50 protein-coding genes and 1 tRNA gene (1 of these 51 running past the window's edge) are annotated in these 55,895 nt (G+C 71.0%); 16 read left to right on the top strand and 35 right to left on the bottom strand.

Translation table 11 applies throughout. The annotated features are described in order from the left end of the window. The 7 genes from eccCa to JW613_RS03240 all read right to left on the bottom strand — a co-directional run. Window positions 1-535: the 5' end (the start) of a type VII secretion protein EccCa gene (gene eccCa, locus JW613_RS03210; protein WP_209209122.1), read on the bottom strand. It extends 3,518 nt beyond the left edge of the window; 535 of the gene's 4,053 nt are visible here — the first part of the coding sequence; its start codon is at window positions 533-535; its stop codon lies off the left edge, out of view. After that, window positions 532-3,039, bottom strand: coding sequence for a hypothetical protein (locus tag JW613_RS03215; RefSeq protein WP_209209123.1), 2,508 nt, complete (start codon window positions 3,037-3,039; stop codon window positions 532-534). Before JW613_RS03215 ends, eccCa begins: the two co-directional genes overlap by 4 nt. Window positions 3,040-3,098: 59 nt before the next feature. Continuing rightward, window positions 3,099-3,461, bottom strand: coding sequence for a hypothetical protein (locus tag JW613_RS03220; protein WP_209209124.1), 363 nt, complete (start codon window positions 3,459-3,461; stop codon window positions 3,099-3,101). Between the two features lie 64 nt (window positions 3,462-3,525). Further along, window positions 3,526-4,950, bottom strand: a complete 1,425-nt coding sequence (locus JW613_RS03225; RefSeq protein ID WP_209209125.1) for a hypothetical protein — start codon at window positions 4,948-4,950, stop codon at window positions 3,526-3,528. Window positions 4,951-4,956: 6 nt separating this feature from the next. Further along, complete coding sequence (locus JW613_RS03230) at window positions 4,957-5,316, bottom strand: hypothetical protein (protein WP_209209126.1); 360 nt, start codon at window positions 5,314-5,316, stop codon at window positions 4,957-4,959. Window positions 5,317-5,374: 58 nt separating this feature from the next. Further along, entirely contained in the window at window positions 5,375-5,680 is a 306-nt protein-coding gene (locus JW613_RS03235) for a hypothetical protein (protein WP_209209127.1), read from the bottom strand. An 81-nt stretch (window positions 5,681-5,761) separates the two neighbouring features. Continuing rightward, window positions 5,762-6,109 carry an aliphatic sulfonate ABC transporter substrate-binding protein gene (locus JW613_RS03240; protein WP_209209128.1) on the bottom strand — a complete coding sequence of 116 codons (348 nt, stop codon included), beginning with the start codon at window positions 6,107-6,109 and terminating at the stop codon, window positions 5,762-5,764. Between the two features lie 238 nt (window positions 6,110-6,347). On the opposite strand from JW613_RS03240, the gene JW613_RS03245 reads away from it, so the two are divergent. Together JW613_RS03245 and JW613_RS03250 are read left to right on the top strand one after the other, a co-directional pair. Further along, window positions 6,348-7,634, top strand: a complete 1,287-nt coding sequence (locus JW613_RS03245) for an ATP-grasp domain-containing protein (RefSeq protein ID WP_245224811.1) — start codon at window positions 6,348-6,350, stop codon at window positions 7,632-7,634. A gap of 24 nt (window positions 7,635-7,658) precedes the next feature. Further along, window positions 7,659-9,683, top strand: coding sequence for a CocE/NonD family hydrolase (locus tag JW613_RS03250; protein WP_209209239.1), 2,025 nt, complete (start codon window positions 7,659-7,661; stop codon window positions 9,681-9,683). A 90-nt stretch (window positions 9,684-9,773) separates the two neighbouring features. Here JW613_RS03250 and JW613_RS03255 read toward each other — a convergent pair whose 3' ends face one another. The 6 genes from JW613_RS03255 to JW613_RS03280 all read right to left on the bottom strand — a co-directional run bounded on the left by JW613_RS03255 (window position 9,774) and on the right by JW613_RS03280 (window position 16,454). Beyond that, a complete protein-coding gene (locus tag JW613_RS03255; protein ID WP_209209129.1) occupies window positions 9,774-12,521 on the bottom strand; it encodes a class III lanthionine synthetase LanKC N-terminal domain-containing protein in 2,748 nt (915 codons plus the stop codon). Between the two features lie 162 nt (window positions 12,522-12,683). Further along, window positions 12,684-12,842, bottom strand: coding sequence for a hypothetical protein (locus JW613_RS03260; protein ID WP_209209130.1), 159 nt, complete (start codon window positions 12,840-12,842; stop codon window positions 12,684-12,686). 177 nt (window positions 12,843-13,019) lie between these two features. Beyond that, on the bottom strand, window positions 13,020-14,039 hold the full coding sequence (locus tag JW613_RS03265) for an aldo/keto reductase (protein ID WP_209209131.1): 1,020 nt from the start codon (window positions 14,037-14,039) through the stop codon (window positions 13,020-13,022). A gap of 224 nt (window positions 14,040-14,263) precedes the next feature. Next, entirely contained in the window at window positions 14,264-14,725 is a 462-nt protein-coding gene (locus JW613_RS03270; protein WP_209209132.1) for a DUF6196 family protein, read from the bottom strand. Window positions 14,726-15,004: 279 nt separating this feature from the next. Beyond that, window positions 15,005-15,820, bottom strand: coding sequence for a hypothetical protein (locus JW613_RS03275; RefSeq protein ID WP_209209133.1), 816 nt, complete (start codon window positions 15,818-15,820; stop codon window positions 15,005-15,007). A gap of 10 nt (window positions 15,821-15,830) precedes the next feature. Next, a complete protein-coding gene (locus JW613_RS03280) occupies window positions 15,831-16,454 on the bottom strand; it encodes a helix-turn-helix domain-containing protein (protein WP_209209134.1) in 624 nt (207 codons plus the stop codon). Between the two features lie 92 nt (window positions 16,455-16,546). Between JW613_RS03280 and JW613_RS03285 the strand changes: the two genes are divergently transcribed. The 3 genes from JW613_RS03285 to JW613_RS03295 all read left to right on the top strand — a co-directional run bounded on the left by JW613_RS03285 (window position 16,547) and on the right by JW613_RS03295 (window position 20,183). Further along, window positions 16,547-17,170 carry an SAM-dependent methyltransferase gene (locus tag JW613_RS03285; protein WP_372447887.1) on the top strand — a complete coding sequence of 208 codons (624 nt, stop codon included), beginning with the start codon at window positions 16,547-16,549 and terminating at the stop codon, window positions 17,168-17,170. Window positions 17,171-17,198: 28 nt separating this feature from the next. Continuing rightward, entirely contained in the window at window positions 17,199-17,699 is a 501-nt protein-coding gene (locus JW613_RS03290) for a DinB family protein (protein ID WP_209209135.1), read from the top strand. Window positions 17,700-18,122: 423 nt separating this feature from the next. Then, window positions 18,123-20,183: an ABC transporter ATP-binding protein gene (locus JW613_RS03295; protein ID WP_443742838.1), complete on the top strand. Its 2,061-nt coding sequence runs from the start codon at window positions 18,123-18,125 to the stop codon at window positions 20,181-20,183. A 93-nt stretch (window positions 20,184-20,276) separates the two neighbouring features. Here JW613_RS03295 and JW613_RS03300 read toward each other — a convergent pair whose 3' ends face one another. The 4 genes from JW613_RS03300 to JW613_RS03315 all read right to left on the bottom strand — a co-directional run bounded on the left by JW613_RS03300 (window position 20,277) and on the right by JW613_RS03315 (window position 23,918). Continuing rightward, entirely contained in the window at window positions 20,277-20,747 is a 471-nt protein-coding gene (locus tag JW613_RS03300) for a hypothetical protein (RefSeq protein ID WP_209209136.1), read from the bottom strand. A 239-nt stretch (window positions 20,748-20,986) separates the two neighbouring features. After that, the gene (locus JW613_RS03305; RefSeq protein ID WP_209209137.1) at window positions 20,987-22,438 is read right to left on the bottom strand and encodes an L-lactate permease; all 1,452 of its coding nucleotides are present in this window, start codon (window positions 22,436-22,438) and stop codon (window positions 20,987-20,989) included. Window positions 22,439-22,544: 106 nt separating this feature from the next. After that, entirely contained in the window at window positions 22,545-23,372 is an 828-nt protein-coding gene (locus tag JW613_RS03310; protein WP_209209138.1) for an AraC family transcriptional regulator, read from the bottom strand. 18 nt (window positions 23,373-23,390) lie between these two features. Then, window positions 23,391-23,918 (bottom strand): MarR family winged helix-turn-helix transcriptional regulator, encoded by a 528-nt coding sequence (locus JW613_RS03315; protein WP_209209139.1) that lies wholly within the window; start codon window positions 23,916-23,918, stop codon window positions 23,391-23,393. Between the two features lie 269 nt (window positions 23,919-24,187). On the opposite strand from JW613_RS03315, the gene JW613_RS03320 reads away from it, so the two are divergent. The 5 genes from JW613_RS03320 (at window position 24,188) to JW613_RS03340 (ending at window position 31,289) form a co-directional block, all read left to right on the top strand. After that, window positions 24,188-25,792, top strand: a complete 1,605-nt coding sequence (locus JW613_RS03320; RefSeq protein ID WP_209209140.1) for an MFS transporter — start codon at window positions 24,188-24,190, stop codon at window positions 25,790-25,792. A 219-nt stretch (window positions 25,793-26,011) separates the two neighbouring features. Further along, window positions 26,012-26,254: a hypothetical protein gene (locus JW613_RS03325; RefSeq protein WP_209209141.1), complete on the top strand. Its 243-nt coding sequence runs from the start codon at window positions 26,012-26,014 to the stop codon at window positions 26,252-26,254. Further along, the gene (locus JW613_RS03330; RefSeq protein WP_209209142.1) at window positions 26,251-27,330 is read left to right on the top strand and encodes a hypothetical protein; all 1,080 of its coding nucleotides are present in this window, start codon (window positions 26,251-26,253) and stop codon (window positions 27,328-27,330) included. Before JW613_RS03325 ends, JW613_RS03330 begins: the two co-directional genes overlap by 4 nt. 698 nt (window positions 27,331-28,028) lie before the next feature. Continuing rightward, complete coding sequence (locus tag JW613_RS03335; protein WP_209209143.1) at window positions 28,029-28,967, top strand: esterase/lipase family protein; 939 nt, start codon at window positions 28,029-28,031, stop codon at window positions 28,965-28,967. A gap of 453 nt (window positions 28,968-29,420) precedes the next feature. After that, on the top strand, window positions 29,421-31,289 hold the full coding sequence (locus tag JW613_RS03340) for a polysaccharide lyase family 7 protein (protein ID WP_245224812.1): 1,869 nt from the start codon (window positions 29,421-29,423) through the stop codon (window positions 31,287-31,289). A 312-nt stretch (window positions 31,290-31,601) separates the two neighbouring features. Here the strand turns inward: JW613_RS03340 and JW613_RS03345 are convergent, their stop codons facing one another. From JW613_RS03345 to JW613_RS03355, 3 genes are all read right to left on the bottom strand, one after another. After that, complete coding sequence (locus JW613_RS03345) at window positions 31,602-32,297, bottom strand: transglycosylase SLT domain-containing protein (RefSeq protein ID WP_209209144.1); 696 nt, start codon at window positions 32,295-32,297, stop codon at window positions 31,602-31,604. A gap of 394 nt (window positions 32,298-32,691) precedes the next feature. Continuing rightward, window positions 32,692-33,576, bottom strand: a complete 885-nt coding sequence (locus JW613_RS03350; protein ID WP_209209145.1) for a restriction endonuclease — start codon at window positions 33,574-33,576, stop codon at window positions 32,692-32,694. A gap of 292 nt (window positions 33,577-33,868) precedes the next feature. Next, window positions 33,869-34,642 carry a class I SAM-dependent methyltransferase gene (locus JW613_RS03355; protein ID WP_209209146.1) on the bottom strand — a complete coding sequence of 258 codons (774 nt, stop codon included), beginning with the start codon at window positions 34,640-34,642 and terminating at the stop codon, window positions 33,869-33,871. Between the two features lie 398 nt (window positions 34,643-35,040). On the opposite strand from JW613_RS03355, the gene JW613_RS03360 reads away from it, so the two are divergent. Genes JW613_RS03360 through JW613_RS03375 form a run of 4 tightly spaced genes read left to right on the top strand, consistent with a single transcriptional unit; the run spans window position 35,041 to window position 38,469 of the window. Then, window positions 35,041-35,967: an ABC transporter ATP-binding protein gene (locus tag JW613_RS03360; protein WP_209209243.1), complete on the top strand. Its 927-nt coding sequence runs from the start codon at window positions 35,041-35,043 to the stop codon at window positions 35,965-35,967. Between the two features lie 20 nt (window positions 35,968-35,987). Continuing rightward, on the top strand, window positions 35,988-36,683 hold the full coding sequence (locus JW613_RS03365) for an ABC transporter permease (RefSeq protein ID WP_245224813.1): 696 nt from the start codon (window positions 35,988-35,990) through the stop codon (window positions 36,681-36,683). Continuing rightward, window positions 36,680-37,807 carry a sensor histidine kinase gene (locus JW613_RS03370; protein ID WP_307865769.1) on the top strand — a complete coding sequence of 376 codons (1,128 nt, stop codon included), beginning with the start codon at window positions 36,680-36,682 and terminating at the stop codon, window positions 37,805-37,807. The genes JW613_RS03365 and JW613_RS03370 overlap by 4 nt, the downstream gene beginning before the upstream one ends. Then, a complete protein-coding gene (locus JW613_RS03375) occupies window positions 37,804-38,469 on the top strand; it encodes a response regulator (protein WP_209209149.1) in 666 nt (221 codons plus the stop codon). Before JW613_RS03370 ends, JW613_RS03375 begins: the two co-directional genes overlap by 4 nt. A 32-nt stretch (window positions 38,470-38,501) precedes the next feature. Here the strand turns inward: JW613_RS03375 and JW613_RS03380 are convergent, their stop codons facing one another. After that, window positions 38,502-39,089, bottom strand: coding sequence for a TIGR03086 family metal-binding protein (locus JW613_RS03380; protein WP_209209150.1), 588 nt, complete (start codon window positions 39,087-39,089; stop codon window positions 38,502-38,504). Window positions 39,090-39,424: 335 nt separating this feature from the next. Continuing rightward, window positions 39,425-40,360, bottom strand: coding sequence for an alpha/beta fold hydrolase (locus tag JW613_RS03385; RefSeq protein WP_209209151.1), 936 nt, complete (start codon window positions 40,358-40,360; stop codon window positions 39,425-39,427). A 49-nt stretch (window positions 40,361-40,409) separates the two neighbouring features. On the opposite strand from JW613_RS03385, the gene JW613_RS03390 reads away from it, so the two are divergent. After that, complete coding sequence (locus tag JW613_RS03390; protein WP_209209152.1) at window positions 40,410-41,144, top strand: TetR/AcrR family transcriptional regulator; 735 nt, start codon at window positions 40,410-40,412, stop codon at window positions 41,142-41,144. A gap of 506 nt (window positions 41,145-41,650) precedes the next feature. Here JW613_RS03390 and JW613_RS03395 read toward each other — a convergent pair. The 4 genes from JW613_RS03395 to JW613_RS03410 form a co-directional block, all read right to left on the bottom strand. Next, the gene (locus JW613_RS03395; RefSeq protein ID WP_209209153.1) at window positions 41,651-42,034 is read right to left on the bottom strand and encodes a sensory rhodopsin transducer; all 384 of its coding nucleotides are present in this window, start codon (window positions 42,032-42,034) and stop codon (window positions 41,651-41,653) included. Window positions 42,035-42,093: 59 nt separating this feature from the next. Beyond that, the gene (locus tag JW613_RS03400) at window positions 42,094-42,867 is read right to left on the bottom strand and encodes an SDR family NAD(P)-dependent oxidoreductase (protein WP_209209154.1); all 774 of its coding nucleotides are present in this window, start codon (window positions 42,865-42,867) and stop codon (window positions 42,094-42,096) included. Between the two features lie 81 nt (window positions 42,868-42,948). Next, window positions 42,949-44,427, bottom strand: a complete 1,479-nt coding sequence (locus tag JW613_RS03405) for a sugar porter family MFS transporter (RefSeq protein ID WP_209209155.1) — start codon at window positions 44,425-44,427, stop codon at window positions 42,949-42,951. A 293-nt stretch (window positions 44,428-44,720) separates the two neighbouring features. Further along, window positions 44,721-45,857, bottom strand: coding sequence for a mandelate racemase/muconate lactonizing enzyme family protein (locus JW613_RS03410; RefSeq protein WP_209209156.1), 1,137 nt, complete (start codon window positions 45,855-45,857; stop codon window positions 44,721-44,723). 293 nt (window positions 45,858-46,150) lie between these two features. Between JW613_RS03410 and JW613_RS03415 the strand changes: the two genes are divergently transcribed. Further along, complete coding sequence (locus JW613_RS03415; protein ID WP_209209157.1) at window positions 46,151-46,813, top strand: GntR family transcriptional regulator; 663 nt, start codon at window positions 46,151-46,153, stop codon at window positions 46,811-46,813. A gap of 436 nt (window positions 46,814-47,249) precedes the next feature. Here the strand turns inward: JW613_RS03415 and JW613_RS03420 are convergent. The 9 genes from JW613_RS03420 to JW613_RS03460 form a co-directional block, all read right to left on the bottom strand. Continuing rightward, window positions 47,250-47,334: transfer RNA gene (locus JW613_RS03420), tRNA-Leu, on the bottom strand. Window positions 47,335-47,479: 145 nt separating this feature from the next. Then, entirely contained in the window at window positions 47,480-48,556 is a 1,077-nt protein-coding gene (locus tag JW613_RS03425; protein ID WP_209209158.1) for a sugar phosphate isomerase/epimerase family protein, read from the bottom strand. Then, window positions 48,553-49,968 carry an alkaline phosphatase family protein gene (locus JW613_RS03430; protein WP_209209159.1) on the bottom strand — a complete coding sequence of 472 codons (1,416 nt, stop codon included), beginning with the start codon at window positions 49,966-49,968 and terminating at the stop codon, window positions 48,553-48,555. Before JW613_RS03430 ends, JW613_RS03425 begins: the two co-directional genes overlap by 4 nt. Next, the gene (gene eboE, locus JW613_RS03435; protein ID WP_209209160.1) at window positions 49,965-51,146 is read right to left on the bottom strand and encodes a metabolite traffic protein EboE; all 1,182 of its coding nucleotides are present in this window, start codon (window positions 51,144-51,146) and stop codon (window positions 49,965-49,967) included. The genes JW613_RS03430 and eboE overlap by 4 nt, the downstream gene beginning before the upstream one ends. 13 nt (window positions 51,147-51,159) lie before the next feature. After that, window positions 51,160-52,047 carry a TatD family hydrolase gene (locus JW613_RS03440; RefSeq protein WP_209209161.1) on the bottom strand — a complete coding sequence of 296 codons (888 nt, stop codon included), beginning with the start codon at window positions 52,045-52,047 and terminating at the stop codon, window positions 51,160-51,162. Then, a complete protein-coding gene (locus JW613_RS03445) occupies window positions 52,044-52,772 on the bottom strand; it encodes an EboA domain-containing protein (protein ID WP_209209162.1) in 729 nt (242 codons plus the stop codon). Before JW613_RS03445 ends, JW613_RS03440 begins: the two co-directional genes overlap by 4 nt. Then, a complete protein-coding gene (locus tag JW613_RS03450; protein WP_209209163.1) occupies window positions 52,766-53,671 on the bottom strand; it encodes a sugar phosphate isomerase/epimerase family protein in 906 nt (301 codons plus the stop codon). The genes JW613_RS03445 and JW613_RS03450 overlap by 7 nt, the downstream gene beginning before the upstream one ends. Further along, window positions 53,668-54,588: an SCO3242 family prenyltransferase gene (locus tag JW613_RS03455; RefSeq protein ID WP_209209164.1), complete on the bottom strand. Its 921-nt coding sequence runs from the start codon at window positions 54,586-54,588 to the stop codon at window positions 53,668-53,670. The genes JW613_RS03450 and JW613_RS03455 overlap by 4 nt, the downstream gene beginning before the upstream one ends. Further along, window positions 54,585-55,721, bottom strand: a complete 1,137-nt coding sequence (locus JW613_RS03460; protein ID WP_209209165.1) for an inositol-3-phosphate synthase — start codon at window positions 55,719-55,721, stop codon at window positions 54,585-54,587. Before JW613_RS03460 ends, JW613_RS03455 begins: the two co-directional genes overlap by 4 nt. Window positions 55,722-55,895 lie beyond the last annotated feature (174 nt).

Genomic DNA, 55,895 nt, shown 5'->3' on the forward strand with positions numbered 1-55,895 from the left:
CCTCGACCGGCGCGGACTCCCCCGGCACCAGTGGGGTCGCCAGATATCTGGGGCCCACCCCGACGCGTGCCACCGCGAAGTCGTCGTCGCCGGCGCGCCGCTCCCACAGGCGCCGGCCGTCGGCCACGGCCCACAGCGCGTGCGGCACGGGAGCGGCCCAGACCAGCGCGTCCCGCTGCGCCTGCGCCGTCCGGCGCACCTCGGCGCGGGTGCGCTCCAGATAGCGCAGATATTCGCGGCGCTCGCTCTGCGCCTGTCCCTTGGTACTGCCGCGCTGCCGCAGGAGGGAACCGACGACCATGGCCAGGGACGAGACCAGGAACATGGTGCCGACGACATACCCGATGGGTCCGCGCCCCATCGTCAGCATGTACATCACCGAGCCGAGCCCGCTGAGCGCCGGCAGCGCGGTGAGCCACACATTGCTGTTCGGGTCGGGTTGCGGCAGCCCCGGCGGCGCCTTCAGCACGACCTCGCCCTCGGGGACGGGGGGCTGGGGCGCGCGTGGCGGGCGGCGGAAGGTGACGGTGGTCATTCGCCGACCCCCCGCCTGCCCTCCTGGTAGGCGTCGTGATCCGCGAGGTAGCCGTGCTCCTCCTCCAGGTCGGTGAGTTCGCCTTCGGCGGCGTCGGTGACGGCGTCCCGCTCGCGGGCCCGGTCCCCGTCGGTCGCCTCGTCGTCGGTCCTGGCGCGGTCGTCCTCTTCGAGGGTGGGGACATCGGCGTCGCCCATCCCGTCGTAGCCGGCGTCCCTGGCGGCGCGGGCGATGATCTGCCGCGGGTAGATGTCTCCTCGCAGGTCGTTGTGGTACGTGAGTTCGTCGGCGGGCTCCTGCGGTACCTCGGTCACGTTGCGTACGGCCTCCACACCGACGGCCACCCCGAAGCCGATCGGCTGGGGAGCGAAACCCGCGACGGTGTTCACCCCGACGAGCATCGAGGTTCTCAGATCCGACCTGCGCAGCCCCTCGCCTTCAGCGGCCTCGTAAGCCCTGTCCACGTAGCCGCTGACACGCATGACGGCGTTGTTCACGTCGTGGACGTGGCCCTCGCCCTCTCCGGCGTCGGCGAACGCCCGGTGAGCGGTGTTGTACTGCCACTCCCCGAGGTCTCTGCCGAACTGCGCGGAGACGTTCTCGTCGGTCGTCACCATCAGCTCGAAGATGCCGTCGTGATGCGGCTTGGACAGTTTGAAGCCGTGGTCGTACGTCTCACCGAACACTTCAACGCCCGGAACGGGCCCGGAGGATCCGGACGTGGGGTTGTAGGCGAGCAGATCCATGTATTTGACGGCGGTCTCCCCGATCGCGCCATGCATGGCGCTGGTGTCCGCCGGTCCGTCATTCACCGACCTCAGATGCTCGTGATTGGCGCCCGCGCTCTCCAGTACGTTCCCCGCGGCGGCGAAATAGGGCTCGGCGGCCTCGCTGTTGTGGTCCATGCCCTCGGGCAGTGTGGTGCCCGCCCGGATCAGGTCGGCGACCCCGTCGGATCCCCGCCATTCGCGCACCAGGACGTCATGCGCGAGATCCATGTCCGAGAGCATGTCCGCCGACGCCTCCTCGTTGCGTGAGGCAGCTGTCAGCAGACCGTCCACACCGTCGACCTCCAGCCGCGGATACGGATCGCTGCGCATCTCGGCCACACTGTTCGATCCGTTGTGCTGTGTGATGTCCGCGTTCTTTTCCTCGATCACCCGTTGCACGTCGAGGGCCGAGTTCACCATGTCCCGGCTGAAGGCGTCTCCGGACGCGACCGTCGCATGCGACATGAGGTGCCCGAAATTCCCGTGGTCCTGAGCAGCGTCGCGCAGCCCGCTGTCCGGCCGTGTCCCCATTTCGTCGAGCTTCTGGTCGTAGCCGTAGACGAATTCCTTCACGCCGGGCGGCATGGGGGCTCCGGTGCCCGGATCGCTGCCGCCGACGGCTTCGTTCATGGAGGCGTTGATGCCGTTCGCCACGGCCGCCTGGACGCCGAGCAGCGGGTGCTCGAAGGTGTATTCCTCGCCGACCGGCGGACGCGGGGGGTTCATGGCCCCCAGCGTGGCGAGGGAATCTGCCGTGAGGTGCTGGAGGAATTCCTGGGTGTACTCGTCGAGCTGCGAGGCGTTCGCGTCGAAATCCTCGCGGACGTTCCCGTCCGCGTCGAACATGTCGTCCACGGAAGAACCGAGCCCGCTGCTGTACCTCTCCAGCGCGGTGAAGCTGGGGTTCTCCTTCTGCAGCTCCTCATTCAGCTTGACGCCGTTGTACGTCGCCATTTCCTCGGTGTGCCAAAGCTGCAGCGGCCCCTCGGACGTGTCGTAGCCCGCGTCTTCGAGTTCGTGGGCCAACTCGCCCATGTCCCGGCGGTACTTCTCGATGACGTCCTTGATGTCGCCGTCCGCCTCTTCGGCGGCCTCCACCGCCTGGTCCAGGTAGATCTTGCGGATCGCCGCGACCAGTTCGTACGGCGGGACCCAGCCGCCTTGGCCGCGGGCAGCCTCGTACTCGACGTTGTCGTAGACCACTTTCGGCGCGATGGACGGGTCGGGGCCGAGCGGGTGCCCGGCGGGGAGCGTGCCGCCCGACGCGGTGTTCTGCAGCGCCCTCGCGCAGTTGTCGTAGTCGTTCTTCGCGTCGTCGCTCAGGTCCTCGATGCGCTGGTCGAGGCCCTTGCCGTAGTCACCGCCGCCGTCGATGACCTGCTCGTTCTCGTCCTCGGCGGCCAGCGCGAAGCCCATCCCCTTGAGGATGTTGCCGACCACCGCGTCCATCTGCGCGCCGTTGTTCCCGAGGTCGTTCGCGGTGAGGGTGTCACGCTGCTCCTTCTCCAGCAGCTCCGCACCGTTCAGCGAACCCGAATCGGCGCTCTGCTCGGACGCCAGTCGCGCCAGCTCACCGGCCGATCCGGCCTCGCCCGCCGCGACGGCGTACTGCACCGCGGTCTCCGCCATGTCCTCGGTGCTGACCTCGTCCGAGAAGTCCTGCCGGCGCTGCCACGGGTCCTTGTCGGTCATCTCCTTGACGTCCGACTTGCCGAACTCGACGCCTGCCCCCACCGCGTGGCCCCTTTTCTCCTCGCCGGCCTTCCTCCTCGCCGGCTTGTGTCCTCATCGGCTCACATGCCTTCGGCGACACCGCGTGAGACGGCGCTCTGCCCGGCGGCGCCGGTCGTGTCGGCGGCCCGTATCGCACTGTCGGCCGCGGTGTCGGTCGCCTCCCCCAGGTCGGCGACCTGGTGGTCGGCGGCGCTCATCGTGTCTCTGTCCTCGGCGGCCCGCCCCGCGCTGCCCGCCTGCCGGTCGCTGTTTGCGTTCAGCGCGTTCACGTACGCGTCGGCGCCGCCGAAGCGGGCCGGTGACGCCTCCACACCCCGGAGGTACCGGCGGGCCTCCTCGGCCGCGTCGGCGGATCTGTTGCTGATCCTGCCGCCCTCGCGCCATCCGTCGGGCGTGTACTCAAGTCCCTCGTCCGCTGCCATACCGTGCTACTCCGATGTCGTCGGTACTGCGGGATGCCGGTGGTGCCGGGCGCTCAGCGCCCCCTTACTCACCCAGCACGCCCCGGCCGGCCCTACGCGTGCTGCGCCAGGTCCGGTCCGCCTCCTTGCCGGAGCTGTCGGCGGCGGAGCGCGACCCGGTTCCGGAATCGCGCCGCTCGCGCCGGTCCCCGCCCTTGCCTGTACGCGCCGCCCCCTGGGCGCCGCCCGCGGCAGGGGCGGGACCGGCGAGGCGGTGGCGGGCCGAGGCGTCGGCCGCGCGGGCGCGCCAGGTGTCGGGAGGCTCCCCGAACAGCCGGGGCCGGGTCCTGGACGCGGCGGCCGCCCCCCGCGCGGTCGCCGCTGCCTGGGACCCCGCTCCGGGCGGGGGCAGATACGGCCGTCCGCCCTGGGCCGCCTCCCGGGCGGCGAAGCGGTTGGCGACCTCCGCCTTGTGGGCGAGGTTGCCCGCCGCCTGCCGGGCCAGTTGGGGCTGCGCCGGTCCGGTATGGGCGAGGCTGGGCGGCAGGACGCCGCCGTACAGCCCCGCGAAGCCGCTGCCCGCCGGGGCCGGGCCTCCCCCGACCGCCACCAGACCGACCCCGCCGGCTCCCACCAGACCGCCGGGTCCGCCGCCGAGCCCCGCCAGCCGGGTGGCGTAGTCGGTGACCTCTCCGAACGGCCGCCCCGTCAGCGGGTCGATCCAGCGCCCGGAGACGGGGTCGAACTCCCGCCCGGTCGCCGGGTCGACCAGGAAGCCGGTGTTGGGGCTGCGGACCCAGCCCGCGAAGTCACCGCCGTCGACGCCGACGACCGAGGAGTAGGGGTAGGCGTCGGTACCGATGGCCGCCCCGTTGGCGGCGAGGTGGGTGGGAGCGTCGGTGCCGCCGCCCGCGGTGGCTGCGGAACCGCCACCCGCGCCCACCGGGCCCGCACCGCCCCCCGGCACCCCGCCACCCGCCGCGGCGCCCACCTCCGGCGCCGGGGGCGCGTTGCCGCCGATGACCTCGCCGAAGACGGCGACGAGCGTGTCCCGTTCGCTCTCGGCTTCCCTGCGCAGTTCCTCGATCCGGGAGCCGTGCATGGCCAGGGCCTTGTCGGCCTGGAGCGTGACCGCCCCGTTCCCTCCCGAAGTGGCGTCCTGTTCCTTGCCCGCACGGGCCTCCACTTCGTTCTGGTACTCCAGCAGGAGGCTCTGGGCCCGTTCGGCGGCCATGGACGACGCCTCTCCCGCGTTCTGGAGCTGGCGGCTCACGGACATGGCCAGTGCGGCCGCGCCGTCTCCCCAGCCGCCGACGCGGCCCAGCCGGTCGGCCAGCTCGACCAGTCCGATACCGGGCTCGGCGGCGGTCTCGGCGGCGATGCCGTTGAGGCTGTCGCTGCTCCCGGTCGCGGCACCGGCCAGCGCCATCCACGCACCCGCCGCGGCCTTCATGGCGTAGTCGTTGGCACTGAGGATCACATCGATCGTCTTGTGGAAGTCGTCGGCCACGGCGGCTCACTCCAGCTCGTACTGATTACCGCCGTGCGCACGCGCGGCGGCAGCGGCCATGCTGTTCTGCAGGGCGGCCTCTTCGTCGGTCATGTCCGCGATATCCGCCACCGTGCCCGCGTTGCCGACGATGTTCTCCACCGAGATCCCGGCCCGCTCCAGCTCGTCGAGCAGGCCGCGGGCCGCGCCGCGCAGCGCTTCCTCGGCTTCCGCACCGTTCGGTACCTTGCCGAAGATCCCGGCGGGCGAGGCGATACCGACAAAGGTCGCCTTCAGCAATCCGAGCCCTTCCAGCTCCGAGAGGCGAGCCTGCGTGTTGCGCGAGGCGTCGGCGTTGTAGTCCTCGGTGTCACCCGTCCCCTCCATGGTCTTGATCCCCCTCCCCCGTCTTCCTTTCCGTGCTCGCCGCCGGCGGCGAGCACGGTCACATGCTGGCGGCCCGGCGCATCGCTGCCCCGCCCTCGGCGGCGATGTCGCGGGTGTTGCCCACCGCCACGTTCTGCAGGCCCAGGTCCTCGACGTAACGCTCGACGTTCTGCTTGTACTGCTCGTTGCGGTCGCTCAGGACCATCGCGAGCCCCTGGTCGATCTGGCCCTCCGGGAAGAGCGCCGCGATCCTGGTCATCACATCGCCCCAGATGGCGTTGCACTCCTCGACCTGCTGCCGGCCGATGCTCTGCACGTCGCCGAGCCCCAGGTCGCTGAACTGGTAGTGGCCGTCCGTCCCCATGTGCCCTCTCTCCCCTCTCGTCGTCGTGCCGCCCGAGCCCTGGTCGCCGTCGGCTTCCCGCCGGGTCGGCCGCTTGGCCCGTCAGGCCCGCATACCGCTCTGCACGCCCGAGGCCACACCGCCGCCCGCCGCCTGCTGCATCGCCTGATTGGCCCGGTCGTCCGTCTCGTGCCCGTGCTCGCCGGTCAGGTTGAGGTCGCTCTTGAGCCCCTCCAGCGCGTCGCTCAACGCCGTGCCGGCGCCGGCGAGGTTGCTGTAGCTGTCCATCGCGGTGGCGGTTCCGCTGCCCTTGTACGCCATGGCGATCTGCTCCCCCTGGCTGCCGACCGTCTTGGCCGACGTACTCATCCGCTCGAAGGCGTCGTCGACGATGCCCTCGATCCCCTTGACCGCCTCTGTGCTGATGTTGACGTCGTAGTCACCGGACATGCCGCTCCCCGTGCTCACCGGAACCCGTCTGCAAGGACGTTCCCGACGCTATGGGCCGGCGGTAGCAGCTGCGTAGCACTCGCGTAGCGCCGCCGCGCCTCGCCGGGCGCTCCGGTGCCCTGGTCGACATGGCGCGGCAGGAGCCGGACTGTTCGCCGCTCTCGTCCCCGTCGTCGCCCGGGCGCCCTGGTCCTGCGACGACGGGCAGCGCGGACCGGGTGGGAGTAGAATGCCGCATATGTCCGCTATGACCGGTCGGACGAAAAACGTCTTCGTGCTGGGCCTCGACGAGCGCAACCGCGCGCTGCTGCACGACGTCGCGCTCCGGGACGGGTGTCGTTTCCACGCGCTGCTCGGCCGGGAGGAGCTGATGCACGGCGCGCCGGTGCCGCTGCGCGGCCTGCTGGAGAAGGCGGAGAGCAGGCTGGACGCCTTCGACGGGCCCATCGACGCGATCGTGGGCTACTGGGACTTCCCGGTGAGCTCGATGGTGCCGATCCTGTGCCGGCGCCACGGCCTGCCGTCCGCCCCGCTGGAGGCGGTCGTCAAGTGCGAGGACAAGTTCTGGAGCCGGCTGGAGCAGCAGAAGGTCTGCAACGCGCACCCGCCCTTCGCCCTGGTGGACCTCGACAACCCGGAGCCGCCGCCGGGGGTGGGCTTCCCGATGTGGCTCAAGCCGGTGAAGTCCTACTCCTCCGAGCTGGCGTTCAAGGCGGAGAACGTTCAGCAGTTCACCGAAGCGGCCGGACGGATCCGGGAGGGCGTCAGCAGGGTCGGAAGCGCGTTCGACTGCGTGCTCTCGATGGTGGACCCCCCGCCGGAGGTGGCCGAGGCGGGCGGCCAGGCATGCCTGGCCGAGGAGGAGATCTGCGGCCACGAGATCACGGTGGAGGGCTACTGCCGGGACGGCAAGGTCCAGGTGTACGGGGTGATCGACTCCCTGCTGTATCCCGGCACGTCGAGCTTCCTGCGGTACCAGTACCCGTCCTCGGCGCCGGCCGAGGTCATCGAGCGGATGATCGACGTCACCGACCGGGTCGTGCGGCAGATCGGTCTGGACAATTCGACGTTCAACATCGAGTACTTCTGGGACCGGGAGCGCGACCGCGTCAACATCGTCGAGGTCAACCCGAGACTGTCCCAGTCGCACGCACCCCTGTTCGAATACGTCGACGGCCTGCCCAACTACCAGTGCATGCTCAGCCTCGCGCTCGGCGAGGAGCCCCGGCTGCCGTTCCGCGAGGGCCCGTACAGCGTCGCCGCGAAGTGGTTCCTGCGGCGGTTCTCCGACGCGTACGTGCGGCGGTGCCCGAGCCGGGACGAGATCTTGCGGGTGCGGCGCGAGATGCCCGGCACCATCGTCGACATCGTCGCGAAGGCGGGCGGGCGGCTGTCCGAGCTGCCCTCGCAGGACAGCTACAGCTACGAACTGGCCGCGCTCTACCTCGGGGCCGGCGACGAGACCGAGCTCGACGCGAAGTACCGGCGCTGCCTGGAACTGCTGCCGTTCGAATTCGACGAGTAGGAGAGCCGCATGCGGGCTGCGGAAATGAAGGAGGTCAGCTCCTCACCCCACGCCATCAAGGAGGAGGAGCACGTCTGGATCACGGCCCGTGACGGTACACGGCTGGCCGCGCGCGTCTGGCGGCCACTCGCCTCCGACACCGAGCCGGTCCCGGCGATCCTGGAGTTCATCCCCTACCGCAAGCGCGATCTGACCGCCCTGCGGGACTCGATCAACCATCCCTATCTGGCCGGGCACGGTTACGCGTGCGTACGGGCGGACCTGCGGGGCAGCGGGGACTCCGAGGGCCTGCTCACCGACGAGTACCTGGAACAGGAGTTCGAGGACGGTGAGGACGTCCTCGCCTGGATGGCGGAACAGCCCTGGTGCAACGGCCGCACCGGGATGATGGGCATCTCCTGGGGCGGCTTCAACGCTCTCCAGCTCGCCGCGCGCCGCCCCCCGGGACTCGGCGCGGTGGCCGCGCTCAGCTACAGCGACGACCGCTACGCCGACGACGTGCACTACATGGGCGGGTGCCTGCTCAGCGACAATCTCTCCTGGGCCTCCACCATGTTCGCCTACACCTCGTGCCCACCGGATCCCCAGGTGGTCGGCTCCCGGTGGCGGGAGATGTGGTACGAGCGGCTGGACGGGATGAGCCCGTGGCTGGCCGAGTGGCTGAACCACCAGCGGCGCGACGCGTACTGGCAGCACGGTTCCGTCTGCGAGGACTACTCCGACATCGCGTGCCCGGTGCTCGCCGTGAGCGGCTGGGCCGACGGCTACTCCAACGCCGTCTTCCGGCTGATGGAGCGGCTGAAGGTCCCCCGCCGGGGGCTGATCGGCCCGTGGTCGCACAAGTACCCGCACCTGGGCGTGCCCGGCCCGGCCATCGGCTTTCTGCAGGAGCTCGTGCGCTGGTGGGACCACTGGCTCAAGGACGAGGACAACGGCGTGATGGACGAGCCGATGCTGTGCACGTGGATGCAGGAGAGCATGCCGCCGTCCACCTCCTACGACCAGCGCCCCGGGCGCTGGGTGGGAGAACCCGCGTGGCTCTCGCCGCATGTGCAACGGGTCCGATATCCACTGGGCGACCACCGGATCGGACAGCCCGGCGAACAGCTCGACTCACCGCCGCTGAGCGTGGAATCGCCGCTTTCGGTGGGGCAGTTCGCGGGAAAGTGGTGCTCCTACAACGCGCCCCCCGACCTGCCCTACGACCAGCGCGAGGAGGACGGCGGCGCACTGGTCTTCGAGAGCGAGCCGCTGACCGAGCGCTGCGAGATCCTCGGCGGGCCGGTGCTGCACGCGACGTTGGAGGTGGACCGCCCGGTGGCGATGATCGCGGTCCGGCTCTCGGACGTCGCCCTGGACGGACGTGCGACGCGGGTGACGTACGGGCTGCTCAATCTCAACCACCGCAACGGGCACGCCGAGCCGGAAGCTCTCGTACCGGGTGAGCGCTACCGGGTGCGCGTCCAGCTCAACGGCGTGGCCCAGGCGTTCCCGGCCGGCCACCGGATCCGCGCCGCGCTGTCGACCTCGTACTGGCCGCTGGCGTGGCCGCCACCGGAGCCGGTGCGGCTGACCGTGCATCCGTCCGAGAGCGAGCTGGAACTGCCCATCCGCTCGATGACCGACCCCGACGAGCTGCCGACACCGCACTTCGGAGAGCCCGAGGGCGCGCCACCGCTGTCGAGCAAGGTGATCCGGCCGGGTGAGCAGCGCTGGACGGTCTCACGCGATCTGGTCGAGTACGGCTCGGCGCTGGAGGTCGTCAAGGATCTCGGCGTCATGTACATGGAGGACATCGATCTGCGGGTGACCCGCCGTGCCTATGAACGCTACAGCTGGACCGGAGACGACTTCGGATCGGTGCGCGGCGAGATCGAGTGGGTGATGGGCTTCGCCCGCGACGACTGGGATGTGCACACCACCACCCGCACCGTGCTGACCTCCGACGCCGCGCACTTCCATCTGCACGCCACCATGGACGCCTACGAGGACAACCGCCGGGTGCGGTCCCGCAACTGGGAATGGACCATCCCTCGCGACCACGTATGACGACGACGCCGGACGCGGGCCGGTCGCCGCAGAGGTACCGCCGGTGCCCCGCGGCGCGAAGTACCCCGGCCCCCGCGGCGGCCGTCGGGCTCAGCCGCTGACCGCCGGCTCGGGTACCGCCACCGACCGCGCCACCGGCTCCGGCAGCAGGTCGGGGCTCTCCGGCCGGCCCAGCCGCCGCAGGAAGGTCAGGATGCCGGCGTAGCCCTGCGCCCACGAGCAGGGCGCGTCCCTGGTGTGGGCGTTGGCCACGAGGGCCGGCGCGTCGTCCGGGCCGTGGCTGCGCCGGATCAGGTGGCGGGCGGCCTCATGGGCGGCGTCCAGCCAGCGCGCGTCCCCCGAGTCCACCGCCAGGTCCAGCAGGACCGAGCCCGCTCCGGCGGTGCCGCAGCACTGGCCGAGCGTGCTGAGCCGGGTCAGCCACGGCAGACAGCCGCCGGTGGCGGTCTCGGCGGCCCGTCGGAAGGCGGGCTCGTCGAAGACCAGCCAGGCGTGGCGCAGCACCCGCGCGAGACCGCCGATCCCCCGGCACCAGGAGACCGTCATCTGGGAGGCGGAGGGCGCCTCGGCGGCAGCCACCAGGTCCGGGACCAGGGCGGCCAGCCGCTGGGCCCGCTGCCTACCGGTCCGCAGCAGCCCCTGGTCACCGGTGCGGTCGGCGAGCAGCAGCAGGAAGTCGGTGACGCCCAGATACCCGTGGGCGTAGCCGAAGGCGGTCTCCCGTCCCAGTTCGCCGACCACATGGGCGGGCAGGTCGGCCAGGTCCGCTCGCTCCAGCAGCGGCTCGGCGAGGACCGCCGCCGCCCCCAGCGCCTCCAGGTCACCGAGGTCGGCCAGCAGAAGCCTGCCCAGGCCGACGCCTGCGTGACCGGAGACGACATCGAAGTCGACGGCCTTCAGGACCTCCGGAGCCTCCGAAGCGTCCGGACCCTCCGAAGCCCCCGGAGAGGGAGGCGCCTTGCTGCGGGCCACGGCGGGCAGGACGGGGCCGGTCGGTACCTCCACTCCCGCGCGGCGGGCGGCGGCGAGGAACACCTCGGTGCCGGTGCGCCCGGAGAACAGGCCCTCGGCGGTGGGGACGGTGGCCAGGCTGTGGTGGGCGTGCCCGGCCAGGCGCCGCAGCAGCTCCGGCACGCCCGGCCGGTGGCGGTGGTGCAGCAGTTCCAGCCCGATGCCCGCGCTGCCGGTGTACAAACTGGCGTCGACGGCGGGGAAGTCCGCGGCCTCACCACCGAGGTGGTACTCCCCCGCTTCCGCCACCAGCAGCTCCAGCACCCGGTCCGCCAGGTCGGCCACCCGGTCCGGGGTGGCGGCCGGTGGTGGCGCAACACGGTGCTCGGTGCCGGTACGCGTACGCCACCTCCCGGAGACGAGGTCGTCGAGCCCCCGGGCGGAGCGTTCCGGCTCACGTGCGAGAAGGTCGCCGACCACCGCGAGGAGGCCGGGCCGGCGCCCGCCGTGCACGGCGTCGAGGCACTGCAGCGTACGGGTGCGGGCGAGGGCTGACGACGCCTCTCCGGTGACGGGGGGCAGCCCGGTGGCGGCGAAGGCGAGGACCATGCCGAGCGCGTAGTGGTCGTCGACCACCGAGGGCTCCTGGCTGCGGTCGAGTTGTTCCCTGGGGGCGTAGCCCGGTGTACCACCCGGCAGGTGGATGCCGTCGAGCGCCGAGATGCCGAAGTCGATGAGGTGGGCGCGCCCGGTGGCGTCCAGGACGATGTTGCGGGGCGTCACGTCCCGCATGACCACGCCTTTGGCGTGCAGCGCGCGGAGCGTGGTGGCGAGTTCGCGTGCGAGGCGGGCGAAGGTCTCGTCGTCACCCGGAGTGGCCGCCGCACCGGCCGGCAGCAGCGCGCCGTCGCGCCCTATCCGCTCCAGCAGGTTGCGGTCGCCGACGTCGCTGGTGACCAGGTATTCGTCGGCGGCGTGGGCGAAGTGGTCGAGGAAGCGGGGGATGCCCGGCGTTCCGGCACACGCCGTCAGGATGCGGCGTTCGTTGCGCAACCGGACCCGCACGTCGTTGCCGTCGCGGTCCTCGCTGACGTGAGCACGGGCGATCTTGACGATGACGGTGCCCGCCGGCGCCGGGCCGTCGGTGGCGTGTGCGGTGTCCACGGCGCGGTAGACATTGCCGCGGGCCGACTCGTACACGCCCTCGACGGCGCGGTAGCGGCCACCCAGCAACACCTCGGTGCCGGGCCGCGACGCGGTGGCCTCCCCGGCGGCGTCCCCGGCGGTGGCCTCCCCTGCGGTGGGGGGCTCGCCCTCCCGGAACGGGTCGCTCACCCAGGAGGGTTGGCGGTAGCCGAGGGAGGCGGCGGCCTCGAACTCCTCGCCGTCCGGCCCGTCGATGACCACCACGAGGGTGCCGTAAGGGCCGCTGCGCCACTGGGCGCGGAAGGGGCCGTAGCGGTAGTACACAGGGGCGTCGTCGGCCACCCGACGGTCGCTGAGCACCCGGGGACCGGGGTGCCCGCGCAGCAACTCGGCGAGCTCCAGGCCGAGTTCGCGGACTCGCTCGAAGGGCGGATAGACGGTGACGGCCTTCCCCACGGCGCCCGGACCGGCTTCGGCGCCGTTGAGCCGACGCAGCACACGGTCGGAGCGGGCCACCTTGAACGAGCAGCCCTCGGCGAGCAGACGCGGGAAAAGTGCCTCGGCCAGCCGTGGCAGCCCGTCGACCCGGGAAGAGATGTGCAGCTTCCAGCCGTGGTCGGGAAGTTCGGGCGCGGGCTCGCACCTCACCCGCGTCCAGGTGGCCCCGGTGACCAGCGAGTGCGACGTCCGGTGCTCCTCGATCAGCCGGCGGAGTGCGTCCTCCGCGTTCCAGTCGGCCACGCTGCTGCTCCTCGCTGCTCATGGGTCGTCGCGCACCGGCGGCCCGAGGGGAAGCCCGCCCGCGCACGCCGTGGCGTCCGGGGGCGGGGGCCTCCTCGGGCCGTCGTGAGGTGCGCCGACCGCCGCGCGCGGTGGTCGGCGCACCGGTGGTGACGCGCCGGGTCAGCCGGTGTTGCCGGTACCCATGCAGGTGTAGTCGCAGTAGGTGATCGGGCAGCGGTCGGTGGCTGAGGAGCCGAGGTCGTTCTCGTGGAACGCCACCTCGGGCTCCTGGTTCAGCACCCCGGCGTCCCGGGGAGCGAACTGGGACAGGAATTCCATGGTGTCTCCCGTGACTGGGGAAAGTGCTATGAAATCCGTTCTGTATCACGGCACTTGAGGTTCTGGTGCGTGTGATGTGAAAGAGCCTAGAGTGCCCGCTGAGCGCGCGGCAAGGCCCCTGCACCGGCCCCGCGACAGGCTGCCCCTCGGCGGAGGTAGCGGCTGCCCCTCGGCGGCTCAGCGGCGGCGCAGTGACGGGTCGAGCAGCGCGGGAGGAGCGTCGAACTTCTCGTGTGCGGCGAGGTCGGTACCGGGGGCGACGATGGCGTCGATGGCATCGAGCACATCGGCGGAGAGCGCGGTATCGGCGGCGGCGAGCTGCGAGTGCAGATGGTCCAGCGTACGGGGGCCGATGAGTGCGCTGGTCACGGCGGGGTGCGCGGTCGCGAAGCCCAGTGCGAGCTGAATCATCGTCAGCCCCGCCTCGTCGGCGACCTCGGCCAGCTGCTCGACGGCCTCGAGCCTGGCCCGGTTGGCAGGGAGGGAGGTGTCGAAGCGTTCCGGCATGAACGTCGAGCGGCTGGTGGTGATTTCCCGGCCCTCGCGTATCGCACCCGACAGCCAGCCCGACGCCAGCGGGCTCCACACCAGCACACCGAGCCCGTACTGCTCGGTCACCGGCAGGACGTGGGCCTCGATCCCGCGCTGCAGGATCGAGTAGCTGGGCTGTTCGGTGACGTAGCGGCTCAGATGATGCTCGCGGGCGGCCCACTGCGCCTGCACGATGCGGTACGCGGGGAAGGTGGAGGAGCCGAAGTAGCGGATCTTTCCCGCGCGTTGCAGATCGGTCAGTGCTGACAGCGTCTCCTCGTCGCTGGTGCTCGGGTCCCACCGGTGGATCTGGTAGAGATCGACGTGATCGACGCCGAGGCGGCGCAGGCTGTTGTCCAGCGCGGTGACCAGCCAGCGGCGCGAACTCCCCCGGTGGTTGCGCTCGTCGCCCATCGGCATGTTCGCCTTCGTGGCCAGCACGATGTCCTCACGGCGACCGGCGATGGCCTTGCCGACCATCTCCTCCGACTCGCCGTCGCTGTACATGTCGGCGGTGTCGATGAGGTTGACGCCCGCCTCAAGGGCCGCGTCGACGATGGCGGTGGCCTCGTCCTGGGTGGTGCGCCCGATGCTGCCGAAGTTCATGGCGCCGAGCGCGAGGGTGCTGACCTGCACACCGGTACGGCCCAAGGTGCGGTACTGCATGGCTGTGTCTCCTCGTTGCGGTGAAGCCGGGCGGGTGGGGGTGGCCACGGCATCACAAGTAAGCGGAACCTCGTTCCGAAACAACGATACGGAACGGGGTTCCGCTTTGGCAAGAGCTCCGGCGCGGGATGTGTTGTGGTGAGGTGAGGTGAAGCGAAGTGAGGAGAGGTCCGGTGAACTACTGGACAGGGGCGCCCCCGGTGGCCCGGCGACCAGGACCTCTCCTACCGGTCGTCCTCTCCGGTCCCGGCTTCCCCGGTCCCCGCGGCCAGCCTCCGTACATGCGCCACGGCCTCGTCGGTCAGTTGCGCCGGGACGAGCCAGTAGTCGTAGATACCGCCCTGCGCGGAGTTGTAGCCGCAGAGCACGGCCACGCCTGTGCCGAGCCGGCTCTTGAGCTCGCCGGCCAGCCAGCCGACGAAGCCGCTGTTGTCGGCGGCGGCGGGGAAGTGGAAGGCGAAGACGCCGAAGACCTCCGCTTCGTCGCCTCGCGCCGGTTCGAGGACCGACCATCCCTCCTCGTCGCGCACCAGAGCCAGCGCGTCGGTGGACGGCTGCGGCAGCCCTCCGGCCGGGTGCTCGTGATACGCCCAGCGCCCCGGCAACTCCTTGAACGTGGCCTCGGCCAGCACGCGCCGCAGCCGCCCGCGTACTTCCTGATCCGTTTCGTGACTGATGTTCACCATGGGGCATTCAGCCTCGGACGCCACGGCGAAATTCCGGCACCGGTACGAGGTGACGCACGCCACCCTCACGATCCGCAGCAGGGCGGACGTCATCGCTTCCAGGGCGGACGTCATCGCCCCCCGGGCGGGCAGCACCGTGCGGGTCGGCGGCCTCCGGCGGCAGTCTCGCCGTCACCTTCGGCATCATGGGCCTGTACCAGCGGCTCAACCGCGTCCAGTGCGTCATCGGCCTGACCACCGGCGGTCTCGCCGTACTCTCCCTCGCTACCCTCCTGATCCTCATGTTCGGCCGACCCCCGGCATAAGGGCGGTCGAGGAGACCGTCACCACGACGGGCGCCGAGTGCCCCGTCGCACGCAGGGCGTCCCCCGTGACTTCGACCAGCCACACCGCGACATCCGGTGTCCACTCCCGCGCGTGGCACACGAAATGCGCCGTCCTCCGCGCGCCCTCCAGCGGTGATCGCGTCTGCGCCCGGCCGGGCACCCGGGAGGTGTCCGCCGAGGACGCGATCTCCGCCTCGGCCGCCGCGCCCAGACGCTCCTGGACGGCGTCCCGCACGCGAGCGGCCTCATCGGGCGGCTCCCAGGCCCTGGAGGGAGCCGCGGAGACGGTCACATGGATGTCCACGGAGGCCGCGGGCGAGGCCAGGGAGAACCACTCGCGCATGTCGTCGAAGTCGTCCGTCGCGTCCCCCGCGGTGATCTGCAGAGGCAGGTAGGCCTGCAAGGCGGTGAACGTCACGGTGCCCACCCGGTCGAGCGCGTCGACGAGTGTCCTGGTCATGGGGAGGACCGGAAGGCGCGGCTGACGGGCGTCCTCGGGAACGTAGGCCAGCATCCAGGCGAGTTCGCCGATCTGGTTGCGGCCGGACCAGTCGCCGCCCTTGTCGCAGTCGAGCCAGCGGTCCGGGACGTGGAAGAGCTTCTTCCCCGTCCGGGTCCGCCAGCCGTGGGGGGCGTGCCAGCCGTAGGCATCTACTCGTACCAGTGCGAGATCCAGTACGGACGCGCAAAGCTCGTCCTGATCGCCGCTTGCCAGCCAGGGATGCCGATCGAGGATCCCGTGTACTCCGACAGTCGTTCCGCAGTGCATGGCAGCTTCCTCAATCGCGGCCGGCGGGTTCATCGTGTCCTCCGCCGCGCGGCGAGCGGCCCGGCGGGGTGCGCAGATGCGCGCGTGTGCCTTGCGGACCGAACAGGATGAGAAGCTCGACCGCGCCGCCGTCGGCGCTGCCCAGCCAGTGCGGCAGGGACGTGTCGAATTCGGCTGCCTCCCCGGGCGAGAGCGTCAGGTCGCGCTCGCCGAGCAGCAGTCGCAGCCGACCGTTGAGCACATACAGCCACTCGAAGCCTTCGTGGGTCTGCGGATCGGGTACCAGCGGCTCCGGCCGCGCAGGGATGATCATTTTGAACGCCTGCGTACCACCCGGCCGCCGGGACAGCGGAACGAAGACCATCCCGAACCGCCGGAGCGGCTTGAGATGGATCCGGGGGTCGCCGGTGCGCGGGGCACCGACCAGGTCGTCCAACGGCACGTTGTACGTACGGGCCAGCGGCAGCAGCAGCTCCAGCGTCGCCCGGCGCCGCCCGCTCTCCAGCCGGGACAGAGTGCTCTGCGAGACGCCGGTCTCCGCCGCGAGGTCGGCGAGGGTGAAACCGCGTTCATGGCGCAGTGCCCGCAGCCGGGGCCCCACGAGGTCGAGAACGTCTTCCGATCCGCCGTCCATCGGATCATCTTGCCAGAACGGCAAGAGGCCGTGCCAGAACGCGACTTGCCGGGCGAGACTCCCACACGTTCCCCGGCAGAAGGAGCCCACTGATGACCACCAACCCTGTCACGTTCTGGGACGGCGTCTACGCGGCCCGCCCGGCAGCCACCGATCCGCGGCCGAACGTACGGCTCACCGAGACGGTCACGGACCTGCCTCCCGGCGACGTGCTGGACCTCGGATGCGGCGAAGGCGGCGATGCGCTGTGGCTCGCCCGCCAGGGGTGGCACGTCACCGCCGTCGATGTCTCGGCCGTGGCCCTCGGACGGCTCACCGAGCTCGCCCTCGCACAGGGCCTGGGCGAGCGGATCGCCGCCGAGCGGCACGATCTGCACGAGTCCTTCCCGCAGGGCGCGTTCGACCTCGTCAGCGCCCACTATCTGCACACTCCTGACGACCTGGACCGGGCGACCGTCCTGCGCAAGGCCGCGCACGCGCTGCGCCCGGGCGGGCGGCTGCTGGTCGTCGACCACGGATCGACCGCTCCGTGGTCGTGGAACCAGGACCCCGACGTCCGGTACCCGACGCCCCGGCAGGTCGCCGAGGACATCGGCCTGGACCCGGCGACATGGCCCCTCGAGCGGGCCGCGGCGTCCCGTCGGACCGCGACCGGACCGCAAGGGCGCACCGCCGAGGTCACCGACCACATCCTGATCGTCCGCCGCGCCGCGTGAAGCGGTGCGCCTCCCGCGAGGAGTCATCATGCCCATCGCCCCCCGCCGCGCACGACGCGGCGACACCCCGCCGCCCCGGACCGGAAGCAGCGAGACGGAGGTGCTGCGCGGCTTTCTCGACCACCTCCGCCACTCGGTCTCGGCGAAGGTCGAGGACGCCCCCGATCCGGAGGCCCGAACTGCCGGCGTGCCGTCGGGCACCAACCTGCTCGGTCTCCTCAACCACCTCACCCACGTCGAACGGTCGACGTTCCTCGGGGACCGGGTCACCGACTGGCAGGCGACCTTCCACGCCGCTCCCGCGGACAGCGTGGCCGAGGTCGTCGCCCGCTACCGGAGCGCGGTCGCGCAGGCGAACGAAGTGCTCGACGGATGCACCGACCTCGCCGCACCGGTGCCCCGCCCCCGGCCCTACAGCCCCGCTCCCAGCGTCCGCTGGGCACTCACCCACATGATCGAGGAGACCGGCCGGCACGCCGGCCACGCAGACATCCTCCGGGAACTGATCGACGGCGCGACCGGACGCTGACTTCGCCGTCCCTTCCGGTGCGGAACGCCTCCGCCCACCGCGTCATGGCGCTCCTGTGCTGCCGCAGCCCCGGCCGGATCGCTCTGCGGGTGCATGAGTACGGTGATGCCCCGTCCCGGGACTCCACACGGTGAGTTGTCCCGGAGGCCGGGCGCGAAGCGACGGGCGAAACGCTGTCCTTCCGGCTCCTTGTGCACCGAGTACCGTCATGGCGCCTGTCCGGGCTTCGTTCCCGGAGCGCCGGCAGTGCCCTTGACGCGCCCATCCGGAGGAGACACAAGTGACTTCACGTTCCGCGCCAGCCCCCGTCGTTGCCCCTGCCGGGCGGCGTTGTTCCGGCCGACCGGCAGCCGCAGTGCAGCGGCGGTGCACCAACGACACCGCCATCCGCCATGCGGCACGCCCGCAGCCGTGGGGGTCGGCGTGAGACGGGGCACCGACGCTGCTGGTTCCGCCTCGGCCCGCCGGGGGCGGCGGTCGGCGCGGAAGGCCGAGGGCGGAGTCTCGGCAGCGGAACGGGAGTTGTTCGGTGGGCGGCTGCGCTGGGACGACGCGTTCGTCGAGCACGAGGGCGCGGTGGCACGCCTGCGCTTCGCACAGATGGCTGCCGCGCTGCCGCGGATGGTGGGCGTGGTGCTGCGGGCCGGATGGAATGCCGACCCGCGGGCGCTGGCCGGTGTGGTGACCGCGCAGATCGGTCTGGGGTTGACGGCCGCGTACGGGCTCGTGGCGGTCAACGGCGTGCTCAGCAAGCTGTTCGCGAACGGTCCGGCCGCCGACAAACTGCAGCAGGCCATCCCGGCGCTCGCGATGCTGGCGTTGGTCTCGGTGGGCACCGCCCTGCTCCAGGCCTGGTCGACGGCGATGTCCGGTCGGCTGGAGCCCCAGGTCGAGCGGGCCGTCTCCACCCGGTACTACCGGGCGGTCACGCAGGTGGAGGTGGTGGCGACCGAGCAGCCGGAAATCCAACGCCACCTGGAGGCGGGGAGGTTCGGCACGGACTCGGCGCGGCGCATGCTCAGCCTTTCCGTGAGCGTCGCCAACGTCGTGATCGGCATAGTGGCCTCGGCCGTCGTACTGGCCTCGCTGCACTGGGCGCTGCTGCCGATGCTCTTGGTGATCGCCCTGCCCAAGGGCTGGGGAGCGGTGCGCTCGGCGCGCCGGGAGCACATCTCCCGGCGGCACTGGATCGACCACCGCCGGGCAGTCGCCACGCTGCTGCAGTACCTGACATTGCCGCACGCCGCGGGAGAGATCCGGGCACACTCGGCGGGCTCGCTGCTGCTGCGCGGGTACGAGGAGATGTCAGGGCTGATGGAGACCGAGCAACGGCGCCTGGCCCGGGCGCAGGCCCACACCGATCTGGTCGCCGGTGCGTTCTCCGGTGTGGCGGCCCTGGGCTGTTACGGAATGCTGTGGTGGCTGCTGACCAGCGGTGGCCTCCCCATCGCCGTGGGCGGGACCGCGGTGGTCGCCATGCGCGCCTCGACGGGTCGGCTCACCTCGCTGGTGCAGCAGATCAACCTCCTGTACGAGGAGATGCTGCAGCTCAACGACACCGAGGAGGCCACGGCGCTGGCGGCCCGGCACGCCATTCCGCGGACCGGCAAGCCGCTGCCCTCGCCGGTACGGGCGATCCGGGTGCGGGATGTCTCCTTCACCTACCCCGGCGCCACGGTGCCCTCGCTGCGCAGCGTGGACGTGTCCGTACGGCGCGGTGAGGTGACCGCGCTCGTCGGAGCGAACGGCTCCGGCAAATCCACGCTGGCCAAGATCCTGGGCGGGCTTCTGCTGCCCAGCGACGGACAGGTGTGGTGGGAGGGCCCGGCAGGTGAGCGGGTGGAGGTGCGCGAGGCCGACCGGGCGGACGTCTTCCGGTCCGTCGGGCTGCTGACGCAGGACTTCCCGAACTGGCAGATGACGGCCGCCGCGAACATCGCCATCGGGGCCGGCGACCGGCCCCGGGACATGGCCCGGGTCAAGGAGGCCGCGCGGGCCGCCGATGTGGACGGGCTGATCGAGGGCCTGCCGCACGGCTGGGACTCCATCGTCTTCAAGGGGTACGAGCGCGGCGTCCAACTCTCGGGCGGGCAGTGGCAGAAGGTGGGCAACGCCCGCAGCCGCTACCGCGACGCGCCGTTCCTCCTGGTCGATGAGCCGACCTCCGCGCTGGACCCGCATGCCGAGATCGAGGCGTTCGAGCGGCTGCGGACTCTCGCCGACAGCGGTGTCGCGGTGGTGCTGATCACCCACCGGCTCGCTGCGACCGCCTCCGCCGACCACATCTACGTCCTGGACCACGGGCGCATCACCGAGGACGGCACCCATGAGCAGCTCATGGCCCGTCCCGGCGGCCTGTACCAGGGCATGTTCGAGGCGCAGGCCGCGCAGTACGGACTCACCTCGTCGCGCGGCGCGGACATTCCGGCGCCCTGGCGCGGAACCGCTCCCGACCACAAGGAGGAGACCGGCCGGCCGCTGTGACCGTACCGGAGCGGGCAGACGAACCCTTCGGGCAGCCGTCCCGGCGCTGGAGGGCCCGGTGCCGGGACGGCTGCCGTGGCGCTGATCGGGTGCTCAGTCGAACACGAACGGCCCGGGAGCCTGTGCGGAGGTGGCGTTGCAGGTCACGGTGAAGCCCAGGACCGTGACCGTCAGCGACTGGGCCTCCAGGACGTCGCCGGGGGCGACCGTGCCGTTCAGCGGGCCGCTGGAGATCGGGCTGCCGGCGGGGAGGGCCGGGTTGGCGCTGCCGGTGAACTGCGTGGTCCCGGTCCCGTTCTTGCTCAGGGTGAGCGTCGAGGAGACGGAGCCGGCCGCAAGGTCGATGGGGGAGGTGATCGCGTCGGTGGTGACCGTGACGGCCGCGGCGGTGCCGTCCTGGGTCGCCTCGAGCGTGGCCTCGCCCGAGCCCCACGTTCCGCAGTCGAAGGAGATCGTGGCGGTCTGCGGCTCCACCGCGTAGGCGCCGGGTGCCAGCGCGAGAGTGCCGGCGACGGCGGCGCCGACGCCCAGGGCCGTGCCTGCTGCGAGTCTGCCGTGTCTCATGAAGTTTCCCGCCTTCATGTGGGGGTGGGGGTGGGTGCGCACCCCAGAACTGATGGCTGGTCAGCTTCCGGAAGTGGTCCCATTGAGGCACCGCGATCTTGAGAGGGCAAGGCCGATCCCGGGATTTCTCAACCTGGCCAGAACCTTGCGCCGACCCCGCCACTCCCCCGCACGGCCGGACCGGGGCCGTACGGATGCGTACGGAGCCGCGCCGCTGCCGGTGAGCTGGCGCCGGTACCTCATCCCGCGGTGAGCACCAGAGCCGCCGCTGTCGCGGCCAGCGCCGCGTACACCGCACCGGCGACCCGCATTCCGAAGCGCAGCAAGCCGCTCTCCGCGCCCCGTCGGGCTTGTCGGCCCGCCACGGCCAACGTCAGCATGATCATGGGAAGGGAGGTGAAGACCGCGTGCCCCGCGGCGCTGTTCTGCAGGGCCGCGAACCAGACGTCCAAACTGCCGTCGCCCGGGGCGAGCCTGCCTTGCAGTGGCATCAGCAGAGCGTTCCCCCCGACGTTCGATCCGGTGATGAACCCGCCGAGCATGCCCAGCGCGGGCGCGGCCAGCGCGATCACAAGAGCCGGGGCGTCGGCGACCGCCGCACCCAGCTGCCCGATCATCCCGCCGGCTGCCATCAGCTGCCCCAGGGCGACGAAGCCGGTGAGCGCGAGCAACGGCCGCAGGACGCGAGCGGCGGACGCGCGGACATCCCCGCCGTGCAGCCGACCGCAGTCGAGCAGCAGCGCGGTCGCCAGCAGCGGCAGGCCGGGCGAGGACAGCAGTTGGAAACTGGCCCCGCCCGCGTGCAGTGCGAGCGGCGGCAGACCGGCGGCGGTCGCGGCACGCAGCACGGCGATGAGGGCGAGCACCAGCCCGTACGCCAGCAGCACGGGCCGGGGCGGCAGCAACGGACCGGCCTTGTGGCCCGTTTCGCCGTTGCGGGAGGCGAGTACCAGCACGCCGAGCGCCGTGGTCATCAGCCCCGCCAGCACACCGGCCACTTCGACGGCGCCCAGCCGGTTGAACGCGAGCAGCCCGAGCGAGAGCGCACCGCCCAGTGCCGCGGCGACGGCCGCCGCGCGGGTGCGCCGCCGTGGCCGGGCCAGCAGCGCCGCCCAGACGGCGACCAGGGGGAAGACCAGGAAGCTGGTCACCGCGGTGGCCGAGCCGAGTTCGAGCGGCCCGGTGCCCGAGAGGGAGGCGCCGATGACGGTGGCGAGGCCGAGTGTGCCCCAGGGCATGATGTTCATGCCGAGTATCGCCTGGCGCAGCGCGGTCGCGGGCGGCGCCAGTGCAAGCAGGACGGGCACGGTGACCAGCAGTGACACCCCGAAGCCGGTGAGCGCTTCCACCGTCGGGGCGATCCCGACCACCACCAGTGCGACCTTCGCGGGTCCGGCCAGGGGCAGGCCGCGTACCCATTCCTGCAGTGAGCGGTGCACCTCGCGGCGTGCGAGGACCTGGCTGAGGTAGACGCCCGGGAGCATGACCGCGGCGGCGTTGAGCACCAGCAGCCCGCCCGCACCGGCCCCGGAGGCCAGTGCGCTGGGCGGGAACGTGAACTCGGGCAGCCACCAGATGAGCAGCGCCGCAAGGGCACTTCCCGCCGTCGCCGCCCAGTGTGCGGGGCGGCGCAGCACAGTTATCAGCCCCAGCACCATCACGAGGGGAGAGACCGCTATTGCCCACACCATGTCCCGGTCGCCTTTCGCCGTTCGTCGCACGCCGGTCCACGTGGGTGCGGACCGATGCGATCACCCTGACGGCGGGCACCGGCTCCGGTCTTGAACAAAAATCGCCTCAGCCGCTCATGGCCCCTGGGGTCACCCCGAAGTACCGCTTGCACACGCGCGTCAGATGCGCCTGGTCGCTGAAGCCCGTCCGGGCGGCCACCTCGGCCGGCTGCCGCCCGGCCAGCAGCAGCCGCCGTGCGCGGTTGGCTCGCAGCCGCAGCAGATAAGCGTGCGGCGGCAGCCCGTAGGTACGCCGGAACGCGGCGATCAGCGTGGCCCTGTTCCACCCGGTGGCCGCGGTGAGGTCCGCCACGGTGACCTGCTCGGCCCAGCGGTCGTGCAGCAACTGCCGTGCCACCTCCAGCGCCTGGGCACCCTTCGCTTCCGGCACGTTGCCGACGGGGCCCGTACGCGCGTGTCGTCGCAGCACCGCACCGAGTCCCCGCAGCAGCAGCGACTCCGCGGTGAGCGGGTCACCGGAGAGCTCCTGGTCGCGATGGACGCGGCGCAGGAAAGAGAAGAGCCCGGGATCGCGCAGGGCCGTCTGCGGGAACCAGACCTCTCGGGTACCCAGCCGCTCCCTGGCGAGTTCGGCGACCATGTCGGTGTCGAAGTAGAACATCCGGTACTGCCAGCCGGCGTCCTGCGCGGCGAAACCGGTGTGCACCTGGCCGGGGTTGAGGACGACCAGCTGCCCGGCCGGGATCACCACGGTGCCGCCTTGCAGCTGCAGCCCCTCGGCGCCCCGCTCGATGACACCGACGGACAGCTGCTCGTGACTGTGCCGGTCGAAGGCGAAGCGCTCGAACCGGGCCGAGAACAGCTCGACCTGGGGAGTGCTCGGAGCCGTCCACAGCCGGGACTGCTCACGCTGCGTCGTGGCGCCGGCGGCCATGTCCTGGTTCCGTCCGTCTCAGCGTGCGGTGCCGGTGGGGGTGTCGCCGTGGGATTCGAGGACTGCGGCGAGTGTGCCGGCCAGGTGTCGGCGTTCGTCGGCGCCGAGGCTGTCGAGGAGTCGGGCCTCGTTGGCCAGGTGGAGGGGGAGGACCCGGTCGATCGTCTCCAGGCCGTGGGGGGTGAGGCGGATTCTGACGGAGCGGCGGTCGGCGGCGTCGGGTACGCGGGTGACCAGGTCCTTCGCTGCCATGCGGTCGACCCGCAGCGTGATGGCCCCAGTCGTCACGAGGGAGGACTTGAGGAAGGTCTTGGCGGTCAGTTCATAGGGCGCGCCGGAACGCCGCAGTGTGGACAGGATGTCGAACTCGCCCGGCTCCAGTCCGTGTTCGGCGAGGAAGTCCTTGATGGCCTTGTCCCACAGCCGGGACAGCCGCATGATCCGGCCGACGACGCTGATCGGCGAGAAATCGAGAGCGGGGCACTCCCGGCGCCACTCCTCCAGCACCGCCTCCACCGCGTCCCCCGGAGCCGCCGCGTCCGACATGAAGTCCTCCCGCACTAGCCGACAAATAGTTGAGCGCTCGTTTAGTTGACACTCGCGCAATCCATACTTAGCTTAGCACTCACTTAATCGATCCTCACCTAAGGGCGCCCCGCTCACGGCTGCCCGCGACCCGGTGCCCACGGCGAAACCGCCCCCGCCGGCCTCGCCGACGACACCGGCCCGCCGGCCCCGCCGGGCCCCGCCGGTCTCGTTGCCGAGCGCCGCCGTATCCCATCGGCCCCCGCACCACCGACCCATGGAAGGCAACCATGTCATCACCTGACACAACGGCCGCACCCGTCAAGGCAGGTGCCCGCCAGTGGGCTGGACTGGCCGTCCTCGCCCTGCCCACCCTGCTGATCTCCCTCGACCAGAGCGTGCTGTTCCTCGCGCTGCCGCAGCTGGCGGAGTCCCTGCGGCCCACCGGCACCCAGATCCTGTGGATCACGGACATCTACGGCTTCCTCGTCGCCGGCTTCCTCATCACCATGGGCACCCTCGGCGACCGGATCGGCCGCCGCAAGCTGCTGATGATCGGCGCCGTCTTCGTGGGCGCCGCCTCCGTCCTGGCGGCCTACTCCACCAGCGCCGAAATGCTCATCGCCACCCGCGCGTTGCTGGGCATCGCCGCTGCCACCCTGATGCCGTCCACGCTCGCCCTCATCAGCAACATGTTCACCGACCCGCACCAGCGCGGCCGTGCCGTCGCGGTGTGGGCCAGCTGCTTCATGGGGGGTACGGCGCTCGGCCCGGTCGTGGGCGGTGTGTTCCTGGAGTTCTTCTGGTGGGGCTCGGTGTTCCTGCTCGGTGTACCCGTCATGGTGCTGCTGCTGATCGTCGCGCCGTTCGTGCTGCCGGAGTACAAGGATCCGAACGCCGGCCGGATCGACCTGTTCAGCGTGCTGCTGTCGCTGGTGTCGATCCTGTCGGTCATCTACGGGCTCAAGGAGCTGGCACGCTACGGCTTCGGGCCGGCGCCCCTGACCGCACTCGTCGTCGGGCTGTCCGTCGGCGCGGTGTTCGTGAAACGGCAGCGCGCGCTGGAGCACCCGCTGCTCGACCTGAAGCTGTTCCGGGTGGGCGCGTTCACCGCCGCCCTGCTGATCCTGATGGTGTCGATGCTCGGCACCGGCGGCGGCTATCTGTTCATCACCGGGTTCCTGCAGATGGTGGAGGGCTTCTCGCCGATGGAGGCCGGTCTGTGGATGGTGCCCTCGGCTGTCGCGTCGATCCTCGCCGCACAGGTGGCGCCCGCCTTCGCCAAGCGCTTCCAGCTCGGCACCGTGATCGGAGCCTCCCTGCTCATCGGTATGACTGGTTACGCGATGCTCGTCCTGGTCGACCCGGTCGGAGGGCTGCCGCTGCTCCTGGCCGGCTTCGTGATCATCTTCGTCGGCGTCGGTACGTTCGGATCGCTCGGCACCAACCTGGTCGTCGGGTCCGTCCCGCCCGAGCGGGGCGGCTCTGCGGCGGCCCTGTCCTCCATCAGCGGCGACCTGGGCAACGCGCTCGGTGTCGCCGCGCTCGGCAGCCTCGGCACGGCCGTCTACCGCGACACGTTCGCACCCGGCGCCGGTGTCCCGGCGCACGCCGCCGAAACCGCCGCGGCGAGCATGGAGGACGCCGTCGTCGCCGCCCGGGAGCTGCCCTCCGGTGCTGCCGATGCCCTGATGTCCGCAGCCGAGGAGGCCTACACCAACGGCCTCAACACCATCGGCTTCGCCTGCGCCGTCCTCGCCGCCGCCAGTGCGGCCATCTCACTCACCATGCTGCGCAAGCGCCATGGGGCCACATCGTCCGGCCAGGCCCCGCAACAGCGGAGCAAGCAGGAGAGCGGCACCGACACGGCCCCGGAGTCGCTGCCGGTGCCCTGAACCCGCAGCGGCACACGTCGCCAGGACCCGCAGGTACCGGGGCTGACGGATCGGGCCCCATGCAACGTGGCCCATGGAGGTATGGCGGCATACCGCCACAGTTGAGGAGAACGTCGTACCAGTGCCGGACGACGCGGGAGCGGTCCGCGGCCTAGCGTCGGGGCAGCGGACGACCAGCGGCAGGACGACCAGCGGCTCGGGCCGGAGAGGGGATCCGAAATGGGCGACGAGAACCACCACGACGTAAAACTGGCGTGCGAACGGATCCAACGGCTGTCGGACGATCACTGGCATGTGCTGGACGCGTCCTGCCGTGCCATGGACGACGACGCCTGGGTCGGCCCGGTCGGCCGCCTCTTCAAGGATGAGCTGAACACGCTGCGGAGCGCACTGCGGAGCCAGTTGGCCGAGGCCGTCAAGGAGGCCGACGCGAAGCTTCAGTCGGTGCCGAGGAAGCCATGACCGACCCGACGGCCAACCCCGCCTTCTCCGGTATCAAGCTGCCGACCTTCGACGACCTGGTCAGCAACCACGCGCGGGCCGCCTCCGCGCTCGAACAGCTCGCGCACGACTTATGGGCGGAGTTGAACAAGCTGGGCATCGACACCTCCCCCGCGATGCGGATCCGCATGCTCGCTCAACGCGCCCGCGCCCATATGACTGATCTGCAGAGCCGGCAGCGGCAGGTGCACGCGCTGCGATGGGAGGGCAGCGGCGCCCAGTACTGCACCGTCTCGGGCACGTTCTGGGAGCTGCGGGATCCTTCCCTGCCCACGCCCTCGCCCCGACCCGGTGAGCCGCCTCCCGACCTCGTGCCTCCCGACCTCGCGCATCTCTCCTACGAGCTCCAAAGCGCGAACCTTCTGCCCCGCCGCGGACGCCTGCGTCCGGACGGCACCCCCTTTTCCCGCGAGGAGGACGCGGTCCTGAGCTGGATGGAGGTCCACCGGGAGACCATCCTCCAGGAGGCCCGGAGGTGGAACATCTCCCCCCAGGCGATCGTCGCCGCCATCGGGTGGGAGGCGATCGAGAATCCGCAGCCGTTCCGCCATCCGATCCCCGCCGGCTCAGGATGGGGTAAGATCCACCAGCGCCTCGCCCGGTGGGCCACCGGGCCCGGAAAGGTCCACACTGATTTCCCTCTGGTCAAACAGATCGAGAAGCGGGGCTATCTCCCCCGTCGGAGCCTGGGAGATCGCGAGTCGATCCTCAGCACCGACAAAGGGTCGATCAAGTACATCGCCGCGATCATGGGAGGCTTCGCCGATGTGACGGAACGCGACGGACGTTACAACATCCGCAACGACGTTCCGATGCTCACTCAGCTGTATCAGGGCTCCGACCTGGTCAAGTGGGAAGGGGATCTTCGCCGCAAACCGACCGGTGAGCCGCTTCGGCCGGGGAACGAGATGGCCGTATGGGCGCAGAAGCACCCGGAATTCCTGGCCGCCGCCCTTGAGAAGCAGCCCGGCTCGTTCACCTTCCCGCCGCAACCGTCGCCACAGCCGACTCCCGGGACCAGCCCCACTCCCCCGTGAGCCCTGCCCCGCCCCGCAGCCGCCGGCTGTGGGGCGCAACCCGTGCGGTCGGGCGGGCCCGGTCAGCGCACGGTGCCGTCCGTCCCGCTCCCGTCCTCGCCCGGTCCGCCCGGTGGCGGACCGGTGGCCTACCGGAGGCGCCCGCTCCGGTCGGCGGAAGCGGGTCGAAGGCTTCGAGTGGTTCGGGCAGCCGCCCCGGTTCGCCGACCTGACGCCGGGCGCGCACGAGGACCGCGGTCCTGTTGAACACCGGCTCCCTGTGGGCGGCGCACATCCACATCGTTCGGTAGGCGGCATCGACATCGGACCGTAGGCGGCACCGGGCCGTGAGGCGGCACCGACCGTGGGCGGGGCCCAGGAAGGGCCGGTGCCCAGGTGCGTCGGGCGAGCAGCCGACCCGCCCGCACGATGGCCGACTGTCCGGGACACGCGGCGGGCAACGCCCTGACGAGCCCGGACAGCCGACGGCTGTCCGGGACAGCCGGTTGCCGTTGCCTCGGTCCCCCGGCGGTCGGCAGCCTCTGTGCTGCCCGGCCGGACTCGCCGATGCCGGCGACCTTGCCTCGGCCGGCCCGTCAACACGGCGCCGTACCGGACCGCCGAGGCCGCCACGCGCGGATCACCAGCGGCCACCGATCGACCACCGGTCGGACGTCCGGCTCCCGGTTACACGACCGACGCACGCATGACGGAGGGGAATGATGAAGCATCCGGGGAAGCTCCTCGGTGTCGTGGCGCTGTGTCTGGCCACGGTGCTCACCGGAACCACAGGCGCAGCCGCCGATCCGGGACCCACGCCACCGCCACGTACCAACAGCGCCAACGAGACGATCTATATGGTCAAGGGCTACGACCCTCCGGACCTCGTCGGTGACGACGGCCCCGGTGTGTCCTGCACATCCCGTTGGAACACCGCCGAGAGAGCGATGAAGCGTTGGGGGTGGAAGGGCAGGTTCGTCCAGGTGAAGTTCTACAACCGCGACACACGCTGCGACCTCTCCCTGGTCAGGAGGGCAGGCAACGGAACGTACGACGGCAGCCGCGACCTCCCCCTCATGGAGCTGGGTCGGCGCTTGGCGTGGAAGATCCACAACAGGGATTCCCGGTACGGACGGAGCGTGGATCTCGTAGGCCACTCCATGGGCGGCCTCATCATCCGGGCGGCCCTGACAGGCACCGAACGCCACATGCCCGGCTGGCCGCCCTACATCTACGTCGAGGACGCGGTCACCCTCGGCACCCCGCACCACGGTGCATGGCCCTCGGATCTCCTGTGCTCGGCGATTCCGGTGAACCGCCAATGCGAGGACATGCGCTCCGAATCCGTCTTCATGCGTTGGCTGCACGCCACCGATGTGCCCGGCTCCGCACAGGGCACCGACTGGACTCTCATCGGCTCGGAGGCCGACAGCGACGTCGGTATCGGCAGCACCACCCCTGTCGTCGACGAGGCGCAGCATCTGGTGCGCTACGCCAGTTCCACCGGCATCGGACACAGCGACCTGCGGAAGAAGGCCAACGGCCGGTGGCCCATGCGTTACTCCCAGGACAGCGGACAAACCTGGGTCAGCCTGCGCTACGGGGCGGCACCGCTCCGCGCGACGTTCAACTCCCTCTACTGGGAGTCGAGATGGTGACGCCCCAGCCGTAGCGGCACGATCCGGCGGTGTTCGGGGCGTTCCTGCTCCGGGCACCGCGCAAGCCGTGCCCGAGGGGCGGCCGGCGCGTGCGGGGTGAGCCCGTGGCTCCTGGAAGAGGAGTTGTTCACCGCGACGCAGGCCCATGCCGAACAATTCAGCGACTGCTGTAGTCGTCAAGGTCACGTCACCGGTGACACTCCGGGCGGCACCACTGCGGCGATGGGCAGGAGCGACGATCCTCACGCGAGTTGTGCGAATCCCGCGGTGCCGACCGCCGGTCCGCCCAGACCCGGGCCGGGCCGTGCGGCCGGGGTTCGGAAACCGTGCGGCCGGGGTTCAGCAGCAGACCAGCATGAGGAGGACCAACCTGTGAGGCACACCCTCTTGTCGCGTTTCTTACTCCGCAGAAGCGCGCGGCGGCCATGGGCAATCGCCGCCCTCGCTCCGGTGATGGCCGTGTTGGCGATGCTGCTCGGGCCGAGCACCGCGCACGCCGCCGACGTCCAGATAACCCCCGCCGCCGGCGCCGTCACAGCCAGCACCCACGACGGGAACGAGCCCGGGAACGTCGTGGACGACGACTACGACACCCGTTGGTCGGGCGAGGGGGACGGCGCCTGGCTGCAGTTGGACCTCGGCGCGACGATGACCGTCACCCACATCAAGCTCGCGGTGCACAAGGGCACCACTCGGCAGAATGTCTTCCAGCTCCAGTACTGGGACGGATCGAGCTGGGCCACCGTTCATGACGGCAGGACCAGCGGTACGACGACCGGGCTGGAGTCGTTCGACTTCGACCCCGTTCAGACGTCGAAGGTCCGCTACCTCGGCCACGGCTACACCGGTGAGGGCGAGGGCGACTGGAACAGCCTGACCGAGGTCGAGGTCTGGGGCAGCCCCGGCGACGGTGACGACGATGACGGCGGCGGAACCAAGCTCCCGTCCGACGTCCTCGATCTGAGCAACTGGAAGGTGACGCTCCCCATCGGCGACGACGAGGACCCCACCGAGATCTTCCAGCCCGAGCTCGACACCTACTCCCACGACCCCTTCTTCCTCGTCCCCGACCCCGGGGACGCGGTGCGGTTCCGTGCGCCCGTCAACGGTGTCACCACCGGCGGCTCCAGCAACCCGCGCTCGGAGCTGCGGGAGATGGAGAGCGGCGGCGGGGACGAGATCGAGTGGTCCTCGACCTCCGGCACGCACACCATGACCGTCCGGGAGTCCTTCACCCACCTGCCCGAGGAGAAGCCGGAGGTCGTCGGCGCCCAGATCCACGGCGGCGACGACGATGTCACCGCGCTGCGCCTGGAGGGCTCGAAGCTCTGGATCACGAAGGGCGACACCACCAACCACCACCTGATCACCGACGACTACACGCTCGGCACGGTCTTCGAGATCAAGTACGTGGTGAGCGACGGTGAGATCAAGATCTACTTCAACGGCGAGTTGGAGACCACGATCGACCACTCCGACTCCACCAACTACTTCAAGACCGGCGCCTACACCCAGGCCCACTGCGGGAACTCCTCCCCGTGCAGCGACGACAACTACGGCGAGGTCAAGATCTACGGTCTCGACGTCACGCACGGCGACGACCAGGGGTCCGACCAGACGCAGGCCGCCGTCCGGCACAACTGGGGCGCACCGCTGCCGATCTCGGACGAGTTCGACTACACCGGCCCGGTCGACTCGGCGAAGTGGGCGACGCCCTCGGGTGATTTCGGTGGCACGGAAGGCTGCTGGGAGGGCCACGCCGGAAACGGCCGCCGGTGCGCCAAGAACAGCACCGTGGCGAACGGCATGCTCACCATGCGCGGCGAGGCCAACGGCGACACGGGATGGCTCCGGCAGAAGCGCGACGCCCAGTACGGCCGGTGGGAGATCCGGTCCCGCTCGGAGAACATCGGCTCGAGCGGCGGCCTCTATCACGCGCTGCACCTGATCTGGCCCACCGCAGGCAACCGGCTCGAAAACGGTGAGTACGACTGGGTCGAGTACTCGAACCCCGACGCACAGTGCCTCACGGCCTTCCTGCACTACCCGGAAAGCCCCTCGGACAAGAAGGAACGCCGCGACCTCTGCCCGGTGAACATGAACGAGTGGCACAACTTCGCGTTCGAATGGACACCGGAAGCACTGGTCGGCTACATCGACGGAGCCGAGTGGTTCCGCCTCTCGGGCGGCGCGGACTCCGACCGGGGGAACATCCAGTCGATGCCCTCGGGACACCTCAACATCCAACTCGACAACTTCACCGGCGACGGCGGCCTTCGACCTGCGGTCTTCGAGGTCGACTGGGTCCGCGTCTACGAGTGACGAGCCCGGCGGCCCGCTGAACCCGGCGAACCCGGGTGAAACCGACTGAACCCGGGTGCACTCAGGTGCACCCGGGTGAAGGCCCGCGACATCAACGCCTGTCCCACAGGCAGTCGACGCTGACGTGCCCGGCCGAGGCGACGAGCAGTCGCTTCGGCCGGTGTCGGAATCCGAGACGATTCATCCGGTGACCAGCCCCGCACACAATGTTCGGTCCAGCAACGGGGCGAGCGCCCGGAGAGTCGTATCTCCGGGCGCACACACCTCGAAAGCTCGGCCATGACCGACCGCGCGGGCCGCCAGGCGGCGCCATCAGTAGGCGGAGTCGACGTTGTCCATGGAGCCGTAGCGGTCGGCGGCGTAGTTGCAGGCGGCGACGATGTTGGCGACCGGGTCGGTCAGCTCGTCGGGGGTGCCTTCGACGTGGTAGCGGTCGAAGGTGGGCTGGATCACCTGCAGGAGGCCCTTGGAGGGGGTGCCCTTCTTGGCGTTGATGTCCCAGTCGTTGACCGCGTTGGGGTCACCGGCCGACTCGCGGATGATGTTGCGCTTGATGCCTTCGTAGGAGCCGGGGATGCCGTGCTCCTTCATGATGGCGCGGGCCTCGCGGATCCACCCGTCCAGGTTGTCCGCGTACTCCTTGCCACCAGCCTTCTTCTCGTCCTTCGCGTCGGCCTTCGCGTCGTTGTTCGCCTTGGTGCCGGTCGCCTTGTGCCCGGTCTCGGGCGCGCCGTTCGCCTGGCCCCCGGCGCTGCCCTTGGCCTCGGCCTTGTGCTGCGCCTCGGCGGGCTTGCCCTCGGACTTGGCCACGGGGCGGGGAGCGTGGACGGCGTCGTCGGCCTTGACGACCTGGTCCGTCGTGACCGCGTAGGGGGCGGTCTGGGCGGGCTTGGCCTCGTGCTGGGTGACCGCGTGGGCCGTACCGCTGAGGGTGGCGGTGGCGACACCGGCCGCGCCCAGAACGGCCAGGCCGGTGGACAGCTTGGTGCGACGCAGAGCAATACGCATGCGGGTGGGGATGCCTTTCGCAGGGGACACATCCGGCCGCGTGCGAGGGGGCGGTGCCCGGTCTCGTCGCGACCTGGCACCCACCCTGCGGACCGGCTCCCCGCCCCGACAAGTATGTGACGTACTATCCGGCTTCGCCCGATTCGCCCCAGGCGGCGCGATCCCTACGCCCCACCTGGGGTCACGACAAATCGGACATACTATCTCGCTACGTATGTGATCTAGCTCCTATGGGCACCCTCACAACCGGCGCCCCACCACCTCACCCACAGCCCACTGACCCCTCACCCCCGGCCACTGCCACTGCCACTGGGCGCGCCGTAGGGCGGCACCACGCCGCGCCGCGCCTCGGCGAAGGCGCGCACGCGCACGCTCCCCGCCCGTCCCGTCCCCCTCACGGTTCGAGACCGGCGCCCTCCCAAGGGGTAGGAACGGTGCCGCGGCACCATGCCGCCAGCTCCTGACCGTTCACGCACAGGATTCCGCACTGGTGCGCGTACTCGAGAGCGGGCGCGGTGAAGTCGCTCGTCGTGACGATTGCGGCGATGTCGGCTCCGTGCACGGTGAAGCAGGTCCCCCCGAAACGCTGCATCTCCTGCGAGCCGACCTTGTTCGTTTCGCCGTAACGCTTGCACTGGATGACTATGCGCCGCCCGTCCCGGGTGACCGCGGTGACGTCCGCCCCCAGGTCGCCCGCCCCTCCCACCACCTCCACTTCCCGACAGCCCGCACGGGCGCACAGGCCGGCTACGGCCTGCTCGAAATCGTCGGGGGCGAGCTCGGCGTATCCGGCCACCGGATCGGCGGAAGCGGCACTCTCCTCGTCACCGGGCTCCAGCGGCACTGCGGCGGGCTGCGTCGTTACCGGCCGGGGACGCTCCTCGCGGCGTTCGGTGCCGACCGACGCGGCGTCGGCGAACGGCACCTTTGACGGGGTCCCCCGCAGGGTGGGCAGCTGCGTTTCGCGCGCCACCGTCTCGTCAAGGTTGTCGGACGCGCTCTCGGCCGCTTCCTCCAGTGTTCGGGCAGCCCGCCGGGCACACCTCGCGGCGGAGAAGCGGCGCCACCTGGACCGGAAGGCCCAAGCGGCCGCGATGGCCCCCATCACCAGCACACCGGCCCACAGCGGCCGACGCTCGGCCAGGTCCGCCGCGGTACGCAGCAGAAACGCGAGGACGCACAAGACGACCGCGAGCAGCAGGAAGAACAAGGCGGTCGTGCGCAGATCAAAGCCTCGGTCACGTCCCCTGCGTCGACCAGGGCGCACGGGTGCGGTCATGACTGGCATCCTCCACTGGCAGACGGCAACGAAGATCACTTGGCCACGAGTACCCAAGATCGCCAACTGCGCCCACGGTGACCTGCGGTGCCGAAAGCCGCCACTGGGTGAACGTTGCCGCCCCCACCGTCGGAGTCGACCCGCCACTGACCCCACGGATGTCGATCCCCGGACGCCGAACCGCACGTCTCGGCCACGAACGACCGGACGTCAGGCGGGCGGTGCCGTGATACGGGCCGGGCGGTCGGAGCGGATCGCGGTTTCGCTCACCGGTCCGAGGGGGTGCTTGCCGCTACCGGGCGGGGCGTTGGATGCGAAGTACGTGCTGGTCGTGGCGCATGAGGTAACCGCCGTTGCCGTCGCACCAGTGCTCGTGTACGTACGCCCTCACCTCGTCCCTGCTGGGGCGGGACGATCCTCCGGGCAGGCTGAGGTGGAAGCCGGCGACCGTGACGGCCTCGTCCAGGTCGCGGCTGCGGTACCGGGCGGGCAAGACGTCCAGGGCGATGCCGTCGATCGGGTTGTGGGGAAGGGCGGCGAGTTCCTCGGCCAGTTCCCTCAGATCGAAACGGAGTCCGGTGAAGTGGTGGACCATGCGCATGCAGGCGCCGTCGGGGTTCTGCAGGAGGACGAGCAGCAGACCGCCCGGCGCCAGCCACTCCACGATGCGCGACACCGTCGCCGCCCACTGCGCGCGCGGAACGTAGTACAGGACGTGGGCCAGCAGGGCCAGATCGGCCCGCACCTCGACCCTGGCCTCCAGAACCGGTTCGGCCACCACCTCGGCCTGCGGGCATGCCAGCGCCAGGGCGCGCCGCATCGGCTCGCTCGGCTCGATGCAGACGGTGCGCTCGAAGTACGGGGCGACAGACCGCGTCGTGGTGCCCTCGGCGGCGCCCACGTCCAGCAGCACCCGCCGGGTGGGCAGCTGCTCCACGAGGTCCCGCAGGTAGGCGTGGGTGAGGGTCTTCTCATCCGTTCCGGCGAGGAAGAGGCCGAACGCTTCCCGGTAGGCGTCCTCCTCCGTCCGCAGGTTCCCCGCCTGCGCCGTCTTGTGCCGGTCCATCCCGTGCTCCTCACTGCTGAAGCGGCTCGCCCGTCCCGGAGCCCTGACAACCGAGGGGGAGGGCACTCTCAGCCGCGCCCCTGGCTGCACATCCTCGTCCTGGACATCAACCGTCTTGCGGTACAACACGGCACGCCTGCTCCGTGCGGAAGGTGTGCGACCGGTGCGACCGGCGGCAGATTGCGGCTTCGGTGACCAGGCGAGTGGCGGTCTTGTCGTGAAGGCCGAGTGCCTTCGCGACAACGGGGCCGGGACTTGGAGGATGAGCTGGCGAAGCGCTGAGTCGCAGCGGTGGGCGGCGGGCGCGGCTGTACCGCGGCCATCTCCTCCTCTGGTGGGAAGTCGGGTTTCGACCGTGGGTGGATCACTGGGAGATCATCGCGCTGGAAGCTTCCGGTATGACTTCTTCACGAACATCGGTTGGGGACCCGGCAGCCATCAGGGTCGAGGGGCTGACCAAGCGCTATGGCCGTAGAACAGCTGTCGATGACCTGTCTTTCACGGTCGGGCCCGGAAGGGTGACGGGTTTCTTCGGCCCGAACGGGGCAGGGAAGACCACTGCGCTCAAGGTTGTCGTCGGACTGGCGCGGCCGGCTGCGGGCCGGGCGTTCCTGCGGGGCACGTCGGTCACGACGATCAGGCCCGACGCCCGCTTGCTCGGCGTGCACATCGAACCGTGCGGGGCCCATCCCGGCCGGACCGGTCGGGCGCACCTGCGGTCGCTGGCCGCGCTGGCCGGACTACCCCGCCGCCGGGTCGGTGAAGTCCTGGAACTCGTCGGCCTGGAGGAGGCGGCCCGGCGCAAGGTCGGGAAGTACTCGCTGGGCATGCGGCAGCGACTCGGGCTCGCCGCGGCGCTGCTGGGCGATCCGGAGATCCTGGTGTTGGACGAGCCGGTGAACGGCTTGGACCCGCAGGGCATCCGCTGGTTGCGTAAGCTGCTGCGGGACCGGGCCGCGAGTGGTGGCACAGTCCTGCTGTCCAGCCACATGCTCAGTGAGGCCGCCCAGACCGTCGACGACGTGATCATGATCGATCGGGGCCGACTGGTCCATGAAGGTACGATGCAGGACCTCGAACGGTCCGGGGCGAGCGCGGTCGTCGTACGCACCGCCGAGGCCCAGCGCCTGTCGACGTTGGTGGTTTCGGCCGGTGGCCGCACAAGGCTTGATGACGAGGGCGGCGGGCTGCTGATCGAAGGGCTCGACGCCGCGGAGGTGGCGCGGCTGGCCCACCGCGGCGGCGTCCTGCTGGAGGAAATCGCCCAGCGGACCGCGTCGTTGGAGGACGTGTTCTTCGGTCTCACAGGAGGGGCGGACCGTTGAGCCATCTACTGCGAGGCGAATTGATCAAGGCCGTGACCACCCGGACTTTGCTGGGCTTTGCGGTGGGTGGGGTCGCGTACGCGGTCCTGAACGTTCTGGCGGTCGCGGTATGGGCGGGCACGCTGGACGAGGTGCCCGAGAAGGAGGAGGCCCTGTCGGCGTTGCCGACCCTGCTTCTGCTCTGGGGGCTGGTCGGTACGGCCGGGGAGTATCGGCACCGGACGGCTGCACCGGCGGCTCTGGTGGGCCGCCGTCACCGCGGGTTCGTGCTGTCGGCGAGAATCACCGCATACGCACTGACGGGGCTCCTGCTCGGTACGCTGACGACCATGGTGTCGGTCGGGCTTGCGCTGCCGCTGTTGAGCGACCATCCGGGTCCCGACCTCACCTCGGGAGACGTCGGTGCCGTCGTGGCGGGCAACCTCGTGGCGTTCGTCCTGTCGGCGATCCTGGGTGCCGCCCTCGGCGCTCTGATCCGTAGCCCGGTCCTGGGGGTGGTCGTCCTGCTGATCGTGAACTTCGCCGTGATCCCGCTGCTGTCCGGGGTGTCGGAGTCGATGGCCAACCTCACGCCGTTCGGCGCGGCCGGCGTGCTGAGCCGGATGACCCACTACACGACCCTGTCGGTCGTCGAGGCCGGATGGGTACTGGCCGCCTGGACGGCCGCGGTCGCGCTCGTCGCGGTCGTTGTCGAGCGACGGCGCGATCTGGCGTGAACCGGTTCCTGCAGCGTGCCCGAGCGGCGTGCGACCCGCTGGTCGCGCGCCGCTCGGCGCTCTTCGACCTCCTGCTGGCCATGGTCACGACCGGCGTGGAACTCGGGGTGTTCTTCGACAGCAACACCCGGGTCGGCGTTCTCCCGGTCGTGGTGACGGTGCTCGCCGGCTCCACTCTGCTCGGCCGCCGCCGCGCACCGTTGACGGTGCTCGCCGCAGCCTGTGCGGGTGCCGCCGCGCTCATCTGGCTCGGCTACGCGCCGGGCGGTGGCCCCGCCGTGGTCGCCCTCGCCTCACTCGCCGACCTGCGCGACCGCAGAGTCTCGGTGGCAGCACTCGTCCCGACGATGCTGTACCTGGGGCTGGCGAGCATCTGCTCACCGCCCGTCACGATCGGCGCGTGGGCCCTCGGTTCGTATCTGCAGACCCGGCGGCGCTACACCCGGGCGCTGGAGGACCGGGCGGCCACTTTGGAACGCGAGCGTGACCAGCTCGACCAGCTCGCGGCACAGCGGGAGCGCACCGCGGTCGCCCGCGAACTCCACGACATCGTCGCCCATTCGGTCACCGTCATGCTGATCGGCGTGCGCGGCGCCCGGGACGTCCTGCCGACCGAGCCCCGGGTCGCGGCTGAGACCCTGGAACGGGTCGAGGCCAGCGCGGAGCAGAGCCTGGCCGAGCTCCGCCGGATCCTCGGCCTGCTGCGCACGCCGGACAACAGCACGCAGTGGCGACCGCCACCCTCGCTCGACCAGCTCACCGAGTTGGTCGCCGAGTACCGGGGCGCCGGGATGCCTGTGCGGCTCGAGGTCACCGGCGAAGCCCGGCCGCTGGCCGACGGCCTCGAACTGTCGGCCTACCGGATCGTTGAGGAGGCGCTGACCAATGTGCTCAAGCACAGCGATCCCACCCAGGTCACGGTGACGCTCGGCTACGGTCCGACGCGGTTGGACCTCACGGTCGAAGACGACGGCGGCGGCGGTGACCCGGCCCCGTCGTCCGGCGGGCACGGCATACGCGGAATGCGGGAGCGTGCGGCGGTGGCAGGCGGCAGCCTGGACACCCGCCGGACCGTCGACGGCTTCCTGGTGGCCGCCCGGCTCCCGGTCGGGGGCGCGGTATGACCATCCGCGTTCTGATCGTCGACGACCAGGAGCTGATCCGCACCGGCTTCCGGCTGTTCCTGCAGACGCAGGACGACATCGAGGTCGCCGGCGAAGCCGCCGACGGCCACGAGGCACTGGCCCAGGCCGCTGCCCTCGCCCCCGACGTGGTCCTGATGGACATCCGGATGCCGCGCATGGACGGTGTCGAGGCCACCTCCCGGCTGACCGCCGCCGGATCCTCGCCCCGGGTGCTGATCCTGACGACCTATGACCTGGACGAGTACGTCTTCGGCGCACTGCGGGCAGGCGCGTCGGGTTTCCTGCTCAAGGACGCCTCACGCGACCGCCTGCTGGAGGCGATCCACGTCGTGCACGACGGTGAGGCGCTGCTGTCGCCGTCGATCACCCGCAGGATGATCGAGGACTACGCCTCCCGCGCCCAACCGCTCCGGCCCACTTCCGAGCTGATGAACGGTCTCACCCCCCGGGAACGGGAAACCCTCCTGCTGGTGGCCAGAGGGCTGTCGAACCCGGAGATCGCCGCGCGCCTGGTCGTGACCGAGGCGACGGTGAAGAGCCACATCGGCAGCATGTTCGCCAAGCTCCAGCTGCGTGACCGCGCCCAAGCTGTGGTATTCGCCTACGAGAACGGCCTCGTCCTCCCGGGCAGCTCAGGCTGAGCCCGGGCTGTTCCGGCAGACGGCCCTGCCAACTATGGGCGGCGCCCCAGGTAGGCGGCCAGCCGGGTGTAGACGTCGGCGTCGTCGGGCACCGGTACGACCGGGCTGAACGGGCCGCCCTGCTCGCTGCGGGCCTCTGGCGGCGCAAACTTGGAGAATGCCTCAAGCGCCTGCCCGGCCAGCTCGGGGTCGAGTTCGGCGAGCCGCCGGGTGGCATACGCGAGGTCCCAGGAATGAACCGTGAACTCGTGGGTGTAGGCCTCCAGAACATCCCGGCCGGGCAGCGTGGCCCACGGCAGCTCCACCATGCGGTCGAGCTGCCCGTCATCAGCCCACACCCGCTCGACCTCGCCACGAGCCCGGGCGAATGCGCTTGCCCAGCCGTCATCGGCCACGCCGTCGATCACATCCGGTACGCCACGCGCATCGCCTCCGGTACCGACACGGGCGAGCTTGTGCAGCACGGAGACCACATGTCCGAGCAGCGCGCGAACGTCGTAATCGGCGCAGGGAGTGCGGCCCGTGAGCTCGTCGGGCCTTACCGCCGCGACCTGTTTCCCGGCTTGGTCAAGCGCTCTGACGAAGGTCGGACGCGGGTCATGGGCCGGCTCAGTTGTCATGATCGGGAGGCTACAAGGACGCACTGACAGGCCGGGCAGCGGTAGTGAGCAGTCCTGCTGGCGGTCCGTATACCCACCATCTGCCGCACGTTCCAACGCGCACAGGAGGCAGGTGTCCAACCGGGCCCGTCTCCCGCCTCCTCGGAACACGGGTTCTGCTCGTCATCGCGTCCCGAAGCCAACCCATTGCCACACACGAAAATCCCCGCGATCACCCCCCACGAAATTCACGCGCCCGGACCCGATTGACGACGTTCTGGCGAAGTTGAATGCGCGATGTCGGTATGACCGCTTGAGGTGGCGGAGGAGCGCCCGGATTGGCGGGGTCGAGTGCTTCAGTTGGCGGGTTCCGGGGGGAGGTGGTGAGAGAGGTTGGCCAGTCCGCGGATTTCGGTGGCGATGCTGCCCCACGCGCAACCAGGAAGTTCGTGACCGACTTCGGGCAGGATGAGCAGGCGCGAGTCACGGATCCGGGACGCGATCTTCTTTCCCGCACCGGGCTTGATGAGGGGGTCGTCCGCTCCGTGGAGTACCAGTGTGGGCCGGGTGATGGCGCTGATCGGCGGCCCGTGCCATTGGGCGCCGATCTGTCGGCTCTGCGCCTGCTGGTCGTGCACGCCGCTGTCGGCGTTGCGCTCGGCGGCTTCTCGTGCGGCTGCCTCGTCGAAGGGGCGGTTCGGCGAGGCGAGGAGACGGGAGACGGCGATACCGGCCGCGACCGCCCCTTCGGGCGTGTAGGGAAACTTCAGGCGGGCGAACTTCGCCAGGGTCCGCATCCGAATGTAGCGCATGGTCCGCAGCCCTGAGACGTCTCCGGGGACGGCGGCCATGGAGGTGAGTGTGCGGACGCGGTCCGGGTACCTCAGTGCCACGCGCTGTGCGACGGCACCACCGAGGGAGACGCCCAGCAGGTGGGCCGACCGCCACCCTAGGGAACCCATGACTGCGACGGCGTCATCGGCCATGTCCTCGGCCGTGTATGCCTGGCCGCGCTTGGCGAACAGCGCGGAGACGGGGCTGCGGGTGGTGGTGGGCGGCAGGTGGGTCGACTCTCCGCCGTCGCGCTGGTCGTACCGGGCCACCGCGAAGCCCTGCGCGGCCAGCATCCGGCACAGTCCGTCCGGAATCCACAGCCGATTGACGCCCAGACCGGTGACGAGCAGCAGCGGCTCACCGTCGGCCCTTTCGGCCAGTGAGTCGAAAGCCAGCCGCACCGCACCGTTCTCGGCCCAGCGGACCGGACTCCACAGACGCGTCGGTGACGAGGACATAAGAACCTCCCATAACTGCGATCACTGTTCGCAGTTTCTAGACTAAGGGATGCGCCATGGAACGGAGAAGGCAGGTGGACGAGTGGCCCAGGAACCCGTGACCGTCTGGGCACGGCCGGAGCGCGGCACCCGCGGGCCCGCGGCCGTGCACAGCCGCGCGGAGCTGACCGCTGTCGCCGTCGAACTGGCGGACCGGAGCGGCCTGTCGGCAGTGTCGATGCGTCAGGTGGCCAAGGCGCTGGGCGTCGGCCAGGCATCCCTCTACCGCTACATCTCTGGCCGTGAGGACCTGCTTGACCTGATGACGGACTCGGCGGCGGGAGAGATCGACCTCGACGTCCCGCTCAGCGGTGATCCCGTTGCGGACCTGGCTGCCCTGGCAGCCCGGACCAGGACCGTCCACCTGCGGCACCACTGGCTGTCCGAGATCCCGCCGGAACCTCTCCGGCTCGGCCCGCGAAGCCTGGACTACCTGGAATACGCGCTGCGGGCGATGGCGGCCGTCCCTCTGCCGGGTCAGACCAAGATGGAGATCGTCGCCCTGATGAACGCCCTGATTTCGCAGTTCGCCCGAGCAGAACTCCAGGTCAGCCACGCGAACACCGATCGCCAGGCGGCGCAGGCCGCCTATCTGAGCGAAACGGCCGCCAAAGGAGATCACCCGCATGTCGCGGCCGCCATGGCCGATCACACCGAAGCAGGACCGGCAGAGAGCCCACATGCGCTGTTCGAGAGAGCGATGCACCGGGTACTCACCGGCCTCGTCGCGCCCAGCTCCTCCTGATGAGCACTCCAGTTGGCGCATTTCGAGGACCGCGCGGCGCTGCTGCGCGCGGGGAATCCAACCGTGCTGGATCGGTTCTGGATTTGAGAGCGCCTATCGTGGTTTCCGCAGTCGGCAGCTCTGTGCCCCGGGGGGAGTTCAGGGCAGGGCAGACTGCATGATGTCGCGACAGCGGTCCACGCTTCGGGGCCACGGCATGTGCCGCAGCCCGAAACGTTCACCTTGTCCCGACGCAGTCCGAATCGGTGGTCGAGCCCTCGACATGTGCAACTGGATCTCGCCCACGACCGGCCAAGCCCAGAACCACGGTAGAGCCCGGCATCGATAGCCCGTCCTTGGCCCAGGGGGTACCGCACGCATCTGGTGATACCGCAGCGGATCCACGAGCTGTCCGGCATCACCGAGTTCGACCTCAGCAACACATCGAGGGTTGTCGATCCCGCTGCCCTGGACCGGACACGAGCTGAGCGTTCGGTTCCATGTGGGGGGTCGTCACCGTGGTTCGTTCATCCGGGGAAGGCGATCGTACTCATCAGCGCGTTGGCCTCCTGCCGGGAGTCGAGCCGAGTGTGCTGGACGACGATGGGAACGTCGCTGGTGACGAGGAGGCAGTAGTCGGTGCCGACGGGGATGTGTTCCGGCCCGTCGAGGTCGTTGATGCGCTGGTGGAAGGCGCGCCGGGGGGCGATGGCGAGGACGAAGGGGCCCGCGGGCTCGCGGTCGGTGAAATAGACGTACACCTCGACACGCGCCCGGGTGTCCCCCGCGTTGAGCATGCAGATGCTGTCGTGACTGGTCATCTCAGGCTCGGGCCCACAGCTGCGCGGCGGAATGTAGCCGTCGGCGATGACCCAGGCGGTGGCTCCGATGCCGGTGGGACAGGGGTTCATGGAAGGTTCCCTTTCGAATGCGATCTGCGCTTCGGTGGAAAGTCGACTGCTGGTCGGGGTCAGAAGTCGTTGGCCCCCCGGGCGGTGAGCCCGCCGTCGACATGCAGGTGGCTGCCGGTGACGTAGCTGGACTTGGGTCCGAGCAGCCAGTCGATGGCCTCGGCGATCTCCTCGGGCCGCGCGAGCCGGCCGAGAGGGATCTGCGTCCGTGCGCGGGAGGCGGCATCGTCGTGCTCGTCCGTGGTGACGTCGAGCAGCGGTGTCGCGGTGGCACCGGGGACGACGCCATTGACGCGGATGCCGCATCCCGCGTAGTCGACGGCGAGGGCTTTGACCATGGCGGAGACGCCGCCCTTGGAGCTTCCGTACGCGCTGTTGGCGCCTCCGGCGAACCCCACGAAAGCCGAGGGGGACGAGACACAGACGATCGCGCCGGGGAGCCCGTGCTCCAGAAGAAGCCGGATGGCCTCGCGGCAGGTCAGAAAGGTGCCGGTGAGGTTGACGTCGATGACGCCTGCCCATTCCGCGAGCGTGGTCTCATGTGCCTTCCGGGAGATTTCGACACCCGCGTTGGCGACGATGCGGGTGGGAACACCGAGGGAGGTGCGGCACTGGGCGTAGGCCTCGGAGACGGCTGCTTCCTGGCAGATGTCGGCGGCGACAGCCAGCGTGTGGGGCGCGCCGCGCTCCTCTGCCTCCCCGGCGACCGCCTCCACACGGGCACGGTCCCGGTCCAGCAGGGCGAGGGGGTGTCCGAGCGATGCCTGCTGGAGTGCGACGGCACGCCCGATGCCGGATCCCGCGCCGGTGATGAAGGTGATGTCGTCGTGCATCGTGCTCGTCCTTCGGATGTCGTGTTTTGGAGAGTGCTTTTTCCGGGGATTGCTTTGTTTCCTGGGCCCGGTGCCAGCGGTTCACAGCGGGGCAGTTGTGGCATCGCGCTCAGATGCCTGCGTCACTGGTGCCTCGCTCATGTCCTCGAGTTCGCGGTTCATGGTTTCTCGTACGCCGAAGCGGATCAGCAGCCAGGAGAGCAATGCCATGACCGCGTACAGCGCGTAGCTTCCGGGCAAGGAGAGCTCGCGCAGCGTCGGGAAGGAGAGGTTGACCGCCACGCCGGAGATCCAGTTGACCGATGCGGCCAGCGCGAGCGCCGGGCCCCGAATGGCGTTGGGGAACATCTCTCCCAGCAGCACCCACACCACCGGGCCCCAGGAGACGGCGAAGCACACCACGAAGACGTTCGCGCCGATCAGGGTCAGCGGTCCCCATGCTCCCGGTAGTTCCACTCCGTCGCCGACCGGGACGGACCTGGAGAACCCGATGCTCATCAGGACGAGGCTGACTGCCATACCGGTCGAGCCGGCGAGCAGCAGACGGCGGCGGCCGATCCGGTCGATGAGCACGATCGCGATGACCGTCGAGACCACATTGATCAGCGAACTCAGAACGGACAGTCCGAAGGACGCGGACTCGCCGAACCCGACCGACTTCCACAGCGAAGTGGAGTAGTAGAAGATCACGTCGATGCCGACCAGTGCCTGAAGGGCGGCGATGCCGACGCCGGCCCAAACGATGCGGAGCAGTCCGGTACGACGGCAGAGCAGGTCCCGGAATCGGGGGCGGTGTTCACCGGGGGCGGTGGCACCCATGCGCTCCACGTCCCGTTCGGCCTGGCCGCGGGGGACCGCGTGCAGGTCGGCCAGGACGCGCACGGCATCGTCCCGGCGGCCGCGGGCGGCCAGGTAGCGCGGGGACTCCGGTATCCGCAGGGAGCAGATTCCGTAGCCGAGCGCCGGGATCGCCCCGACGATGAACATCCACCGCCATGCCGGGAGGCTGAGGAACGTCTGTGCGTCCGCTCCGCCGAGCAGCGCCGCGATGAGGGAGTCGGAGAGCAGAGCGGCGAAGATGCCCAGGACGATGGCCATCTGCTGGAGCGAGGCCAGCCGGCCGCGGGCGGAGGCCGGCGAGACCTCGGAGATGTAGAGCGGGCCGAGCACCGTCGCGTATCCGACGGCGACGCCCGTCAGCAGACGCCATGCCACCATGGTCCAGAAGGTCGACGCTGTTCCGCAGCCGACGGACGAGGCCGCGAAGATGATCGCGGCGATCCCCATGACCCGCGGCCGTCCGATGCGGTCCGCCATCCATCCGGCCAGCAGCGCCCCGGCCGCGGCACCGAGCAGAGTGATTGCGACGACGGTGCCCAGGCCTATCGAGTCGAGGCCGAAGTTCTCCTCGATGGCGTCGACGGCTCCGTTGATGACGGCGGTGTCGAAACCGAAGAGGAATCCACCGACAGCTCCCACGACGGAGACCAGAACCACCCGGCGAGGCGGCTTGTCGGATCTGGGGACGGCAGAAGGCCCGACCAGGTCGGCTCCGGACATGCGGTTTCCTCACTTCGTGGTTGGACAAGGCACCCGGGGCGGGACCCGGCCTGCGGAGTTGGAGCGCGGAGGGGTGCCGCCCACGGGCTTCGGCGGGGATCGCAGTCAGCCCTCGTTGCGAAAGGCGCGCTCATCGGAGAGGAATGCGCGGTGAAGGAATGCGCGGTCCCCCGGAGCCCGCGGGCCCGTGGGCCTTCGCGGGACCGGCAGGAAGCAGGACACGGCTTGAGCAACGGGCGCGGCCCCACCGCAGCCACCGGGAGGTGGGGCTCCGCTCCTCCGACCGCAATCGGTCACGGCAGCAGCAGGGCCGCCGCGTCGGTGTAGCGGGCCAGGCTGTCAGGATCGAGGCGGACTCCGAGCCCGGGTTCGTCGGGGACGGCCAGCGTCCCGTCCGCGTCGAGCCGCCAGGGGGTGGTCGTGAGGGAATCGACGTAGGGCGATCCGGTGACGTATTCGACCAGGTCCGTGTCGGGCAGTGCAGAAGCGAGTTGCAGATCGGCGGCGAGTCCGACGGCGGTGTTCCAGCCGTGCGGGATCAGCCGCACGCCGTGATCTTGGGCAGCCCATCCGATGCGGCGCTGCTCGCTGAGGCCGCCGACCTTCGTCACGTCCGGCTGAACGATGTCGAGGGCGCCGTTCTCCAGCCAAGGGTGGAAGCTCTGCCGCCTCGTCAGCACTTCCCCACCCGAGATCGCCACCGGCGCCTCGCGACGGAGGTTCACATAGTCGTCGAGGGCGTCGGGGCCGAGCGGTTCCTCGAACCAGGCGATGTCGTACCGGTCGAGCATCCGCGCGGTGCGCAGCGCCCACTTGTAGCCGTTGGACCAAGCGCTGTCGCTGCCCCCCGCATCCACCATGAGTAGCGCTTCAGGGCCCACGGCCTCCCGGGCCGCGGCCACGATCCGCTCATCGAGGCGCTCGCTGACTCGTCCGAAGAGGCCCCAGCCGATCTTGAAGGCCTTCCAGCCCTGGCCGGCGAGTTCCTGCAGATGTTCCGCCAGGATCTCCGGCTGGTCCATGAGCAAGGACGCGTAGGGGCGGACGCGTTCGCGGTAGCGGCCGCCCAGCAGGCGGCCGACGGGCTGGCCGGTGGCCTGGCCGAGCACGTCCCACAACGCGGTGTCGATGCCGCTGATGGTGTGCGTCACCGTGCCCCCGCGCCCCATCCAGAACGTGGTGCGGTGCAGCCGCTCCGACAGCCGTTCGGGCTCCGTCGCCTTCTCGCCGATCAGCAGGGGACGCAGAAGTTCGAGGGCTCCGCGGACCAGCGCCTCGCTGGTGAACACGCTACCGACGCCGACCAGCCCCTCGTCGGTGTGCACCGCCACCAAAGTGTGGACGACATCGTCCTGGTCGAGTTCCTCCTGCCATCCGCCTGCCGGGGTGGCGCCCCGCAGACCGGCCGCACGTACGTCACGGATCTTCATGGCTTCCTGATTCTTCGGTGAACGGTTCCGGGTGGGCTCCCGACGCCCGACCGGACGGTCGACGAGGCGGACAGCGCCCCAGCAGCCCCAGCAGCCTCAGGAGCTGGGAGCTCCCGGCGAGAGGGGGCGGCATGTGGCCGAACTGGTTCGCGCCACCTGTCCGGGATGGGCGGCGCTCGATGCGAGACACTAAGCCGCGCATGGCAGATGGTCAACCATCTGCCATCGACGGGATAGCTATCGTGGGTCCGTCGCCCGCACCAGCGGGCCCTTGTCCAGGGGATGGGAAACGCATGACGAGCTCGATGCCGCCGACCGGGCCGCCGGCGTCTCGGCGGGAATGGGTCCTGAACTGGCTCAGGCAGGCCATCGCGAGCGGGGAGATGAAACCCGGTGAGCGCCTGGTCGAGCGCGAACTGTCAGCCGGCTCCGGGGTCAGCCGCGGTCCCGTACGCGAGGCCATCATGATCCTGGAGCAGGAAGGGCTCGTGGTCTCCCATCCCTACCGAGGTGCGGTGGTCGCCGAGGTCTCGCAGCGCGAGGTACGAGAGGTCCTGGTGCCGATCCGGCTCACCATCGAGCGTTTCGCCTTCCGCGACGTCGCCGAGACACGCCCGCCGGAACTGCTCGACCGACTCGAACGCGTCGTCGAGGAAATGTTCGCTGCGGTCGGAGGCGAGGGCGACGCGGACCGCCTCGCCGACCTCGACCTGGCCTTCCACGAGGCGGTCATCACCGCGAGCGGCCACGTACAGGCGCTCCAGATCTGGCGCACGATCCAGCCTCGAGTGCATGCCTACTTCCTGCGAGACGCACCCGCACACTCGTCACCCGAGGAAATCCCCAGGCAGCACCGGGCACTGCTGTCAGCTTTGCGAACCGGCACGGTCGACGAGGTCGACTGCGCCGTCACACGACACATCGAGACCTACCTAGGTGACGACACATCGGCGTGAGCGCGCAGGCCCTACCGACCACACCGCCGCCTCCCATACACAGGCCCTCATCGCGGACTGCGGCACCCTACTCACCACCCACCGAGCGGCCCTCGAAGCAGGCCCCGACCCCCGGACCGTCACCCAGTGGATCGGGGAGACCGAAGCCCGGCACTCACAGGCGCAGGCCCTGCTCTCCGCCGCTCAGACACAAGCCGACGGACCAGCGCCACGGGAAGCTGTCGCCAAGATCGTCCGCTCGGTCGGCGATGCCGCCGCCGCAGTCCAGCGGGCCAGGCCAGGCCACAGGACAAAGCCGAGCCGTACAGCCGGCTCGGACTCCAGCTCACCCACGCCGCGAACAAGAGCCCACAGTCTCAGCCCTTGCCGAGATCGATCCCGGTGCCGGAAACAGCACATCCCCACGGCATACAGGAAGCCGTGGGGATGTGGTACGTGTCCGAGGGGGGACTCGAACCCCCACGCCCGATAAAGGGCACTAGCACCTCAAGCTAGCGCGTCTACCATTCCGCCACCCGGACCGGGCCGTGCCACGGCGTTGGGAGGCCGTGGCGACGGCCGTAACGATACCAAGGGTTGGGAGTGCTTCTCACCTGGGTTTCCTGGCGAGTTACCCTTTTTGTCCGGATGGTCGGGAAAATGGGGGTCGGTCCTCCCGGGTGGTGGCTAGCGGCGCTTGCCGCGGAGGTAGGCGGCGGAGCGGCGGGCGGAGGTCAGGGAGCCGGCGGGGTTGGCGGCGGGGTCGACGGCGTCGTCGCGTTCCATCAGCCAGTGGTGGTCGGCGCGGCGGCCCCGGTGCCGGCGCAGCGCGGTGCCGATGAAGTGCTCGTAGTCGATGTCGCCGTCACCGACGTCGACCATGTGGTAGCCGTCCGGGGATGCCTCGTCGTGTTCGCCGTCCTTGACGTGGAAGAGGGGGTAGCGGTGCGGGGCGGCCAGTACGTAGTCGATGGGGTCGAAGGGGGCCGGGGTGCCGTCGGGGCGGACGCTGAAGCGGTGCTTGCCGGCGAAGGCCCAGTAGATGTCCATCTCCAGGTAGACCAGTTCGGGGTCGGTCTCGGCGAGCAGTACGTCGTAGAGGCGCACATGGGGCTTGTCCTCGGCGAAGCCGAACTCCATCTGGTGGTTGTGCTGGTAGAACTTCAGCCCGCGTGCCCGTGCCGCCGCGCCGTAGGTGTTGAAGTCCTCGGCGGCGCGCTTCCAGGCGTCGACGGTGCGGCCGTACCGGTCGGGGCTGGCGGCCGTGCCCACGTGCGGGAGGCCGAGCGCCGCCGCGTCGTCGCAGACCTTCTCCAGCTGGGTGGCGAAGGTGTAGGCGTCGGGGTTGGCGGAGTAGTAGCCGACGTGGCTGCCGATGCCGCGCAGCCCGTGCTCGCGCAGCAGGCGCTTGAGCTGCCGCAGTGTGAGGTCGCCGGTGCCCTGGGTGTAGCCGGCGAACTCCACCGAGTCGTAGCCGTAGCGCTCCAGCTCCTTGAAGACGGTGGCGAAGCCGAGCTTCTGGACCTGGTCGCGGACGGTGTAGAGCTGGATGCCGAGTTTGCCGCGGGGGACGATCGGGCGGCAGCCGTGCCGGTCGATGGTGGGCTGCCGGTCGGCGGTGGACTGCCGGTCGGTGGCGGCGGAGGCCGGTGCGGCGCCCAGGAGGGAGGCGGCGGTGGCACCCGCCGCCACGCCGAGGAAGCCCCGGCGGCGCAGCCTGTGGTCGAGTTCGGCGTGCTGGGGCCGTGCGGATCTGCTGGTCATGAGGCGTCTCCCAGTGCGAGATCGAGGAGCAGGCGTTTGACTTCGGTGGCGGGGAAGGGCTGCGCGGAGGGCCGGGCCCCGGTGCCGGGGCCCCCGGAGCCGAGCGCGTCGGCGCGGGAGCACAGGAGCACGGGGCCGTCCTCGGTGCGGTCGGGCAGCCGGCCGTGGCTGCCGCGGATCGGGGAGGGGTCGAGGGGGACGACGGCCATGCGGTAGCGCATGCCGGTCTTCTTGCGGGCCAGCGCGGCGGCCGCGCGCAGCTTGACGTAGGGGTCCTTGGGGTCCATGAACAGCTCGACCGGGTCGTAGCCGGGCTTGCGGTGGATCTCCACGAGCTGCGCGAAGTCCGGGGCGCGGCGGCTGTCCAGCCAGTAGTAGTAGGTGAACCAGGCGTCGGGTTCGGCGACGGCGACCAGTTCGCCGGAGCGCGGGTGGTCCAGGCCCGCCTCCTTCTTCCCCGTCTCGTCGAGCAGCCGCTCCAGCCCGGGCAGTCCGGTCAGCGCCTCGCGGGTGGCGGCCAGGTCGGCCGGGTCGCGTACGTAGACGTGGGCGAGCTGGTGGTCGGCGACGGCGAAGGCGCGGGAGGCCCACGGGTCCAGGTACTCCATGCCGTCCTGGGTGTGCACTTCCAGCAGCCCGGCGCGGCGCAGCACGCGGTTGATGTCGACATGGCGGCGTACGCGGGTGATGCCGTACTCGGAGAGTGCGACGACGGTGCGGCCCTCGGCACGCGCGTCGGCGAGCAGCGGTGCGAGCGCGGCGTCCACGTCGGCGGCGGCGCGGTGGGCGCGGGGGTCGTCGGGCCCGTAGCGCTGGAGGTCGTAGTCGAGGTGGGGGACGTAGCACAGGGCGAGGTCGGGGTGGCGGGTGCGCAGGATGTGGCGGGTGGCGTCGATGATCCACTGCGAGGAGGTGAGGTTCGCGCCGGGGCCCCAGAAGGTGAACAGGGGGAAGTCGCCCAGCTCGGCGACGAGTTCGTCGTGCAGCGACGGGGGCCGGGTGTAGCAGTCGGGCTCCTTGCGGCCGTCGGCGTAGTAGATGGGGCGGGGTGTGACGGTCCAGTCCGTGTCCGCGCCCATCGCGTACCACCAGCAGATGTTGGCCACCGTGTAGCCGGGCTGCCGGGCACGGGCGGCGTGCCACAGCTTCTCGCCGCCGACCAGCGCGTTGTGCTGGCGCCACAGCAGGACGTCGCCGAGCTCGCGGAAGTACCAGCCGTTGCCGACGATGCCGTGGCCGGAGGGGAGTTCGCCGGTCAGGAACGTGGACTGGGCGGCGCAGGTGACGGCCGGCAGGACGGTGCCCAGTGGGGCCTGGGAGCCGCTGTCGGCCAGCGCCCGCAGGTGGGGCATATGGGCGAGCAGGGCTGGGGTCAGTCCCACGACGTCGACGACGAGCAAGGGGGTGCTCACGGCAGCTCCTTGAGGCCGAGACCGGTGAGGAGGTCACGGGCGGTGGACAGCTCGGCGGCGAGGCCGTCGGCGAGTTGTGCGCGGGTGGTGGGGCGCAGCGCGGGCGGCAGGGCCTGCCAGGTGTAGGTCTCCACCTCCAGGTGCCGGGTCAGCGGTGTCGGGCCGCCGACCAGGTGTGTCAGCGTCTCGTCGAGCACCGGCGTGGTCGCGGTCAGCGGCGGGGCGAGCGGGGCGTGCAGTGGTACGTGGAAGTGGGAGCGCCAGGGCCCGGTGGTGGGCAGTGCTCCGGGAGCCAGTGCCCGGTCGAGGTCGTCGGTGGCGCGCAGGGTGCCGTCCGGGGTGCGGGCGCGGGTCTGGTGCAAGAAGCGCGGCTCGGCGAACTCGGCCAGGGCCGCGCGCACTTCGGGCTGCTCGGGGTGCTCGGCGTGCAGCGCCGCGGACAGCTGGGACTTGACGATGGTCAGTCCCGCCTCGGCGAGCGCCGCCAGCGACTTGGCCGGGTCCTCGAAGGCGGTGGCCAGATGGCAGGTGTCCACGCAGACGCCGATCCGGTGCGCGGGCGGGCCGTCCTCTCCGGTCAGCGCCTCGATGGCGTCGGCCGTGGTCTCCACGGTGCAGCCGGGCTCGGGCTCCAGGCCGACGCGGATGGAGCGGCCGGTCAGCTCCTCCAGCGCGTCCAGACGTGCGGCGAGGGTGTGCAGCCGCGTCAACGCCCGGTGCCGGGCCTCGGCGTCGAAGCCGGTGTGCCAGGCCAGCGGCAGGGTGGAGACGCTTCCCTCGGTCACGTCGTCGGGCAGCAGCGCGGCCAGCAGCCGGGCGAGGTCGGTGGTGTGGTCCAGGCGCGCGTCGTCGGTCCAGTCGGGCCGGTAGACGCGGTACTTGACGTGCTCGTCGCCGAAGCCCTGGTACGGGAAGCCGTTCAGCGTGACGACCTCCAGTCCCGCCCGGTCGAGGCCGGAGCGCAGCCGCCGGATGGCGGCCGGGTCGTCGGTGAGCGTACGGGCCGCGTCGCGGGCCAGCCACAGGCCGATACCGAGCCGGTCGCGGTGCAGCCTGCGGCGTACGGGCTCGGCGTACTCGGTCAGCTGTCGCAGTACGCCGTCGAGCTGTTCGGCCGCGTGGACGTTGGTGCAGTAGGCGAGGTGGACCGTGGTGCCGTCGGGGTGCCGGAATCGCATGACCGCGCTCTCCTCACTCTCCGCCGCGCAGGATGGAGTTGCCCTGGAACAGCTGCTGCTCACGCTCCCCCGGCGGTGCGACGTCGAGGGTGAGCCGCCCGCTTTGGCCGTAGAAGGCGACCGGATTGCGCCACAGCACCTGGTCGACGTCGTCCTCGTCGAAGCCGGCGGCGAGCATGGCGTCGGCGACGTGGCTGGTCTTGAGCGGGTCGCTGTGCCCCCAGTCGGCAGCCGAGTTGACCAGCACCCGCTCGGTGCCGTGCACCCGCAGGATGCGGACCATCCGGTCGGGGTCCATCTTGGTGTCGGGGTAGATGGAGAATCCGAGCCAGCAGCCGCTGTCCGCCGCGGCGCCGACCGTGGTCTCGTTCAGGTGGTCGAGCACCACGCGCTCGGGCGGCAACCCGGACTCCCGCAGCACGTCGAGCGTGCGGGCCAGTCCCGCGGCCTTGTCGCGGTGCGGGGTGTGGACCAGTGCGGGCAGCTCATGGTCGAGGGCGAGCTGGAGCTGCGCCGCCAGCGCGGTGTCCTCGGCCGGCGTCATGGAGTCGTAGCCGACCTCGCCGACCGCCACGACCCCGTCCTTGATCAGATAGCGCGGCAGCTCGTCCAGTACGGGGGCGCAGCGCGGGTCGTTGGCCTCTTTGGGGTTGAGCGCCAGGGTGCAGTGGTGGGCGATGCCGTACTGGGCGGCGCGGTAGGGCTCCCAGCCGAGCAGCGAGTCGAAGTAGTCGAAGAACGTGGCGGGGGAAGTGCGGGGCTGGCCGAGCCAGAAGGACGGCTCGACCAGGGCGCGGACGCCGGCCTCGTACATCGCCGCGTAGTCGTCGGTGGTGCGGGACGTCATATGGATGTGCGGGTCGAAGATGCGGCGGGCCGGTGGGCGGGTCGGCGTCTTCATGGGGCGTCACGCTCCTCGATCTCCTCGCGGATCTCCTCGAACCGGGCCAGTTTCAGTACGTGTCCGAGGTCCTCGGGCACGGTGCGGCCCGCGGCGGTGCGCTCGCGCGCGTAGTCCGCCAGCATCCGGGCGAGCTCGTCGTCCCCCGCTGCGCGGTGTTCGAGCCCCGCCACGACGGCCAGCGGCACTCCGGTGAACAGGCACTTGAGCACTCCCTGCCGCCACTGGTGGGCCTGCAGATGTGCGGCGGCGTACGGTCCCAGTGCGGCGGCGATCAGCCGGGTGTCGTTGGTCCGTAAGGCGTCCTCGACCAGGGCGAGGGCTCCGGCCGTCGCCGGGGGCGGGTCCAGGTGCGGAAGGGCCAGCAGCACAGCGCGCCGCTCGTCGGCGGTGCCGCGCGTGTAGAGGCGGGTGAGCGTGTCGGTGTCCGGGGCGGCGGCGTGCAGGATGAGCACCCGGGCGGCGTCGACGGGGTCGGGCGCCACTGCGGCCGTGTCACTCGTCCGCGGTGCCGGGTGGCACTTGCGGCCCGCCGTGACGAAGTGCAGCTCCCAACGCGGGAGTCGTGGCGCGGCGCCCGTGTCGGGAGCGGCGCCTCCGCCGGGGGCGGCCGTGTCCGGTCGGGCGTCGGCCGCCTCGGTCAGGGCGCGGCGGAGCCAGGTGCGGGACTCCGCCGTCAGGTGGAGCTCCAGGCCGGTGCGGAGGGAGGCGAGCGGGGTCAGCATGGGGCGTCCTCCTGCGGCATGGTGGCCGCCTTCGCGGCCGTGGCTTCGGCGGTGGTCAGGAAGTCGAGGGAAGCGGCGGCGCGGTCGGGCCCGGCGTGCGAGTCGCGGGGCAGCTCGACGGTGACCAGACCGGTGTAGCCGACCTCGCGCAACGCGGCCAGCACCGGCGGGAAGTCGATCTCCCCCTCGCCGAAGGGGAGATGGGTGTGGACCCCGCGCCGCATGTCCTCGATCTGGACGTGCCGCAGCCACTCGGCGGCCGACCGGACGCAGTCGGCCGGGGGCTGCGGCTCCAGGCACTGGCAGTGCCCGATATCGAGGGTCACACCGAGCGGTTCCGGGCTGCCGAGTGCGGTGCGCAGCCGGTGGAACCCGGCCAGGTCCTCCAGCAGGTGGCCGGGCTCCGGCTCGATCGCCACCGGGACACCCGCGGCGCCGGCGCTGTCCAGCACCGGGCCGATGCCGTCGGCCAGCCGGGCCCAGCCCGCGTCGGGCGTGGTGCCCGGCGGGAGTTGCCCGCTGAAGCAGTGCACGGCGTGCGCCCCCAGGTCGGCGGCGACGCGGACTGCCTTGAGCAGCAGGTCCGTGCGGGCGGCGCGGGCCTGCGCGTCGGGGTCGAGCAGGGTGGGGTGGTGCTTGCGCCGCGCGTCGAGCACATAGCGTGCCCCCGTCTCGACGGTGACCGTCAGCCCGTGCTGCTCCAGGGCGCGGGCCACCTTCGCGGTGCGGGCCGCCAGGTCGGGCGCGAGGGGGTCGAGGTGCATATGGTCGAGCGTCAGCCCGACGCCCGCGTAGCCGAGGTCGGCCAGCAGTCCGAGGGCGTCGTCGAGCCGCAGGTCGGCCAGCCCGTTGGTGCCGTAGGCGTAGCGCAGTGGGGAGACGGGCCGGGACCGGGTCATGTAGGGCTGACCTTTCGGGAGAGGCGGCGGGCGACGGGCAGCAGACCGAGCAGTGCGAGGGCGGAAACGGAGCCGGCGGCCCCGCTCCCCTGGTCGCGGGCCGCGCCCTTCTCCGACGCCCGGGCGGTGAGCGCGGCCTGGAGCGGGAGCATGGCGCGGATCCCGCCGCCCACCGCGCGCTGGAGCAGCGGCGGCGAGGGGTTGAGCACGGCGTGCGCCAGCGGCCGGGTGGCGGTGGCGGCGTAGGTGGCGCTCGCGGCCACCGTCAGCGGGGTGCGCTGCCGGGCCAGCAGCCCGGCGATCGTCCCGACGGCCCCCAGCGCCGCCAGCGGTACGGCTGGTGATCCGCCCTCGGTCTCCCGTCGCGACACGGCGGTGACCGCGAGGGTGTGCGCTCCCATGGCCGCTGCCGCACCGAGCGGCCGCAGCGCCCTCTCGCTGCGTGCGGGCGGTACGGCAGGTGCGGGTGTCGCCGCGGCGCCGAGCAGTACGTCGAGGGTGCGGGCCGCCGCCATGGCGGCGGGCCCCGCCGCCGTGTGCTTCAGCCGCAGGTCGTACGCCCAGACGGTGCCGGCCAGCGCGGTGGCCGTGGCGAGGGGGAGCCGGCCGGTGCGAGCGGCCAGCGCCAGCCCCGCCGCCGTCAGAGCGGTGGCAGCGGTCAGGGCCGCGGCCGGGCGGATCCGGCCGGCGGGCAGGGGACGTTCGGGCCGCTCGCGGGCGTCCTCCTCGCGGTCGGCCCAGTCGTTGAGCGCCATTCCCGCCTCGTACAGGCACAGCGAGGCACCCGCGGCCAGCGCGGTGCCCCGGCCGGGTGGCCGGCCGGCCGAGGCCGCCCCCACCAGCGCGTCACCCGGCACGGTGGACACGGCGGAGACCCGCAGCAGCTGCGCCCAGGCAGCGAGGCGACCGCCCGTCATCGGGCGGGCCCGGCGAAGCGGGCGGCCAGGTCGAGCAGGGCGTGCCATTGGCCGGGGAGGTCGGCGGGGCCGTTGTCGGGGTCCTTGAAGTAGAAGCCGAGCCCGGGGAGCGGGCCGGTGATGCCGAGTTCGTCGGCGCGGGCCAGCAGCCGCGCCAGGTCGAGGACCAGTGGAGCGGCGAGGGCCGAGTCGCAGCCCTGCCAGGTGGTCTGGAGGACCATGCGCGAGCCGAGGAACCCGTCGAAGGCGATGTGGTCCCAGGCGGTCTTCCAGTCCCCCATCGCCGGTACGTCGTCGATGTGCACCTCGCCCTGGGGGAGGTCGCCGAGGTTGTCGGCGAGGACCCGGGCCTTGCCCGCGTTCTTGGCCGCCGCGGCGGCCGGGTCGGCGAGGGCCGCGCCGTCGCCGCCGCCCAGGAGGTTGGTGCCGGACCAGGCCCGGACGGCGAGCGCGCGCTGCGCGAACATCGGGGCGAGGACGGAGCGCAGCAGGGTCTGTCCGGTCTTGCCGTCGCGTCCCGCGTACGGGACGGCCGCGTCGCGGGCCGCCTCGGCCAGCCGGGGGTGGTGCAGCCCGGCCGAGGGTGTGAAGTTGACGTACGGGCTTCCCGCGCGCAGCGCCGCCGCCGCGTACAGGGAGCTGGGGGGCAGAGGTCCGCCGTCGGTGGGTGGGGCTTCGGTGCTGGCCACGTTGACGACGACGGTGCGGGCGAGGCCGTGGGTGCGGGTGAAGTCCTGGATGTCGGCGGCGTAGGCGGTGATCAGCTCGTCCTCGGTGGACGGCTCGGCGGCCGGGGCTCCGGGGCGGATCGCCGCGTCGGCGGTGGCGAGTTCGGCGCGGAGCGCGGCGGGGAGTCCGTATGGGAGGACGCCGGCCTCGGCGAGGGCCTCGGCCCGTTTGGGGAGGGGGCAGGAGGCGGTGTCGTGGCCGCCGAAGACGAGGGAGTCGAGGGGCGGGAGCCAGGCGCGGGAGAAGGGGGCGGTTTCGGTGACCATGCCGGTGGGTGGGTGCAGACCGGCCGCGAGGGCCGCGGCCCCGGCGATGGTGGTCGTCGCTACGGAGCCGCGTGCGCCGATGAGCCACACCCCGGTGCGGGGCGCCTGGCCGGCGGGGCTCGGGTTGTGGTGGGTCACGGTGTCCTCCCTCTTGCGGTGCCATGTGGGCGCCTGCGGCGGGTTGCTCCCCGTCCCCGCCCCTTCCCCTTTTCTCACAGGGGGCGCCCCTGTGCGACCCCCTCCTGGGGGCTGCGCCGGGCTGGTGGTTGCGGCCGGATGCCGTCTGCGGGCCCGGTTGTGCCCACCCGTCCC

Source organism: Streptomyces smyrnaeus, from assembly GCF_017676345.1.
Lineage (GTDB): Bacteria > Actinomycetota > Actinomycetes > Streptomycetales > Streptomycetaceae > Streptomyces > Streptomyces smyrnaeus.

Bases quoted from the DNA above. Each gene is read 5' to 3' on its own strand.
- JW613_RS03445 (WP_209209162.1), bottom strand. From the start codon at position 52,772: ATGCTGACCCCGCTCGCCTCCCTCCGCACCGGCCTGGAGCTCCACCTG.
- JW613_RS03265 (WP_209209131.1), bottom strand. From the start codon at position 14,039: ATGCAGTACCGCACCTTGGGCCGTACCGGTGTGCAGGTCAGCACCCTC.
- JW613_RS03450 (WP_209209163.1), bottom strand. From the start codon at position 53,671: ATGACCCGGTCCCGGCCCGTCTCCCCACTGCGCTACGCCTACGGCACC.
- JW613_RS03290 (WP_209209135.1), top strand. From the start codon at position 17,199: ATGCCCATCGCCCCCCGCCGCGCACGACGCGGCGACACCCCGCCGCCC.
- JW613_RS03285 (WP_372447887.1), top strand. From the start codon at position 16,547: ATGACCACCAACCCTGTCACGTTCTGGGACGGCGTCTACGCGGCCCGC.
- JW613_RS03250 (WP_209209239.1), top strand. From the start codon at position 7,659: ATGAAGGAGGTCAGCTCCTCACCCCACGCCATCAAGGAGGAGGAGCAC.
- JW613_RS03300 (WP_209209136.1), bottom strand. From the start codon at position 20,747: ATGAGACACGGCAGACTCGCAGCAGGCACGGCCCTGGGCGTCGGCGCC.
- JW613_RS03380 (WP_209209150.1), bottom strand. From the start codon at position 39,089: ATGACAACTGAGCCGGCCCATGACCCGCGTCCGACCTTCGTCAGAGCG.
- JW613_RS03330 (WP_209209142.1), top strand. From the start codon at position 26,251: ATGACCGACCCGACGGCCAACCCCGCCTTCTCCGGTATCAAGCTGCCG.
- JW613_RS03315 (WP_209209139.1), bottom strand. From the start codon at position 23,918: ATGTCGGACGCGGCGGCTCCGGGGGACGCGGTGGAGGCGGTGCTGGAG.
- JW613_RS03235 (WP_209209127.1), bottom strand. From the start codon at position 5,680: ATGGGGACGGACGGCCACTACCAGTTCAGCGACCTGGGGCTCGGCGAC.
- JW613_RS03350 (WP_209209145.1), bottom strand. From the start codon at position 33,576: ATGACCGCACCCGTGCGCCCTGGTCGACGCAGGGGACGTGACCGAGGC.
- JW613_RS03310 (WP_209209138.1), bottom strand. From the start codon at position 23,372: ATGGCCGCCGGCGCCACGACGCAGCGTGAGCAGTCCCGGCTGTGGACG.
- JW613_RS03395 (WP_209209153.1), bottom strand. From the start codon at position 42,034: ATGAACCCCTGTCCCACCGGCATCGGAGCCACCGCCTGGGTCATCGCC.
- JW613_RS03440 (WP_209209161.1), bottom strand. From the start codon at position 52,047: ATGAAGACGCCGACCCGCCCACCGGCCCGCCGCATCTTCGACCCGCAC.
- JW613_RS03320 (WP_209209140.1), top strand. From the start codon at position 24,188: ATGTCATCACCTGACACAACGGCCGCACCCGTCAAGGCAGGTGCCCGC.
- JW613_RS03335 (WP_209209143.1), top strand. From the start codon at position 28,029: ATGATGAAGCATCCGGGGAAGCTCCTCGGTGTCGTGGCGCTGTGTCTG.
- JW613_RS03425 (WP_209209158.1), bottom strand. From the start codon at position 48,556: ATGACCAGCAGATCCGCACGGCCCCAGCACGCCGAACTCGACCACAGG.
- JW613_RS03345 (WP_209209144.1), bottom strand. From the start codon at position 32,297: ATGCGTATTGCTCTGCGTCGCACCAAGCTGTCCACCGGCCTGGCCGTT.
- JW613_RS03375 (WP_209209149.1), top strand. From the start codon at position 37,804: ATGACCATCCGCGTTCTGATCGTCGACGACCAGGAGCTGATCCGCACC.
- JW613_RS03305 (WP_209209137.1), bottom strand. From the start codon at position 22,438: ATGGTGTGGGCAATAGCGGTCTCTCCCCTCGTGATGGTGCTGGGGCTG.
- JW613_RS03400 (WP_209209154.1), bottom strand. From the start codon at position 42,867: ATGCACGACGACATCACCTTCATCACCGGCGCGGGATCCGGCATCGGG.
- JW613_RS03240 (WP_209209128.1), bottom strand. From the start codon at position 6,109: ATGTCCGGTGACTACGACGTCAACATCAGCACAGAGGCGGTCAAGGGG.
- JW613_RS03325 (WP_209209141.1), top strand. From the start codon at position 26,012: ATGGGCGACGAGAACCACCACGACGTAAAACTGGCGTGCGAACGGATC.
- JW613_RS03220 (WP_209209124.1), bottom strand. From the start codon at position 3,461: ATGGCAGCGGACGAGGGACTTGAGTACACGCCCGACGGATGGCGCGAG.
- eboE (WP_209209160.1), bottom strand. From the start codon at position 51,146: ATGCGATTCCGGCACCCCGACGGCACCACGGTCCACCTCGCCTACTGC.
- JW613_RS03415 (WP_209209157.1), top strand. From the start codon at position 46,151: ATGACGAGCTCGATGCCGCCGACCGGGCCGCCGGCGTCTCGGCGGGAA.
- JW613_RS03245 (WP_245224811.1), top strand. From the start codon at position 6,348: ATGTCCGCTATGACCGGTCGGACGAAAAACGTCTTCGTGCTGGGCCTC.
- JW613_RS03230 (WP_209209126.1), bottom strand. From the start codon at position 5,316: ATGGAGGGGACGGGTGACACCGAGGACTACAACGCCGACGCCTCGCGC.
- JW613_RS03340 (WP_245224812.1), top strand. From the start codon at position 29,421: ATGGCCGTGTTGGCGATGCTGCTCGGGCCGAGCACCGCGCACGCCGCC.
- JW613_RS03410 (WP_209209156.1), bottom strand. From the start codon at position 45,857: ATGAAGATCCGTGACGTACGTGCGGCCGGTCTGCGGGGCGCCACCCCG.
- JW613_RS03355 (WP_209209146.1), bottom strand. From the start codon at position 34,642: ATGGACCGGCACAAGACGGCGCAGGCGGGGAACCTGCGGACGGAGGAG.
- JW613_RS03275 (WP_209209133.1), bottom strand. From the start codon at position 15,820: ATGCACTGCGGAACGACTGTCGGAGTACACGGGATCCTCGATCGGCAT.
- JW613_RS03270 (WP_209209132.1), bottom strand. From the start codon at position 14,725: ATGGTGAACATCAGTCACGAAACGGATCAGGAAGTACGCGGGCGGCTG.
- JW613_RS03260 (WP_209209130.1), bottom strand. From the start codon at position 12,842: ATGGAATTCCTGTCCCAGTTCGCTCCCCGGGACGCCGGGGTGCTGAAC.
- JW613_RS03390 (WP_209209152.1), top strand. From the start codon at position 40,410: ATGCGCCATGGAACGGAGAAGGCAGGTGGACGAGTGGCCCAGGAACCC.
- JW613_RS03455 (WP_209209164.1), bottom strand. From the start codon at position 54,588: ATGACGGGCGGTCGCCTCGCTGCCTGGGCGCAGCTGCTGCGGGTCTCC.
- JW613_RS03405 (WP_209209155.1), bottom strand. From the start codon at position 44,427: ATGTCCGGAGCCGACCTGGTCGGGCCTTCTGCCGTCCCCAGATCCGAC.
- JW613_RS03360 (WP_209209243.1), top strand. From the start codon at position 35,041: ATGACTTCTTCACGAACATCGGTTGGGGACCCGGCAGCCATCAGGGTC.
- JW613_RS03385 (WP_209209151.1), bottom strand. From the start codon at position 40,360: ATGTCCTCGTCACCGACGCGTCTGTGGAGTCCGGTCCGCTGGGCCGAG.
- JW613_RS03280 (WP_209209134.1), bottom strand. From the start codon at position 16,454: ATGGACGGCGGATCGGAAGACGTTCTCGACCTCGTGGGGCCCCGGCTG.